Genomic DNA, 57,671 nt, shown 5'->3' with positions numbered 1-57,671 from the left:
CTTGAATCTGTGGAACGCGTATCAAACCCAGGTTGCGGAGTTATCCGGCAGCCAGCTGCGCAAATGGTGTCGCGAGAACTTCATTGCGTTCATGCGCGCTCGCGAGTGGCAGGAATTGCATCGGCAGCTGAGCGAGACGGTCAAGGAGCTGGAGCTGAAGGCCAACAGCGCGCCAGCGGATTACGCAAATCTGCATCAAGCCATCCTCACGGGCTTTTTGGGCAACATCGGTGCGCTCGATGAGAAGCGCGAATACGATGGCGCCCGCGGCACGCGATTCGTCGTCGCACCGGGCACGCCGCTTGCGAGCAAGCCGCCGAAATGGGTGGTCGCCGCGAACTTGATGGAAACGACGCGCCTGTACGCGCGCACGGTCGCTGCCGTTGAGCCGCAGTGGATCGAGTCTGCCGGTGCGCATTTGATCAAGCGCAGCTATAGCGAGCCGCACTGGGTTGAGGATCGCGGCTTCGTCGCGGCCTTCGAGTCCGTCGCGTTGTACGGCCTCACGCTGTCCTCACGTCGACGAATCAATCTGGGCAACGTGTCACCGCGCGAAGCACAAGAGATTTTCGTGCGAGAAGCCTTGGTCGAAGGGCACTCGCGCATCAAAGCGGACTTCCTCAAACACAATCGCCGCTTGCGCCAGCAGATCGAAGTCATGGAAGCGAAGGTCCGCCGTCGCGACATCCTCGCCGATGAGCAGGCGCTTTGTGACTTTTATCTGGCGCGATTGCCTGCGACGGTGAATTCGGTGTCGGCGCTGGAGAAGTGGCTGAGGACGCCAGGTCATGCACAGCAACTGCAGATGACCACGGCGGACATTACCCGTCGCGACGCGTCCGAAATCACGCCGCAGGAATTTCCGCCCGTCATGGCGATCACGGGTAACGAGCTACCGCTGGAATATCGCTTCGAGCCGGGCTCGGCGAGCGACGGCGTGACGGTCGTGTTGCCGAAACCGCTGTTGAGCAACGCGGTCGTTGGCGATTTCTCACGGCCCATTCCCGGTTGGCGCATCGAGACGATCACCCAGCTGCTGCGCAGTCTGCCAAAGCAGATCCGAAAAGCCTTCGTTCCCGTCCCCGAGCATGCAGCACGCGCTGCGGCGGAAATCGACGAGTCAAAGGAATTCAACACCGCCGTGGCGGAGTGGGTCACTCGCGTGGGCGGCACGACGGTGACGACCGAGGAAGTGGCTGCACTTCCCTTGCCAGACCATCTGCGCGTGAACTTCCGCGTCGCCGATCTGGATGGCAAGACCCTCGCCGAGGGCCGCGATCTCGCCGCACTCAAACGCGCAGTTCGAGAAACCGAAGCCAAATCCGGCGAGCAGAAGGCGGCGCCTTCCGGCGGCGTGCGTCGTCGTTGGGACTTCGGTGATCTTGCGGTCGAAGAATCCGTGCAACGACGCGGACTGCGCTTCTCGGTCTATCCAACCCTGCGTGATCGCGGTGACGGTGTCGAAGTCGCCGAGGCGGCCACATTGGTGGACGCCGAAGGCATGTTGCGTTTAGGCGTCCTGCGGCTCGCCATTCTCGCGCTGCCCGAGCAGTTCAAATACGCCCGCAAACGCTGTTCGGAGCGCAGCGAGCTGATGCTGCTCGCGCAGGGATTGAATAACTCGCGCCCCATCGCCGAAGCGCTGGCGGAGAAGTGCTTCGTCGAATGTTTCTTGAGCGAGGAGAGCACCTTGCCACGTTCGGCCGCGCAGTTCGATACGTTATTGGATAAGCATCGTGCCCGGTTTGGTGAAGTAACCGATCGGGTCATCGAACACACGGCATCGGCGCTGCGTGAGTTGAGAAATGCGCGCATGAAGCTTGCAGCGCTCGAAGGCCCCACGTTCCAGACGCTGCGGACCGATGTGCAAGCGCAGTTGCAAATGCTCGTACCGGGCGATTTCCCTGCGAGCGTGCCGACTGCGCTGTGGCCGCATTTGCCGCGCTATTTCAAAGCGCTGACGCGCCGACTCGATAAAGCGCCAGGCAATCAGAAACGCGATGCAGAGTTGATGAAACAGATCTCCCCGGCGACGCAGGCCTATCAACGTCTGCGATCACAAGCGCCGCAGGGAGAAACCCATCCTGAGCTCGATCGTCTGCAATGGATGATCGAAGAGTTCCGCGTCTCACTGTTTGCCCAAGACCTCAAAGCGGTCTTGCCCGTGTCCGACAAGCGCATCGCGGATCAGATTGAGAAGGCGAGGGTCGAGGTTCAGCGCGCCGCGTGAGTGGCCCGCTGCCGCGATAGCGAAAACAGCGTCAGGGCAAAGGGAACCAGTAGCGGCCGTTGCTCCCTGCCGCAACGGCGTGGCCGCAGAGGCAGGATTGCAGTAAGGTCGACGCATCGGACGGGGGACTTATGAAGGCCCATCTGTGGACCACACTGCTGATCCTGGCCGCCGTGGGCAGCGGCCTCAACGGCGGCTTGTTCTTCATCTTCTCCAACACCGTGATGCGTGCCTTCGATCGCCTGCCCGCCGCAGGCGCCATCGCCGCCATGAACAGCATCAACCGCGTGATCCTGAATTCGCTGTTCTTTCTCGCCTTCTTCGGCACGGCACTGCTGTGTGTCGTGCTGCTCGTGGGCCTGCTCAATTCCCCGCTGGTGGTGGCCGGTGCCTTGCTTTATCTGGTCGGCTCGATTGGCGTCACGATGGCGTGCAACGTGCCGCTGAACGAGAAGCTGGAGGCCGTCTCACCGTCCGCCAACGACCTGGAAACGCAATGGCATGCCTATCGCGGCCCGTGGACGCGCTGGAACCATGTGCGAACTATCGCGTGTCTGCTCGCAACGGTGGCGTTCGTGATCGAGATTTCGCGCTAAGACTGGAGTCAGAGCATGTTCGGCGATACGTTCGCTGTTGCCGCTGGTCTTGCCCTCGCGCTCGCATCCACTGCGGCAGGCGCGCAAACGCCGCCACTTTCGGCACAGCAATCCGATCCCAAAGTGATGGGCTGGATGCAAGGATTTCCGCCCCCGGAAAATAGAATCATCACGCAGCCCGATACGGTCTATTTCAGTTTCCCGCGCCTGCGCTGGTCGGTGTGTCACCTGCGTGAGCTCCTGCCGACGAAAGAAATCAGTCGTGGCCTGGGGGCCCCGGTTCCGCTTCAATATCTCCCGGCGCAGCAACTGGCGAGTCGGCGACGCGAGATCGACGCGTTGACCTTCCTGCCGATCGGCAGCGATCGACCGATGACGTGGCGAGAGTCGCTTGATGCGAACTACACGGACGGCATGCTGATCCTGCACCAGGGCAGGGTTGTCTATGAACGTTACTTCGGTTGTCTCGATGCGGCCGGCAAACATGCGGCCATGTCGATGACCAAATCGCTGACCGGTCTGCTGGCGGAAATCCTGGTCGTGGAGGGCAAGCTCGACGACACGGCCCGGGTTGCCGCCATCGTTCCCCAGATTGCCAACAGCGCCTTTGCCTCCGCCACCGTGCGGCAGGTGATGGACATGACCACGGGCCTGCGCTATTCCGAAGATTATTCCGATCCCAAGGCAGACATTTGGAGCTACTCGGCGGCCGCGAGTCCGCTGCCCAAGCCGCCGGAGTACAAAGGACCCAATGGCTATTGGGATTATCTCCAGCAGGTGCAGCCCGAGGGCCGCCACGGCGAAGCCTTTCACTACAAGACCGTCAATTCGGACATGCTGGGCTGGATCATCTCGCGCACCACCGGCCAGTCGGTCACCGATTTCGCCTCCGAACGACTGTGGCGCAGGATGGGTGCTGAGCAGGACGCGTACATGACGGTCGATGCCAAGGGCGTGCCATTCGCCGGCGGCGGCCTCAGTGCAGGTCTGCGGGATCTTGGACGTCTGGGTTTGCTGATGTTGAATGAAGGCGTCATCAACGGACAGCGGTTGTTTCCAGCCGAGGTGGTGCGGAAGATTCGTGCAGGCGGCGACCCTGCGAAATTCGGCACCGCCTATCCGGCGCTGATTGGCGGCAGCTATACCAGCATGTGGTGGGTGTACCCCGGCAATGAGGGCGTGATCGCCGCCCGTGGTGTGCATGGGCAGACGATCTACATCGATCCATCCGCGCAGATGGTTCTGGTGCGCTTCGCATCGTTTCCGAAGGCGCAGAACACGCTGATCGATCCCACCTCGCTGCCAGCGTTCAAAGCCGTGGCAGCGTACTTGAAAGCGCGCTGAACGAACTTACGGAGCTAGCGATCCCGCGTGCGGTCGATCGCGCTGACCAACGAATAAAAACTCGCCAGCAGCGGCAACGAAAGATTCAGCTCCTGCGCTTTACGCAGCGCATAACCCAACGTTTCATGGATCTCGAGCGCTCGCCCGGCTTGCAGGTCCTGTAGCGCCGACATACGGTGCTCCGGTGCCTTCGTCTGATAATCGGCGCCTGCTTTCTGCACGGCCGCGACCGCCTGCGCCTCGGTGCCATCGAGCACCGTGCCCAACGGCAGGATCGCCCGGTCTTCCGTGAGCTGAATCCCCAGCGCTTTTGCCAACGACGCAAGTTCGCGCGTCAATCGCACGATGAGCAGCGCTGCATCCGGATCGGACAAGAAACGCCACGTGATGGCGCGGGTCGTGAGTGACAGGCTGACAAAGCCCACCCAACCCACGAATTTGCTCCATTCGCGCGAGACGATGTCCGGCATCAGCGTCGCGCGCACGCCGGCATCGTCGATGGCTTTCACGATAGCGCGCGCCGTATCGCTCATCGTACCGTCGAGCTCGCCGACGAATAAATTCACATTGCGCGTGAACAGCACTTCGCCCGAGGCGAGCAGCTCACCGCTGGTGTCAGCCAACGAGCCTAACGTGCGCTCGCGCCCGTAGGTCTGTGCCAGCAGGTCATCTTTCATCACGCCGTTCTGAACCGACAGCGCTCGATCGACCTTCACGTGACTCAGCGATGCCAGGGTCTGCTCGGATCCCGGCGTCTTGGTGGCGATGATGAGCGCACCGGTCTCGCGCAGTTGCGCCGGATCCGTGAGGACTTCAACGGGGGTGGAAAATTCGCTCACGCCCTTGATACGAAGTCCTTGCTCTCGCACCTGCTGAGCGCGTTGCCCGCGAGCGAGCAGGGCGACCGAATGTCCGCTACGAACCAGATGGGCGGCCAGAATGGAACCGAGCGCGCCGGCGCCCACGATCGCGAACTCACTACGTGCCACTGAAGTCTCCAATCGATGCATCCAAGTCGACAGGCTATCAAGCCTGCCGACTCAGTGGCAGAGGCAGGTAGCGGCAATGCGAGCAGGTCAGTGCCTGCGTTGATGTCCGGTCTGTCCGCTCACCACGATGTGGCCGGACACCTCTTTGCCGCCCACTGCGCCGTAGTGCTTGCCAAACCGATTCGTCAGCACGTCCTGCAGCCGGAAGTCTTCCTGACGCACGAAGCCGTGATGCTTGCCGCCGCTGTGGATCACCAGATCGACCACGGCGCAAATGCCCGACGCCGTCGTGACTTGAATCGCCGACCACAGCCGGCCCGCGATCACCTGCGGATACACCTTGTTGACGTAGTTCTCCTCGCGCAGCTCACCGTCCTGTTTGCCGGTGACCGCAACGTAAATGACCACCACGTCCTGCAAGGTCTGCGGTACGGCGTTTTCGAGGATGCGCTTGAGCGTGCCGCGATCGTGATTGAGCTTCAGATCGTTCATCAGCAATCGCATCTGCTCGCAATGACCCGGATAGCGCATGGTTTTGTAGTCCATGTTCTGCACACGCGTACCATAGGTTTCGGCAAGCGAGCCCAAGCCTCCCGAGGTGTTGAAGGCCTCGTAGAGCGTGCCGTCGATCTCGATCTCTTCGAGACCTTCGAGCGGTGCGACTTCCAGGCGCCGGCCATCGACCATGGCTTCGCAAGGATTGCCGTATTCGTTGATCAGGCCTTCGGTCGACCAGGTCAGCGAATATTTCAAGACGTTGTTGGGATGCTGGGGCAGGGCGCCGACACGTAGCTTGACCGCGCGCAGCTCGTCGAAGTGGCCGATCAATTCATTCGCGGCGATGGAGATGAAGCCTGGCGCGAGACCGCATTGAGGAACGAAAGCCTGGCCTGCGCCCTCGGAGATCTTGCGAACCGCGCGCGTCACTTCGACGTCTTCGGTGAGATCGAAGTAGTGCGTGCCGGCGGCTCGCGCAGCCTCGGCAACGCCAACGTTGCAGTAGTAGGGCAGGCTGGAAATGACCGCATCTACCGGATGGCTCTGCAATTGGGCGCGCAGCGCTTCGGCATTGGCTGCATCAACATGGTGCGCGTGCAGATTGGTGAGGCGATGCGCACTCACAACGGCGTTGGCGGCCTCGGCGCTCACATCCCCGAGATGCACCTCGTATGAGCCGGACTCCGCCAGCAGCCCGGAAATCAGCGCGCCGATCTTGCCGGCACCGAGTATCAGAACCTTGGCCATGCGTGCTCCTGTGCCGTCCGAGGTGTGCTGGGCGGCGGTCATTAAAGGCCGGAAGTCCCGGAACTGTAAACGTTATGCCGGCCCGGGCAGTCAGGGGGCTCCGCACCGGCGTATTTTTTGCCCCAACTGTATGCAATTTCGACTTCGGTCCGTTTGCTTCGCACTGCTCGGGTGCTAGGCTCCCATCCCGCTATGACGCGCACTCCCGACCTGATTCATTGGCATCCGTCCAGCTGGCAGTCCAGGCAGGCGCAGCAGCAGGCCACCTATCCGGACCAGGCCGCACTCGACCGCGTCGTCGCCGAGCTGTCCCGGCTGCCGCCGCTGGTGGTGTCCTGGGAGGTCGAAGCGCTGAAAGAGCAGATTGCCTCGGCCCAGCGCGGGGAGCGCTTCCTGCTCCAGGGCGGTGACTGCGCCGAAACGCTCGAGGACTGCGAGTCCGACAAGATCGCCAAGAAGCTGAAAATCCTGCTGCAGATGAGCCTGGTGCTGGTCTATGGCTTGAAGAAGCCGGTGATCCGCGTCGGCCGCATGGCCGGTCAGTATGCCAAGCCTCGCTCGGCCGACACCGAGACCCGCGATGGCGTGACATTGCCCAGCTATCGGGGCGCGAACGTCAATCGTCCGGGCTTTACGGCCGAAGAGCGCACACCCGATCCGTCGTTGCTGTTGCGGGGCTACGAGCGCTCGGCCCTGACGCTGAACTTCGTCCGCTCGCTGATCGACGGCGGCTTTGCCGACCTGCATCACCCCGAATACTGGGATTTGGATTTCCTGCGTCATTCGCCCTCGAAGGAGGCGTACGAGAAGGTCGTGCACTCGATTTCCGAATCGCTCGACTTCTTCGAAGCAGCCTCGGGTCAGCCGATCCACGAGAGCACGACGACGCGCTTTTACACCAGTCACGAAGCATTGCATCTGCTGCTCGAACAAGCGCAGACGCGTTACATCCCGCGCTCGCAGCGCTGGTACAACCTGTCCACGCACATGCCTTGGATCGGTATGCGTACCGCGGCGCTCGACGGCGCGCACGTCGAATTCTTCCGCGGTATCGCCAATCCGCTGGGCATCAAAGTGGGCCCATCGATGAGCGCGGAGTGGGTGCAGGGCCTGATCGCGACCCTCAATCCGAATAACGAGCCCGGCCGGATCGTGCTAATCCATCGCATGGGCGCGAAAGACATCGAGAAGCGTCTGCCGCCGCTGATTCAGGCAGTGCGTGCCACCGGCAGTCCCGTGCTGTGGATCTGCGATCCCATGCACGGCAACACCGAGACGGCCACCTCAGGCCTGAAGACACGGCGCTTCGAAAACATCGTCAGCGAGCTGGAGTCGGCTTTCCGAATCCACCGCGAATTGGGTTCTTGGCTCGGGGGTGTGCATTTTGAGCTCACAGGTGAGGATGTCACCGAATGCACGGGTGGCGCTCGGGGTCTGACGGATGCGGACCTCGCGCGCGCCTATAAATCGCAGGTCGATCCACGTCTGAACTACGAGCAGGCGCTGGAACTGGCCATGCGAATCGCCGGTTTGCACGCGAAAAAAGGCGCGCAGAAGAGCGCCACTATCAATATCTAAGAAGCTGAAGCTCCAATAACTTGCCTTGCCTTCGGCGACGACCACTACAATAGCGGTCGTCGCTGGTCTTCCTTTGCGCGTACGTCATGGCCACGAAAAAGCAAGCAGCCAAGCCCGCCGTCAATTTTCGCCGCTATTCCAGTGAAGTCGTCGATGGTCTGAAGCAGGCGCCCAGCCGCGCCATGCTGCGGGCCGTCGGCTATAAGGATGCGGACTTCAAGAAGCCGGCGATCGGCATTGCCTCCACCTGGAGCAATCTCACGCCGTGCAATATGCACATCGACAAGCTGGCCAAGGCCGCCGCGGCCGCGGTCGATTCGTCCGGCGGCAAGAGCACGACATTCGGCACGATTACGGTGTCCGACGGTATCTCCAACGGCGCACCGGGCATGCGTTACTCGCTCGTGTCACGCGAAGTGATCGCAGACTCGATCGAAACGGTCTCCGGCGCGCAGGGCTTCGATGGCGTGGTCGCGATCGGCGGCTGCGACAAGAACATGCCCGGCTGCATGATGGCGCTGGCGCGCCTGGATCGCCCGGCCGTGTTCGTCTATGGCGGCACCATTCGTCCGGGCCCGGGCCATCTCGATGTGATCTCCGTGTTCGAAGCGCGCGGTGCCTTCACCAGCGGCAAGATCACGAAGAAACAAATGGACCAGATCGAGCGCAAGGCGATTCCGGGGCCAGGCAGCTGTGCCGGCATGTACACCGCGAACACCATGGCGTCTGCAATCGAGGCCATGGGCATGAGCCTGCCGAACAGCTCGGCGCAGGACGCGGTGTCGAAGCAAAAGATTCAGGACTGCGTGAACGCCGGCAAGGCGGTCGTAAAACTTGCCAAGCAGGGCATCACGCCGTCGCAGATCATGACGCGCGAAGCGTTCGAGAATGCGATCACCACGGTCATCGCACTCGGCGGCTCGACCAACGCGGTGCTGCATTTGCTCGCCATTGCGCATTCGGCCAATGTGAAGCTCGAACTGGATGACTTCACTCGCATCGGTAAGAAAGTGCCGGTGCTCGCCGATCTGCGCCCGAGCGGCAAATACATGATGTCGGAGCTGGTGCGCATCGGTGGCATTCAGCCGCTGATGAAGATTCTGCTGAAGGAGGGGCTGCTGCACGGGGATTGTTTGACCGTCACCGGCAAGACGCTTGCGCAGAATCTGAAGAGCGTGAAGCCCTATCCGAAGAATCAGGACATCGTTTACGCCTTCAACAAGCCCATCAAGCCGGACAGCCACCTCGTCGTGCTGTATGGCAATCTCGCGCCGGAAGGCTCGGTTGCGAAAATCACGGGCAAGGAAGGCTTGTCGTTCACCGGCCGTGCACGCGTGTTCGATGGCGAAGAAGCTTCGGTGCAGGCCATTCTCGATGGCAAGGTCGAAGCGGGCGATGTAGTTGTAATTCGCTACGAAGGCCCCAAAGGTGGGCCAGGAATGCGTGAAATGTTGAGTCCGACGAGCGCGATCGCTGGCGCGGGCCTCGCGGACAAAGTCGCGTTGATCACCGACGGTCGTTTCTCAGGCGGCAGCCGAGGATTCGTCGTAGGTCACATCGCGCCGGAAGCCGCGGTCGGCGGGCCAATCGGCCTGATCCGCGATGGCGACCAGATCACGATCGATGCGCAATCGCGTGAGATACAGGTCGCGTTGAGCGAGCAAGAGTTGTCGAAGCGGCGCGCCGCTTGGAAATCACCCGAGCCTTATGCCCGGCGCGGAGTGCTCGCAAAATATGCCCGCGAAGTCAGCAGCGCGTCGTTGGGCGCGATCACTGACGGCGACGGTTGCGAAGGTCATTGAGAGAAGTCGAGAGTTAGAAATGGCGCGAGCGATTGAGATTGTGGAAGTGGGACCGCGCGACGGATTGCAGAGCGAGCCTGAAGTATTGTCGACGGCGACCAAGCTGGAATTGATCGGTCGGCTGGTGGCCGCCGGATTGAAGCGAATCGAAGTGGCGAGTTTTGTGAATCCCAAACGCGTGCCGCAGATGGCGGATGCCGAAGCGGTGCTCGCGGGCCTGCCGAAAGTCCCCGGCGTTCAATATGTCGGCCTGGTGCTGAATCGCAAAGGCTTCGACCGTGCGCTCGCGGCCGGTTGCACCGAAGTCGGTCTGGTCACCGCCGCAACGAATAGTTTCAGCGAGCGCAACCAGGGTGCGACGATGGAAGAAAACATTCGCGCCATCGAAGAAATCGCGCCGCTCGCTCGTGAGGCCGGCGTGCGCATGCAGGTGACGTTGTCGACGGCATTCGGCTGTCCCTTTGAAGGTGAAGTACCGGCATCGCGTGTTGTCGATATTTGCCGTCGACTCGCCCAGTCCAATCCGCTCGAGATCGCGCTCGCCGACACCATCGGTGTTGCGGTTCCGAGTCAAGTCACTGCGCTGGTTGAGCAGGTGCGTAGCGCGGTCGGCGATGTCGCCATTCGCTGTCACTTTCACAACACACGGAATACAGCGGTCGCGAATGCATACGCCGCTGTGCTCGCCGGTGTGAACACGCTCGATGCCAGCGTCGGCGGCGTCGGCGGATGTCCGTTCGCTCCGAATGCGACAGGAAACGTCGGCACGGAAGATTTGGTGTACATGTTGTCTCGGGCGGGATACGACACCGGCATCGATCTCACTCTGCTGATCGAAACTGCCCGCTGGCTCGGCGAACAGCGCGGCAAGGCGGTCCCGAGCATGGTCTCCAAAGCCGGCGGCTTCCCGGTCGGAACCTCAAGAGCATCAGCCTGATAGGGGTCTTTCCTGCCTGAACCGTCCAACTGCCGGAGTGGACTCACTTCGGCAGGGTTCGTGCCCCTAACTTAAGTTAGTGAATGGAATGTGTATATTACTGTTTGGCATGAAGGGCCGCGTATACACTGGTCTCATACGAGACCCGTTCATACCCAATCACTATGCAGCGGCGCATTACCGGGTCTCCATCACAGAATGTTTGAAGGAGCACCATGGCCAAGGCAGTGGACAAGGCGTATCACACCGTCCGTGAACGCATCGTGCGCGGCGTGTATCCAGCATCCGCCCGCATCACCGAGCAGGAAGTCGCAGCAGTCGCAGGGGTCAGTCGTACACCAGTGAGGGAGGCGTTGCGAAAACTCCACGCCGAAGGGCTGTTGGAGTTCGTCCCGCATCAAGGCGCGATCGTCACCGAATGGACCCACGAAGATCGCGATGACGTGTATGAATTACGCGCCATGCTCGAGTCCTATGGAGCGGCACGGGCCGCCCGGCGCATCACCGGGGAGGGCATCGCCGAGCTGCGCCAGCTCGCCGAAGATCAATATCACGAAACATTGGCGAAGCCCGAGGGCTACCTCGAACGTGTCGGGCATCTCAACAGCCACTTCCATCGTCGCATTCACGAGTTCGCGGGCAGCCCGCGGCTGGTGGCGGCACTGCACTCGTTGATCGAAGCGCCGCTGATGTTGAAATCCTTCAACACGTATCAGGATGAAGACCTGATCCGCAGTGCCTCGCATCATCTGGAAATCGTTCGGGCGCTGGAAGCACGCGACGGCGACTGGAGCTCGGCATTGATGCGCTCACACATTCTCGGTGCGCGTGGAACTCTAGTTGTCTGACTCGGGTTCGGCACTACAATGCCGGGTTCCGCTTTCACGTCAGCAACGAGGGGATGGTCATGATCAAAGTCGGCGACAAAATGCCTGCGGGCACATTCACGCAGATCACCAAGGATGGACCGCAGAAAGTCAGCGCCGAGGACTTCTTCAAAGGCCGCAAGGTCGTGCTGTTCTCGGTGCCGGGTGCGTTTACGCCTACGTGCGATGCCAAGCATCTGCCGGGCTTCGTCGAGAAGGCCGGTGACATCAAGGGTAAGGGCATCGATGCGATCGCCTGCATGGCCGTCAACGACGCGTTCGTGATGAAGGCCTGGGGCAAGTCCCAAAATGCCGACGGCAAGGTCGAGATGCTGGCCGACGGCAACGCCGAATACACCAAGGCACTGGGCCTCGACATGGACGCCACGGGCTTCGGCATGGGTATCCGGGGTCAGCGCTTCTCGCTGGTCGTGGATGACGGTGTGGTGAAGCAGGTGAACGTGGAGCAGAAGGGCGAGTTCAAGGTGTCGAGCGCGGAGCACGTGCTGACACAGCTCTAAGCGCTCTGCTCCATCAAATAAAAAGGCCGCCGCGTCTCATAACGCGGCGGCCTTTGTTTTGAGTGGAGCGATGGATCAGCCGAGCGCTTTTTCCAGCTCCGGCAGGACCGTGAACAGATCGCCCACGAGACCCACGTCGGCCACTTCGAAGATCGGCGCTTCAGCGTCCTTGTTGATCGCGACGATGGTGCGTGCGTCCTTGATGCCGGTCAGGTGTTGAATCGCACCCGAGATACCGACCGCAACGTACAGCTCCGGCGCGATGATCTTGCCGGTCTGGCCGACCTGCAGATCGTTGGCCGCGTAGCCCGCGTCCACCGCCGCACGCGATGCACCGACAGCGGCGCCGAGCTTGTCGGCGAGGCTGAAGATGATCTTGAAATTATCCGAGCTGCCGAGCGCACGACCGCCCGAGACGACGCGCGGCGCGGTCTGCAGATCCGGACGACCGGTCGCAGCAGCCGAGCGAGACACGAAGCGGGTGTGAGAGGGCAGCGAGGCCGAAACATTCGCAGCCTCGACCGCGGCGCTACCGCCTTGGGCCGCCGCCTGGAACGATGCTGTACGGACGGTCGCGACCAGCTTCTTATCCTGCGGGGCTTCGACGGTGATGATTGCGTTGCCCGCGTACACCGGACGACGGAACTTATAAGCACCTTCGGCCGCCATGATGTCGCTCAACTGACCGACCCCGAGCAGTGCGGCCACTCGCGGCATCAAGTCTTTGCCGAACGTGGTCGACGGACCGAACACGTGCGTGTAGTTCGCAGCAACTGCGGCAACCTGCGGTGCGAGCACGGCCGCGAGGGGCTCAGCGTTCGCAGCGTTGTTGACCGTCAGTACGGTCTTCACGCCTTGGATCGTCGCAGCTTCGGCAGCGACAGCAGCGCCATCGGTCGCAAACACGGCGACGTCGATCTGCGCGCCATCGATCGTGCTGGCGCAGGCCACGCACTTGGCGGTGGAGGGATTGAGCTTGCCGCCGGCATGTTCGGCGACGATGAGAATCTTGGCGGCCATTACACGAGCCCCTTCTGCTTCAGGGCCGCGACGAGCTCGGCCACATCCTTAACCATGATGCCTTTCGAACGCGCCGCGGGCGGCTCGTACTTGGTCGTCTTGAACTGCGGCGCGGTGTCGACGCCCAAGCTCGCGATTGCGACCGTCTCGAGCGGCTTCTTCTTCGCCTTCATGATGTCCGGCAGCTTCACGTAACGCGGCTCGTTCAGGCGCAGGTCGGTGGTGAGCACCGCCGGCAGGTCGACTTCGATGGTCTCCAGGCCCGCGTCGACTTCGCGCGTGACCTTGGCCTTGGCACCTTCCAGCTCGACCTTCGAGGCGAACGTGGCCTGCGGACGATCCCACAGCGCAGCCAGCATCTGGCCGGTCTGGTTGTTGTCGTCGTCGATGCCTTGCTTGCCGAGCAATACGATCTGCGGGCTCTCTTTCTCGATGAGCTTCAGGAAGATCCTGGCGGCGGCGAGCGGCTCAACTGCAGTGTCGGCCTGCACGAGGATGGCGCGGTCGGCGCCCATGGCGAGACCGGTGCGAAGCTGCTGCTGAGTGTCGGCGGGCCCGATACTTACGACCACGACTTCAGTCGCGCCGCCTTGCTCTTTGATGCGCAGGGCTTCTTCCAGCGCGATCTCATCGAAAGGATTGATGCTCATTTTGACGCCGTCGGTCACGACACCCGTGCCGTCGGGTTTGACGCGAACGCGGACGTTGTAGTCCACCACGCGCTTCAGGCCCACCAGAATCTTGCTCAACTTCGGCTCCGATAAATCAGCAATAGAGAGGGGCTGCAGGCCGCCGCAGCGGCCGGGCACGCTACTGGAATGGGGCTTTCGAGTCAATCGACAGGGTGTCGCGTACTGCCATGTTCCGCAGGGGAAAAGTGCCGAACTTGCCGGTGCATTTCGAGAAGTGGAATTCGGTCACCGGTGGCAGCGGTCGACAAACAGCTACACTGCCGGGCCTCAACCTGAAGCACTTTGCTCCCCCCACATGCCAGATGCACTCGCTCCCCGTCTGAAATTCGGTGTGATCGCCCCGGCGACCAACACCATCGTCCAGCCGGAATTCGACGCCATGCGGCCGCGCGGCATCACCAATCAGATGGCCCGCGTCGTCATTCCCGACTCGCCGGTCGGCACCGAGAGCGAGTTTGTCGCCATGATGGGACAGGTCCGCAGCAACGTCGAAGGCGCCCTCGACGCAGTCATGGCTTGTTCGCCTTCGGCCGTCGTCTGCGGCATGAACGCCGAGACCTTCTGGGAAGGCGTGATGGACGCCAATGCCGTCCAGGCTCACCTGGAGGCACGGGCCGGTGTGAAGGTCATCCTCGGCGTGCAGGCCTGCCAGGCCGCGATTCAGCGCTACGGCGGGATTCGAAGAATCAGCCTCATCACGCCCTACATGCCCTCGGGCGACGCCCAGGTGCGCCGTTTGTTCACCGACAGCGGGTTCGAGGTCGTGAATCTGCTGGGCTTGAAGAGCAACAGCCCGCTGCTCATGGCGCACGAGTCCCCCGAACGCCTGCGCCGCGCGGTCCGCGAGGTGGACGACAGCAGCGTCGAACTGATCCTGCAGGTGGGCACGAACCTGGCGTTCGCCTCGATCGCCGGCGAAGCCGAGCGCTGGCTCGGCAAACCGGTGCTGGCCGTGAACACCTGCACCTACTGGCATGCACTGCGCAGCACGGGCATCGAGGACAAGATCGAGGGGTTCGGGTCGCTGCTGACCGAGCATTGAGGGCGCTGTAGCGCCTGCAGAGGCTTGAACCTGTACGCACTTCGCCGGGGCGGATTCTGTTATCTTCCTGGCCGGTCGTTTCATCCAGTCAGCTCGAGTCTTATGCGTACCATCCGCCCCAGTGCCGGCCTCGCCAACGTGAAGTATGAAATTCGCGGCGACCTGGCACGGCGCGCCCATGAAATGGAGCGCCGGGGTTACGACATCATCCCGCTGAACATCGGCAATCCCGGCGTGTTCGGTTTCCGTACGCCCGAGACCATGCGCCTGGCGATGATCGAAAACCTCAAGGCCAGTGAAGCCTACAGCCATCAAAAGGGCATCTTCCCGGCGCGCGAAGCGGTGGTGATGCAGCAGCAGAGCCGCGGCGTGCGGGGTGTGAGCGCCGATGAAGTGTTCATGGGCAACGGCGTCAGCGAGCTGATCGATCTGGTGCTGCGTGCCTTGCTGTCCACCGACGATGAAGTGCTCGTGCCGATGCCGAACTATCCGTTGTGGACGGCGGCGGTGAATTTGAATCGCGGCCGGGCGGTTCATTACCCGTGTCATGCCGAGAACGGTTTCGAGCCCGATCCGAAAGAGATCGAGGCGTTGATTACCAGCCGCACCCGGGCCATCGTCGTGATCAATCCAAACAATCCGACCGGTGCGGTGTATTCGCGCGACACGCTCGAAGCGATCGCTCGCATCGCCGAGCGTCATCATCTGGTCGTGTTCTCGGACGAGATCTATGACCAGATCGTTTATGACGACGCCAAGTTCGTGCCGATGGCGACACTCGTGCAGAACACGCTGTGCGCCACCATGTCGGGCCTGTCGAAGGTCTATCGCGCGTGCGGTTATCGTGTCGGCTGGGTGTCGTTCTCGGGCGATGTCGAATCGGCTCGCGAATATTTGAGCGCACTCGACAAGCTGTCGTCGCTGCGGCTATGCAGCAACGTGCCGGGCCAGTGGGCCGTGCAGACTGCGCTCGGCGGCTATCAGAGCATTCAAGAGCTGACCCGTCCGGGCGGTCGTTTGTATGAATCGCGCCAGGCCATTCTCGATGGCGTGGCGAAGAGCAAGTATCTGCAGGTGCATGCGCCGCGCGGTGCGATCTATGCGTTCATCGGTGTGAAGGACGGCGTGCTGCCGAACTTCGACGACCAGCGCTTCGCCATGGACCTGCTCGAACACAAGCATGTGTTGCTCGCGCCGGGCACCAGCTTCAACACGCCTTACAAGACGCACTTCCGCATCACCAATCTGCCGCGGCCCGAAGTGCTGGCCGACGTGTTCCGCCGCATGGAGGAACTGTTCGACAGCTACGCCGATGGGGCCGAGCCTGTGTCACGCGCGGCGCCGGATCTGAAGGTCGTCCGCCAGTCATGAGTTAAGGGGCATTGCGGCTCCATTCGCTTTTAGACCAGGGCGTCACGGTGCTCACCGCGAGCCGCAGGCTCGCGCATGCGCTGCGGCTGGGCTATGCCCAGCATGCGCAGAATCTCGGGCAATCCGTCTGGCGCACGCCCCGCATTCTGCCGTGGTCGACCTGGCTTGCTCAGCAATGGCTCGAAGCACGAGCCATTGGCACGCACGCTCATCACGCTCGTTTGCTGACGAACGCCCAAGCGCGAATTCTGTGGGATACGTTGGTGAACGACAGTTCGTGGGGCGAGGATCTGCTCAATCCGTCCAACGCCGCCCGACTCGCCGCACGCAGCTGGCGACGAATGCAGGAATATCTGATTCCGCTTGCAGCGCTGAACAATAGCGACAGCACCGAAGGGCGCGCGCTGCACGCCTGGTGCACCGAGTTCCTGCGTCGCTGCGAAAAACTGCAAGCCATCGATGAAACGCGCCTTGCCCATTGGGCGCACGATGCGAACTTCGTGCCCGAAGAAACATTGGCGCTGGCAGGCTTCGACAGCATTCCGCCATCGGTCGCACGCTTGATCGAGCGTTGGCGCGGGCAGGGCAAGATAGCCGACATCGAAGCAGACGAGCGGACATCGCGCTCCGTTATCGTCGTCGCCGCGCGCGATGCAGATGATGAATTGGAGCTGGCCGCTCGATGGGCGCGCGCGCAGCTCGCGACGGGCAAGAGCACGGTGGGTATCGTCGTCGCCGATTTGCAGTCACGTCGCGCCGAAGTACAGCGAGTCTTCGAAGATGTATTCGCACCTGGCCAGCGAAACATCCAGGCTGAGTCGGCGAAGATTCCGGTGGTGATCGCGGCGCCAGCACCGCTTGCGTCGTATCCGGTCGTGGATGCGGCGCTGTTGGTACTGCAGTTCGCCTTGCATGACCGTCCGGCGACGCATGCAGGTCGTTTGTTACGTTCACCCTTCATCGCCGGGGGCGAAGCGGAGCAAGACCGTCGCGCCATGGCCGACTTTCGCCTGCGCGAAGAGCAGCGCGATCGCTGGGATTGGTTCGAGCTGGAGCGCTGGGCGAGCGCCACGGGCTGCGATCGATTGGCACAGGCCGCGCGCGATATCGGTGGAGAGATTCGCGGCAAGACCTCAGCGGTCGGCGCAAGCGCCTGGGCTGAGCGATTCCACAACTGGCTGCGCATGGTCGGCTGGCCCGGGGAACGTTCGCTCAGCAGCGTCGAGCATCAGACCGTTGCGAAGTTTCATACGGCGCTCGCCGAGTTCGGCACATTGGATGCCGTGACTGCACCGCTGTCGGCAGCCGCAGCGTTGTCGCGCTTGCAAGAGCTGCTGAGAGACACACCGTTCGAGCCGGAGACGCAGGCCACCTCGATCACCGTCATCGATCCTGCCACCGTTGCTGGCATGACGTTCGATGCCACCTGGGTCACAGGCCTCGATGCCGCGCGCTTGCCCGAGCCCGTCAATCCCGATCCTTTGTTGCCGGTCGCCCTGCAACGCGCCGCGAAGATTCCCGAAGCGACGGCCGAAGGCGTGATGCAGCTGTCGCAAGCGAGGCTCGCACGTTGGACCCGCAGCGCGCCTGAAGTGATGTTGAGCTGGCCGCGACAGGAAGGCGAGGCGGAGCTGCAGCCAAGTCCAATGCTGTCGCCCTGGCCGACGGTCAAAGGCAGTGATATCGCGATTGCCTCGGTGCGACCGCTACGACGAACGCTGTTCGATCAGCGCCCGCTACTCGAACAAATGAGCGACGAGGTTGCTCCACGCTTGACGGTCAGAACCGCCCGAGGCGGCGCAATGACGCTGGAGTTGCAATCGCGCTGCCCATTCCGAGCCCAGGCGCAGATTCGTCTGGGCGCCGAGGACATGCCGACGGTGAGCATCGGCGTCGAGCCCATCGATCGCGGCATCATTCTGCATCGAGTGCTCGAAGAGATCTGGAGCTCGCTGCGAAGTCACGCCGGACTGCTCGCGGTCGATGAAGAAACATTGGCGCAACGTGTGTGGTCTAGCGCCGAGCGCCACACGATGCAGGCGCTGCAGCCGACGGTTCGCTATCGCCAGCGCCTTGCGGCGTTGGAAGCCAGCAATGTCGCCAAGCAAGTGCTGCAGCTGTTGGCCGTGGAGAAGCAGCGGCCTTCGTTCACGTTGAGCTTGATGGAAAAATCTGAGCCGTACGCCATCGGCGGCCTGTCCATCACCTTGCAGCCGGACCGCGTCGATGAGTTGGACACCCGAGGGCATTTGTTGATCGATTACAAGCTCGGTGACTCGCACTCGCCGCGGCAGTGGCTCGATACGAGACCGGGACGCCCGTTGCGACCGCAGCTGCCGTTGTATGGACTGGCGCACGGTGAATCGCTGCGCGGTCTCGCGTACGTCGTATTGGCTGCAGGCGCGGTGGAGTATCGCGGCTGGAGCGATGGTGCGTACATCGGTGAGGGTGTTTCCGCCTATCCGGGTCACGTGCGTCTTCGACCCGAGCATCCACCCGACTGGCCGTCGTTGGTGGAACACTGGCGCAAGACGCTCACGCAGCTTGCGGAGAATTTCGTCGCAGGGCAGGCCGCGGTCGATCCGCTACCGCAGGAATGCACGCACTGCCATTTGAGCGCGTTCTGCCGAATCAGCGAGCAGACACAGGAAGACGAAGCGGAGCATCACGATGAGTAGCGACGCTGCCGCCCGCAAGCGCGCGCTCGATCCGACGCGCTCGTTCATCGTCCAGGCGCCCGCCGGCTCCGGCAAGACCGAGCTGCTGACGCAGCGTTATCTGCGGCTGCTCGCGACGGTCGAGCATCCGGAGCAAATCCTTGCGATCACGTTCACGCGCAAGGCCGCTGCGGAAATGCGCAATCGTATTTTGCTTTCCATCGAGGCAGCCGCAGGACCCGCGCCCGAGTCGGCTCACAAGCTTGCGACATGGGAACTGGCGCGTGCCGTGCGTGCAGCCGATAGAGAGCGGCATTGGAAACTGGCCGAACATCCTTCGCGCCTGCGTATCCAAACCATCGATGCGCTCAACTCGACGCTCGCACGTCGTCTGCCGATCCTCGCAGGCACGGGCTCTGCGTTGGAGCCAGCCGAAGATCCGTGGCCGTTATATGAAACGGCAGCACGGCGGTTGATCGAACGACTCGGTGAAGGCTCGTCGGTGGCCGAGCACCTCGAATCCTTGATCGTGCATCTGGGCAATCGCACCGATCTGCTCGCGGATCTGCTGTGCGAGCTGCTTGCCAAGCGCGACCAGTGGTTGCACCAGATCGTCAGCGCCGGTGCATACGACAACTTGCGCGACGTGCTCGAAACAAAAAACCNCCTTGCAGAACGTCATCAAGCGTCACCTCACGACGCTGTGCGGGCTGATGAATGAGGTGCGCCGTCGGGATTATTGGGATCTCGCCGTATTCGCCGCGTCCAATCTGCGCGACACGACCGGCGTCAACGAAGAGAAGCGGCTGCTACTGGAGGCGTGCTCGAACGCCCACGCATGCCCGAATGCCCACAGCGACACCATCGATGGATGGCTGGCACTTGCCAGCGTGTTCCTGAAGCGCGATGGCTCGCCATATCAGACCGTCACGAAGAAGAGCGGCTTCCCAACGACGCATCCGCAGGAGAAGGAGCGAATGCTCGGTGCGCTCGCTGAGCTGGCTCAGGATGAGGAGCTGATCGAGCAACTGGGCGCGCTGCGCACGCTGCCGCGTCCGAGGTATTCGCAGGAGCAGTGGGCGATTCTGGAAGCATTGCTCGCCGTGCTGCCCGTCGGCGTCGCTGAATTGCAGATCGCGTTTCAATCGCAAGGGCAGGCGGACTACATCGAAGCAGCGTTGCGAGCGCTGCAATCGTTGGGCTCGAGCGAGGAGCCGACGGACCTGGCGCTCGCCTTCGACTATCGCTTGCAACATCTGCTGGTCGATGAATTCCAGGACACCTCGTTCGGGCAGCTCGATCTGCTCGAACGACTGACCGCCGGCTGGACGGAAGGCGATGGACGCAGCCTGTTTTGCGTCGGCGATCCGATGCAATCCATCTATCGTTTCCGTCAGGCCGAAGTGGGTTTGTTCCTGCAGTTGCAGCGACAAGGCTTGCGCAACGTGCGGCTCGAAGCGTTGCAGCTCACTTCCAATTTCCGCTCGACGCGGCCCATCATCGAGTGGGTCAATCGCGTGTTCCCCGGCGTGCTTTCGCCCACCGACAATGCCGAACAGGGCGCCGTGCGCTACAGCCCGAGCGTGGCCGCATTGTCGAGCACGAGAGGCGGTGTGAAGGTGCATCCGTCGTTCGACAAGGATGAGCTGGCAGAAGCTCGTCACGTCGTGAAATTGATCCGAAAGAGTCTTGCCGAAGATCCAGACACGACGGTCGCGGTGCTCGTCACCGCGCGCTCGCATGTGGGTCTGATCGCGAGCCAGCTGCATGCGGCTGCCATCGATTTCCAGGCCATCGAGATCGAGGCGCTGCTCGACCGACCTGTCGTACAGGACCTGACCGCTCTGACGCGCGCTCTATTGCATCTTGCAGACCGGACATCCTGGCTGGCGGTGCTGCGCGCGCCGTGGTGTGGTCTCACGTTGAACGATCTGCACGCGATCGTTGGCAACAATCGAGCATCGACGGTCAACGAACTGCTGGCTCGTGCGCTGGAATCGAGCGAAACACTCAGCGACGACGGCCGCGAGCGGGTCACTCGCGTGCACTCGATCCTTCAAGCCGCGCTTGCTCAGCGAGGACGGCTGTCTCTGCGGGATTGGGTGGAGCGCACCTGGAACGCCCTGGGCGGCCCGGCGACGCTCCACCGCCCTCAAGACCTCGACGATGCGGACGCCTGTCTGCATCGACTCGATAACATCGAGATTGCCGGCGATCTCGACGATGCTGCGCGCCTGGAGGAACAGCTGGATCGTTTGTTTGCTCGACCGCGACCGGAGAACCGTGCTCGCGTCGAAGTGATGACGATCCACAAATCCAAGGGCTTGGAATATGACGTGGTCATCCTGCCGGCGCTCGATCGGCTGTTACGTGGCGAAAGTCGTGAGCTGATGCGTTGGACGCGTATCCCAGGCCACGACGGCGGCATCGTGTTCGCCCCGATCAAGGCCGCGGGCGCCGATTCCGATCCGATGTATCGTTGGATCGAACTGCTGGAACGTGAGCGCAGCGCTCGCGAGCGCGGCCGACTGTTGTACGTGGCGGCGACACGCGCAAAGCGAGTTCTGCATCTGCTCGGCCGCGTGCGCGTGAAAGAAACGGAGGAGGGCGCGGAGCTGCGCGAACCTCTCAATGGATCGATGCTTCGTCTGCTCTGGCCGGAAGTGAAATCTCATTTCGAGTCGAGCGTGCAGACCAAGCCGCAACAGGATCTCTTCGCCTTCGCAGCGACGCCTTCCGTTCGTGTGCGCCGCTTGCCGCTGCAATGGCAGCCGCCGAGCGCGGATACGGCAGTTACGGCGAAGCCTGTGAATGTCAGCGATCTGGATGCCAAGATCGAGTTCGACTGGGCGTCACAAACCGCACGCCACATCGGCACACTGGTGCATCGTGAGTTGGACCGTCTGGTCCGTGCTGGCGCCGACCGCGCCACGCCAGCGCCGAATCGAGCACGATTGTGTGCCGAACTGGCCGAGTTGGGCGTGCCCCCCGATCGATGTGATGCCGCGGCCGACCGAGTCGTCGCCGCGATGGGGCAAACCCTCGCTGATGACCGCGGCCGCTGGCTGCTCGGCCTGTCGTCACAATTGACCGAAGCCGAATCGGAGCTGGCCCTGACGGGCGTCTTTGCCGGCGAAATCCTCTCCGGCGTCATCGACCGTACGTTCGTCGACGAGCACGGCGTGCGCTGGATCGTCGATTTCAAAACCGGCTCGCACGAAGGCGGCGGCCTGGAGCAATTCCTCGCCGATGAAGTGCGTCGCTACCGCGATCAGTTACAACGTTACGCCCGACTGATGAAACTGTTTCGCCCGGAACAGCCCGTGCGCGCAGCGCTGTACTTTCCGTTGATGAAACAGTGGCGAGAAGTGCGCGTCGAGTGAGGCAGCTGCCGCCAACCGCCCCCTCGACTCACCGCGGCACCTGTCATCTGACCTCAATCGCGCGGACCCGAGGTGAGCTGTTGCCGGTCCAACAGTCATCCGCAAACGCGCGAACCTGTCTTCCGGCCATCAGGGCCGCGAGCGCCGTTGAATATAATTCCTTTGCATTGTCCGTCGACTCGCTCCCGGTCAGAATGATCAGTGGTACGGACTGTGAACAGCCCGCGTCGCCAATGCTCAGTCCGTACAAGAACGCTTTTGATGGGCTATTGCTCGAATGCAGGGTAGATAAGGTGCCCCATGCAGACCATCCCGCGTGAGCGTTCATGGAAAGACACGCAAATACCAGTGCGATCGAGCTCTTCACAATTGCCTGCTTCATCTTGGAATTCCTTTTTTGGTCCGTAGCAAAGTGCACTAAGGGTGCAGCCCACCATTGCATAATTAGAAGAGCCTTGGCCAGCAGCTCGTTTGCTCTGAAGACAGACTGATGCGTCCCAGCGACGCCTGGAGCGGCAGCGAAGTGTGGCTTCACGAAGTGACCTGCCTCACACTCAGCCCTTGGAAACATCGCCGTCGCACCGCGACCATGGATAAACTATCGACATAACTAATCCAGGTCTGCACCCGGCAGGAGCTTCCGTGCACATCATCATCGCTGCAATCACCGCGCTGGCCGGCTTGCTATGGGCGATCAACTCCCTGCAGCGTTCCGGATTCAGTCTGAGCTCCATCAATCCGTTCCTGGCCTATCGGCGCTGGAAATGGAGCCGGACCTACGGTGCCAAGCCGATCTATCGGCTGGAACGGCCCATGGATGTGGCGGCGGTGCTGCTGCTGGGCATCGCCAAGGCCGATGGTGAGATCACCTCGGATCAGAAGCGGGAACTGCAGAACACCTTCCAGCACGAATTCGAAATTTCACGCGATGAAGCCGCCGATCTGCTGCTCGCCAGCTCACATCTGATCCGCGATGAGATTTATATCGTCGATCATCTCGACAAGATTCTGGAACCGAGCGCGGCGAAGTTCGAGCCCGCGGCGGTAAGCTCGCTGCTGACGATGATGCGGCGGATCGCGGCGCTGGATGGCTCGATCAATGGCGAGCAGCAGAAGTTGATCGACGCAACCGAACGATTCTTTGCGACCCGACAGAAGGCCGCAGGCGGCAAGTGGAGCTAGGGCCTGTGTTCACCAGGTCCTAACTCCCGCGGACGATCAGAACGTGCCTTCGGTGGTGTACGGACGGCGGCCTTGCGCATCCGGCGGGCCGAGGAATTCCAGCGTTTGCAGCAGATCGCGAGGGGCATCGGGGCGCGCGGCGACCAGGGTCTCGACGAGGTAGCTGCCATCGGGCTTCAGCTGGATGGTGCCGGTCACTTCCAGCGGGCCATCGCCGGCGTCCGAGAGCGCGCCCTTCAAGACTTCCGAGGTGGAGGCGGCGGGATCGAACGCGATTGCGATTAGCTGCCGACTTTTTTCGCAGGAACGGCGCGCCGGGCCAGTTTCAGGTTCCATTGACCTCCAACGTGCCATCCACGTGCGTCGGCCAGCCTTTCTCCAGCGTGACCTGCTGGAAGCGGCCGTTGATGGTGGCGGCCCACCCGCCGGGAATCACCGTGGCCGGCAATGCGCTGAGCGGGAAGGAGGCAGTGAGCGATTTCAGATTCATCGTGCCAGTGGGGCCCACGCTCAGCTGGGTCTGCGCGAAGCCATCGATACGCTTCACCTTCACATCCGCGTTGGCGTGCGCAGTGAGCAGCCCGAGCGCATGCAGCTTCCATTCGACGCCGCCGACATTCACGCCCTGGACTTGCAGCACCTGCGCACGGCCATTCCAGATCGTGCCGGAGACCCCGCCGGCATAAACGCCGGAGGAGTCCAGCCAGGAGGTCACGATGCTGGCGGGCAGGGTGACCACGGCGAAGATGATGAATGCGCCCACGCCGAGCGCAACCAACGGCCAGAGTCGCTTCATAGAGTTGTTATGCGCCGACGCGGGTCAGGACCAGATTGGCATTCACGAGGCCGGGCTTGCCGGCGCGATCGATGGTGGCGGACTCGACGTCCACCGAGTGCACCTGTTGCAGCTGGCCCAAGCACACCATCAACTTGTCGAACTCCGCGCCTTCGAGTCGGACGCGGATGCCGCGATCGCCATTGGGGGTCTGGCCGGTAAGCGAGGAACCCAAGCCGCAATCGCGCGCGGCACGATCGATCAGCACGACCATCGATTCGTTGCTCGGCCCCGGATGAGCGGGCGCGTTGGCGCTGAGCACGGCAACCTCGCCGGACACGCTGCGCATCCACGCCAGGTCACCTTCTTTCTGCGCGACCCGCTTGGCTTGTGCATTCACGGCGCCATACAGCGGCGAGAGCACCAGCACGTACACCGCGACGACCAGCACCAGAATGGCGCCGGCGATCATGATGATGCGCTCGCGGGGCTGCAGCGAATTGAACTTGTCTTTGAGCTGTTGCATCACGCGCCTGCCTTTTTGAATTGCAGCCGGCCCTCGACCTTCTGATCGCGCGGATTGGTGGACTGGATTTCGGCAGTCACGCCGCGCTCACCGGCCACCTGCCGGATGCGATCGAGCGCATCGACCGACGGCGTCAGCACGCGCAGATCCATGACATTGTTTTGATAGCGCAGCGCTTCGATATCGGTATTCGGAGCCTGCGCCATTGCTTCGCTCAACATGGCAAGCGTGGTGAGCATGCCGCTCTCGGGGCCGGTGCCGCGCAGTTGCCCGAGCACCTGCTCGACCTGTCGGCGCGCATCCATCGGATTGGGCACCGGCGCGCCCGGCAAGGCCTGTTGGTAGACCTCGGCGATCTGCGCGTCGAGCTGGCCTTCGACCTTCTTGTAATGGAAGTACTGCCAGCTCTTCACGCCGACGTGCGCGGCGAAGAACACAGCGGCGAGGATCGCGGCATAGCGCCACGGTGCAAAAGAAATATTGAGCTTGGTCTTGGCCGCATATGGTCCCTGCAGCAGGTTCACCGCGCCGGACTGGGGGATGTTCGAGGCCAGCAGCGGCAGGGGACCATCGGGCAGCAGCTTCAACTGCAGGCTCGCAGTGAACTCGCGCAAGCCTTCGAGCAGCTCGCGCTCGCGCTCGTAGTCCTCTTCCGAAACGAAAATGGTCACGTGCTCGCGGGACTCTTCGCCGCTGGCGAGTGCCATCTGTAGCGCTTCGATCAGCGGCTCGACTTCGATCACCGTGCCGGGCTGATTCTCGCGACGCACGTACAACCGCTTGCCGTCGATGAGCACGGCGACCGCACCCGCCACCGTCGGCAGCACGCTCGTTTCGGCGTAGATAGTGTCGGTGGACAAGCCTGCGAGCCGCAGCGTGCCGACCCATTCATCCATGCGATCGCGCGCAACCGCGGCGACGGGGGTGCCCGGGCGCGAATCGCGTTTGCCGACCGCGAAGTGCATGTCCTCGACGTCGGCTGCCAATTGTTCTTCGAGCGCGAAGGGCACGACTTGCGCCAGCTTCGCGCCGCCTTTCAACGGCAATATCGGCTCGGCAAGCAACACATCGGTGCCGGGCACCAGCACGACCGTCTTGCGGGTGTGCGAATGCTCGGCGGCATCGCTGAGCGAGCCCCACGAGACATTGCCTCGGCGGGCACCGCTGCTATCGATGACTAACCATTCGGCTTGTGGTGGCGCCGCCTGCGTCGCCCCGGGGGAGGCGGCCGCAATCGGATGCAAGCGGACAACTAGGAGTTCCGGCATCAGAGCGTTCCGTAGCTTCTTAGGATGGGACGGACCTGATTGGCGCCGCCGCTTCGATACAACAAACTGTACAGGGTGAACCTGTGAGTGCCAAGGGTGACCCAGATGGTCGCCAGAAAGTAATCGCTGGTTTCACCGATCACGTTGCTCAGCTCCTCTTTGCGCTCGTTCGAGAGGCTGGCCTGGAATTCGGTCACGGTCGGAAAACAGCGCTGCGCACGCGTCTGCTTGCCGGCATCGCGGGCCAGCGTGAATTCCCGACCCTCGCCGATCAGCGCATCGAGCAGCTCGGGCGATGCCGTACACAGATTGATGGGCTGACCTGGGGGCAGCGCTGTAACGAACGGCGCGAGCTTGCGATAGCGCTCTGCACCGAAGTCCGGCAAGGCCAACAGCTCGCTGGCACGCGTGATCGGCATGTTCGCGGTGCGGTAGGGCGGCGACAGATTCGTGTACACCGGATCCTCGGCGCCGTCGGGAAAGCCCGCATTGTTGTCCGAGTCGATCCAGTCGGCGATGTAGCCGGCCCACTTCGGCTCCAGTTCGAGCAGAGTGAGCAGGCGCGCGAAGCGCTCCACCGCGGGCTGGTTCGCCGTGCCGACGCCGGCCTGGTCAAAGGTCACCAGATCGTTGAGATTGAAGCGCCCCTGCATATCCTCCAGCTGACCTTCGAACTCACCGCCGACATCTTCCAGCGGAATCGGCGGAATGGGCGTGGCCCATTCTTCGGTGAAGTCATCGGTCTTGTTGGCTTGCATCTTGTCTCGGCGCAGCGCGTCGGACGCCCAGGCTTCCCCGCCCAACGCGATCTCGAACGACTGATCGAGCGAGAACGTGTTCACCGTGCGGCGCTGATCGAGATAGCCGCGGAAGCCGACTTCGGCCGCAAGAATGGTCGCCAGTGCCACGATCAGCACCGCCATGACCAGCGCGACGCCGCGTTGCTGCCGTTTGTCGGGCGGACGCAGGGCTGCACGCAAGCGGCTCATCCGGCCACCTCCACCAGTCGCTTCAGCTCGCCCCAGTCTTCGAGATCGAGCGTGATCTCCACCGCGATCGGTCGCACCCACGGCGCCTCGCCAGGCGAAAAGCCCAGCGGTGGCCACTGATCGTGCCAGCTGCGATTGGGATCCATGAAGCGGAATTTCAGGCTCTTCACGTTATCGAGCAGCACCGCGCTTTCCGGCTCGCTGCTCATGGTGCGATCGAGCGCGAGCCAGTAATCGCGAATGAGTTTTTTGTCCTCGATGCGATAGGCCGCGCGCTGCAAAGTGGAGCGGGGCACGCCGGCGGGATTGCTCCAGCCCGAATGCGTGAACTCCACCAGTTCGGGACTGCCGCTTTTCTCATCGGAGCGCAGCGCGGGCAACAGGCCGTCGCCCAAGGGCTGCCGCACCGGTCGCGGCTCGAGCGAGGTGAAGTCCAGATTCATCCGTTGCAGCGTCGATTGAATGGCTCGCGTGCGCGCGGCGCCGGCATCGACGATGTCACTTTGTTTGACCAGCTGGTTGTAACCGCCCATGGCGATCGCGCTGACGATCGCGAAAATAAAAATCGCGACGAGCAGCTCGACTAGCGTGAAACCGCGCGCCTTCATGAGCCAGGCTCCTCGGACGGCTGTTGCGGCTCCGAGGGAACCGGCTCGCCCGGCTGGAGCTGCGGCGGCGGCTCGGTTTCAGAATCGCGACGACGCTCGCGCTGTCGTCCGCCGCCGCCTTGCTGCGAGCCTTTCCACGAAATCTGTGTCGTGCCGGGCGGCGCCACGGCGGTGCCGTAAAAACCGGAGATATAGGCGAGTGAGCTCTTCTCCGGCGCCTCCGAGGGACGCACGCTGATCTCGATGCGGCGGATCGACTCGACCGGCGTTTGCTTTACTTCCATGGTCCAGCGCCAGTCGCGCCCGGCCATCTTTACTTCATCGGAGGATTTATCGAGCGCCGGTGCATTGGGCTCCAGGCGCACCTTGGTGAGCTGATTCATCGCGATCCAGTGCGCGATGGTTTTCTCACGAATGTACGAGGTGTTGTTGGCCGTCTGGCTCACGGTTTGGATGACGGCGAGCATGCCGAGGCCGACCACGATCAGCGCCACCAGCACTTCGATCAGCGTAAAGCCGGAGGAGGAGGCACGCCTGCGATCGATGAGTTTAGCGCGCACTGGACACCCGCATCGGCGCTTGCTTGCCGTTCTTGTTGTCCTGAGGTGGCTTGGTCTGCAGTAGCGGGCCCCATTGATTGCGCTCATCGCGAGTCTCGACGCGCAGATCGTTGTCGGCGAGCGCAGTCACGCGCCACACCGCCGGTTGGCCTTCACGCTCGATCTCCAGTTCGAACGGGCTCACATCGCCGCTGGACAGCACCATGATGTGCGGTGGGTTCCTTTTGTTTTCGTCCTTGTCGCCGCGCTGAGGCAGGTTCGGCTTGAGGATCACCTCACGCGATTCCAGTCGCAGCCGAAAACGCAGCCCCTCGGGCAGCTGCCGCTGCGCGAACAGCTCGTCACCCTCGATGGGCTCCCACTCGTTCTTGCGGGAATCGAAGCGCAGATATTCGTAGGCGCCGCTGGACACGAAAATGCCGAGATCTTCGACCTGCATTTCGCCTTCTTCACGCGCCTGTCGCAGCACCGTCCAGAAGCGGCGGGATTCATCTTCGGACTGACGGTCGCGTCCGAGCACGCCGAACGACAGGATCGCCACCGACACCATCACGCCGATGACCACCAGCACCACGAGCAACTCCAGCAGCGTGAAGCCGCTGTGCAGCTGCCTCCAGCGGGCCGGGGTGCAGGTGTGGATAATAGGAGCTCTACCGTGATGCGTAAGGCGCCGGATCATAACAAAGCAGATCGTACCAATGAGTGATGGCTTGTCCGGGCCCGCCCGGTCGTTTTCGCAGCGGCTCGGGCAATGGATGCCTGACGGGCGGGGTTGGCGGGGGGTTGGACTGCTGTGGCTCGGGCTGGTTCTGTTGTCGCTGCTTGGCGAAGACGGTCGGCTGCTGTTGCGCTATGAGCGCGAGGCAGTGCTGCAGGGAGAATACTGGCGCCTGATTACAGGACATCTAGTTCATGGCAACACGCGTCATCTGCTGCTGAACGCCGCCGCCGTTGCGCTGATCGCCGCGCTGTTTCAGCAGGAGTACTCCCGGCGAGGCTGGCTGCTGATCGCGCTGCTGAGCGCGCTGGCGATCGATGTCGCGTTTGTATTTTGGGAGCCACAGATTACCTGGTACGTGGGGCTGTCCGGGGTTCTGCATGGCGCGTTGGCGGCCGGTGCGGTGGCCTGGTGGCAGTACCAGCCGAAGCCGCTTGCACTAGGGTTGACCGCGATTCTGGTCGGTAAATTGAGCTGGGAATACTGGCAAGGCGCGCTGCCGATGGTGGGCGATCTGGCGGTCGTTGTGGAAGCGCATCGCTACGGTGCGCTGGGTGGGGCGCTGGCCGGATTCATCCTGTGGTTGCAGGCCCACAGGCAAGTGGCCGTAAAGTCAAGGATCTAGCCACCCTGAGGCGGATCGTTATAATCGCGCGCCGCATGAGGTTGGTCATGCCCGGTCGGGCCGCGAAAGTGGCCGAAAGACCCACAGGAGCTCAATGAGTTTTGCCTTTGTATTCCCCGGCCAGGGGTCGCAGTCGGTCGGCATGTTGGCCGCGCTGGCGAGCGCCGAGCCGCTGGTGCAGGAAACCTTCGCCGAAGCATCGTCGGTGCTCGGCTACGACCTGTGGCAGCTGTGCCAGCAGGGTCCGGATGAACAGCTCGGCGCTACCGAGCGCACCCAGCCTGCGATGCTGACCGCGGGCGTCGCGACCTGGCGCGTCTGGCGCAAGCACGGCGGTCCGCTGCCTGCGGCGATGGCCGGCCACAGTCTCGGCGAATACTCGGCGCTGGTGTGCTCCGGCGCGTTGGATTTCAAAACCGCGGTCGCATTGGTCCAGTTTCGCGGCCAGGCCATGCAACAGGCGGTGCCCGCCGGGCAGGGCGCGATGGCCGCCATCCTCGGTGTCGATGACGCCGATGTGGAAGCTGCCTGTGCCGAAGCCACCCAAAGTGGCGCCGCAGGCGAGATCGTTCAGGCCGCCAACTTCAATTCCCCCGGTCAGGTCGTGATCGCAGGCAGTGCCGTGGCGGTCGATCGCGCCATCGAAGTGCTCAAATCCAAGGGCGCCAAGCGCGCGATGAAGCTGCCGGTCAGCGTGCCGTCGCACACTGCATTGATGCAGCCCGCCGCCGACCGCCTGACCGAGAAATTGCAGAGCGTGTCGTTCGCGCAGCCTGAAGTGCGCGACATCTATACGGTCGATGTGAAGACTCACCAGGGACCGGACAGCATTCGCCAGGCGTTGGTGCAACAGTTGGTCAAGCCGGTGCGCTGGACCGAAACCGTGCGCGCCATGCTCGCCGGCGGCGCCAAAGTGGTGGTCGAGTGTGGCCCCAAGGGCGTGTTGACCGGCCTCAACCGCCGTATCGAGAAGAACAAGGACATCGCGATGCTCTCGATCGAGGATCCTGAGAGCTTGCAACAGGCGCTCGCGGCCTGCCGGAGTCAGTCATGAGCGAGCAAGTATTGGCCCAGGATATCGCGCTGGTGACCGGCGCTTCGCGTGGCATCGGCCGCGCGATTGCCGAGCAATTGGCGCGCAATGGTGCAACGGTGATCGGCACGGCGACCAGCGATGCCGGTGCTCAAGGCATCACTGAATGGCTCGCCGCCGGCAACTACAAGGGCCGCGGCATCGTGCTGAACGTCGCCGATGTGGCCTCGAGCGAAGCCGCCCTCAAAGACATCGAAGGCCAGGAAGGCGCGCTCACCATCCTGGTGAACAATGCAGGAATTACCCGCGATAACCTGCTCCTGCGCATGAAGCAGGAGGAGTGGGACGACATCATGAACACCAACCTCGCCTCGGTGTTCCGGCTGTCGAAAGCGGTCCTGCGCGGCATGATGAAGGCCCGCCGGGGGCGCATCATCAACATCGCCTCGGTGGTGGGTGTGATGGGCAACGCCGGGCAAACCAATTACGCCGCGGCCAAGGCCGGCATCATCGGCTTTTCCAAATCTCTGGCACGCGAGGTCGGCTCGCGCGGTATCACGGTGAACGTGGTGGCGCCGGGCTTCATCGCGACCGATATGACCGCCAAGCTGCCGGCCGAGCAACAACAGCAGCTGAGTGCACAAGTTGCGTTGGGACGACTGGGTTCTGTCGAGGATATTGCCCATGCTGTGGCGTTTCTTGCGTCGCCACAGGCCGGCTATATCACCGGTGAAACGCTGCACGTCAACGGCGGCATGTACATGGTCTGACGCCAGCAACGTCAGCCCAAAATCGAACAACTTTCGTAAATGTTGGCCCCACCGGGCTTCTAACTTAGAATACGCCCCCCGTGCGACCCCACCCATGAACAAAAAGGGTCGGTCTCGAGCGAAGGGTTTAAGCACCTCATAGAGGACTCGTACACAATGAGCAGTATTGAACAGCAGGTCAAAGCCATCGTCGCCGAACAACTGGGGGTGAAAGAGGAAGAGGTCACCAACGACGCTTCCTTCGTCGACGACCTGGGCGCTGACTCGCTCGACACGGTCGAGCTGGTGATGGCACTGGAGGAGGAGTTCGAAACCGAGATCCCGGACGAGGACGCGGAGAAGATCACCACCGTGCAGCAGGCGATCGATTACATCACCGAGCGTCGCAACCAGGCCTGAGGCCTCGCACGCGAGCTGTAGGCGCGCCCCGTAGACATCTCGGACGCGCCACGCTGAAGCATCAAGGAAGGCCGCAATCATCCACGGTCTTCCGCCAATCGCCCTCCATGTCCCCAGTAATTAGTTGTGGCAAGTCAATCGAAGTCACGCTTCTCGTGAGGTAACCGTTTGTCCAAGCGACGCGTAGTCATCACTGGTCTGGGCATCGTTTCCCCCGTCGGCAGCAGCATCGATTCGGCGTGGCGCAACGTGCTCGAAGGTAAGAGCGGCATCGTGCCGATCACCCGTTTCGATGTGAGCGCATTTCCCGTGCGCTTCCATGGCGGCGTGGCGGATTTCGATGCGGAAAAATATCTGCCGGCCAAGCGCCTGCGGAACATGGACCCGTTCATGCACTATGGCTACGCCGCCGCGGCCGATGCCATGAAGGACTCGGGCCTGGTCGTGACGCCCGAGAATGCCGCACGGATGGGTGTGGCGATGGGCGCCGGCATCGGCGGCCTCGACACCATCGAGGAAAATCACACCAAGTGGCTGGAGACCAAGAGCCCGAAGCGCATCTCCCCATTTTTCGTGCCCGGCAGCATCATCAACATGATCTCCGGCCACGTCTCCATCGATTTCAAGCTCACCGGGCCGAACATCGCCACGGTGACGGCCTGCACCACCTCGACGCACTCGATCGGTCTGGCCATGCGTTTGATTCAGTACGGCGACGCCGATGTCATGATCGCGGGCGCCGGCGAAATGGCGACCACGCCGCTGGGTCTGGGCAGCTTCTGCCAAGCTCGTGCGTTGTCGACTCGCAATGACGATCCGCAGGCGGCGAGCCGTCCGTGGGATAAAGATCGCGACGGCTTCGTGCTGTCCGATGGCGCTGGCTCGATCGTGCTCGAGGAATACGAGCATGCGAAGGCGCGCGGTGCGCGCATTTATGCAGAGCTCGTCGGCTTCGGCATGAGCGGCGATGCGCATCACATCACCGCGCCGCCGGAAAACGGCGAGGGCGCGCGTCTTGCCATGGCAAATGCGTTGAGGGATGCGCAGCTCGACCCGAGCGAAGTGCAGTACATCAACGCGCACGCGACGTCGACGGACCTCGGCGACCGCGCCGAGACCATCGCGATGAAGCGCGCCTTCGGCGATCACGCATCGAAGCTCGCGGTCAGCTCGACGAAGTCGATGACCGGTCACTTGCTCGGTGCCGCCGGCGCCGTGGAAGCGATCTTCTCGATTCTCGCCATTCGCGATCAGGTCGCACCGCCGACCATCAATCTCGACAACCCTGGCGAGGGTTGCGATCTGGACTACGTGCCGAAAGTCGCCCGTCAGATGCCGATCAAGGTGGCCTTGTCGAACTCGTTCGGCTTCGGCGGCACCAACGGCAGCCTGATCTTCAAGAAGCTCGACTGAGTGCCATAGACACTTCATGGGGGATGTCATGAGCGGCGCGGAGTCGCCCAGGTCCCCCGCGGTGGAGCAAGCGCCTGTAATCCAACCCGTCAGCGCCGATTCGTCGGCGCTGCTGGCGTTGCATGCCGCGTTTCCCGACCGCTATCCCGCTCTCTTCGAAAGCGCCGCCGCCGGCAACGCGCGCACGCGCTTCGACATCCTCTTTGCCTATCCGCAGGGGCAGCTGGCGCTGCTTCGTGATGGCACGCTGAGCGGTCGAACCCATGCGGCCGGTGGCCAGTTCCTGCCCGCGCTCGATCATTGGTGGCAAGCCGAGCGCGTTCGAGCCAGCGCCCATAACGAGCTGCCGTTCAGCGGCGGCTGGCTGCTTTACTTGGGCTACGAGCTGGCGGGCGAGATCGAGCCCCGACTGAGGCTGCCATTGCCGGGCGCTGGTCCGATTGCGGCCGCGATTCGGGTGCCGGCCGCCATCATTCACGAACGCCACAGCGGCCAGTCGTGGCTCGTTGTCGAAGCGGCGTTCGAGCCGCTGCTGACACGCATGGCAAACGATCTTGCGCACGTTCCAGCATTGCGCGCACCCGGCGTGCCGCTGGTGTCGGGCGGCGTGAGCGAAGATGCGCCGGATCGGTTCTTGCGAAGTGTGGAACGCGCGCTCGAATACATCGCCGACGGCGACGTCTATCAAGCGAATCTTTCGCGCAGCTGGCAAGCGAAGCTGACCGCCGGCGTCACCCCTCAACATCTGTATCAACGCCTGCGCGAGACCAACCCAGCGCCGTTCAGCGGCATCGTGCGGCTCGAAGGCATCACGATCGTAAGCTCATCGCCAGAGCGCCTGGTGTCGGTGCGTGACGGCCAGGTCTCGACGCGGCCCATTGCAGGCACGCGTCCGCGAGGCCAGACTGCTGCCGCTGACGTCGATCTTGCGCGCGAGCTGCACGCTCATCCCAAAGAGCGGGCGGAGCACGTGATGCTGATCGACCTGGAACGCAATGACCTGGGGCGAATCTGCGAAGCGGGTACCGTGAAGGTCGACGAGCTCATGACCATCGAGTCGTACGCGCACGTTCATCACATCGTTTCGAATGTGAGCGGCACGCTGCGCTCCGATGCGACGCCGGGCGACGTGCTGCGCGCGGTGTTTCCTGGGGGCACGATCACCGGCTGTCCCAAAGTTCGCTGCATGGAAATCATCGCCGAGCTCGAGGGCGTCGCACGCGGTGCCTACACTGGCTCGTTCGGTTATCTCAACCGCGACGGCAGCATGGACACGAACATTCTGATTCGCTCGCTGGAAGTGGCGGGCGATCGACTCACGCTACGCGCCGGTGCGGGCATCGTTGCCGACTCGGTGCCGGAGCGAGAGCTGGCAGAAACGCGAGCGAAAGCGCGAGGCGTGTTGCGAGCGTTGGGATCGGATACCGAAGGTGCGGGCCCATGACGCCCGCCATGCTGGTCAATGGTCTGCCGTCGCAGCAGATTGCGGCGGACGATCGCGGCTTTCAATACGGCGATGGGTTGTTCGAGACCGCGCTGCTGGTCGACGGTCGCGTGCGTTTCATCGACGATCATTGCCAACGGTTGTTCTCGGGTTGCGCGCGATTGGGCATTGCGCCGCCCGATCGAGCGACCCTGCTGCGTGAGATCGCCCAAGTCACGGCCGATGCGGACCGAGGCGTACTCAAAATCATCGTAACCCGTGGCGCCGGCGGTCGGGGCTATCGACCGAGCAGCCCGATGTCGAGCAATCGCGTCGTGGCGCTGCATCCGTTCAATCCGGCACCGCATGCGGCGCTTCGCCTGCGATGGTGTGACATCCGACTGGGACGCAACGCGCGGCTGGCCGGTATCAAACATCTGAATCGGCTCGAGCAGGTGTTGGCACAAAGCGAGTGGCGCGAAGGCGAGGCCGACGAGGGCTTGATGCTCGACACCGAAGGCGAAGTGGTGTGCGCCACGTCGGCCAACGTGTTCGTCGTTCGCGAGGGCGCGCTGGTGACGCCCGATCTGCGTTTCTGCGGCGTCCAGGGCGTGATGCGCGCACAGGTCATCAAAGCGGCCGCGAAACTGAAATTGGCGCTGAGCGAAGAGCCGCTGTGGCCCCACGATCTGGAAGTAGCGAGCGAAGTGTTCATCACCAACGCGGTGCGTGGCATCCGCTCGGTGGCATCGCTCGATTCGTTGCGATGGAGTGAGACCGACGTGGCGACCCGGCTGGCAACTGCGTTGGCGCTGAGCGACTGAAGGAGCGGAATGCGAACCTTGTTGCGTCTGTTCGGTGTATTGCTGCTGCTCGGCATCGTCGCGGCAGGAGCGCTTACCTGGTGGAGCCATCGCTGGCTACAGACCCCGATTGCCACGCTCACCGAAACCACCATCTTCGAAGTGCCCAAGGGCGCTTCGTTGCGCACGGTGGCAAGCTCTCTGAATGACCGTAACCTGCTGGATCAGCCGCTCATCTTCACCGCCTGGGCGCGCCTCACCAAGCGCGATCATTCGTTGAAGGCCGGCGAATATCAGCTGACGCCCGGACTCACGCCGAATGGTCTGCTGGAGTTGCTGAACTCCGGCGAGGTGCTGCTTCATAGCATCACTTTCATCGAGGGCTCGACCTTCGCCGACATTCGCAAAGCGCTCGCGCAATCGCCCTCGGTTCGAGACGACTACGCCGCGCGCACGCCAGAAGAAATCATGCGAGCGCTCGGTCAGCCCGATGTGCATCCCGAAGGTCAGTTCTTCCCGGACACCTATCGATTCCCGCGCAACACCACAGACATCGAGCTGCTGGGCATGGCGTTTCGACGCATGCAGCAGGAAGTGAAGGCGGCGTGGGAATCGCGCGCCAAGGATTTGCCGCTCGCCGGGCCGTACGAAGCATTGATTCTTGCGTCCATCATCGAAAAGGAAACCGCGCTCGATACCGAACGGCCGCAGATCGCCGGGGTATTCATCGAGCGACTGCGCCGAGGCATGCGCTTGCAGACCGATCCCACCGTGATCTATGGCATGATGAGTGCGTACGACGGCAACATTCGACGCGCCGATCTGTTGCGCGATACGCCGTACAACACTTACACGCGCGCAGGCTTGCCGCCGACGCCCATTGCAATGCCTGGACTCGACTCCATACGGGCAGCAGTGCATCCCGAGAGCAACGGCGCCTTGTTCTTCGTGGCGACGGGTAACGGCGATGGTAGCCATGCTTTCTCACGTACGCTGGCGGAGCACAATGCCGCCGTGAAACGGTATCTGCAGAAGCTGCGCAGTAGCTCGCGGCCGGCAGCTCAGGGCAAATGATTCATGCACGGTAAGTTCATCACCATCGAAGGCGGCGAGGGCGTGGGCAAGTCCACGCAGATCGGACGTCTGAAGGATTTCGTCGCCGGGCAGGGCGTCGAGGTGGTGATTACGCGCGAGCCCGGCGGCACGCATCGCGCCGAGCGCATCCGTGAGCTGCTGCTGGAAACGAGCGATGAGCCGATGCCGAGCACGTGCGAGTTGTTGCTCATGTTCGCGGCGCGCTCGACGCACATCGAGAATGTGATTCGTCCGGCACTGGCCCGCGGTGCGTGTGTCATTTGCGATCGCTTCACGGATGCGACCTACGCCTATCAAGGCGGCGGCCGCAGCCTGCCGATTGAGAACATCGCGACGCTGGAGCAGATGGTGCAGGGGACGTTGCGCCCCGATTTGACGTTGCTGCTCGACGCGCCACTCGACATCAGCGCCGCGCGAGCGAGCGCTCGAAACACCGCCGCGGGAACGAGTGATCGCTTCGAACAGGAGCGGCGGGAATTCTTCGAGCGCGTACGCACGGCTTATCTCGATCGGGCGCGACAGGAGCCGAAGCGCTTCGCCGTGATCGATGCCACGCAGAGCCTGGAAGCCGTGACAGTCGCCATTCAGCAGGCCATCGACGAGCGCCTGTTGCAGTTGTCGCCGGCACCGCGTTCATAACTTTCGTTTATAGCGTCAGCCATGGCCAAGAAAGACGAACAATCCGAGCCGCGATCGTTGCCAAGCCCGCGCTTGTTGCCGTGGCATTCGGCTGCGATCGCGCAGCTGCGTCACGCATGGACGGCGAACCGGTTGCCGCACGCGATTCTCGTGCAGGGTGCCGAAGGTCTCGGCAGTGAACCGTTTGCAGCGTGGCTTGCAGCCGCTGTGCTTTGTGAGAAGTCGGTCGACGGCGCGCTCGAGGTTTGCGGCTCGTGCGCCAGCTGTGCGCTCATCAAAGCCGGCTCGCATCCGGATCTGCACTGGGTCGCCCCCGAAGAGGAGAAAACCCAGCTCTCGGTCGATCAGGTGCGCGCGGCCTGCGAGAAGCTGTCGAAGACCAGTTTCCGACAGGGCTACAAGGTCGCCATCCTCGAGCCCGCTCACCAGATGACGCCAGGGGCGGCGAACAGCGTGCTCAAGACATTGGAAGAGCCCTCGCGGGGCAGCTTGCTCATGCTGCTGACCTCGCGACCGTCGGGCCTGCTGCCGACCGTGCGCAGCCGCTGCCAGAAGCTCTCCCTGACGCGTCCATCGACCGCCGAAGCGATGGCCTGGCTGCAGCAAGAGTCTGGCAAGAGCGTGTCACCGGCCTTGCTGGCATTCAGCGGCGGGGCGCCGCTCAAAGCGCTGGCCTACGCCGACGGCCGCTTCGACTCACTCAACCAGCACATGCAGAAGTCGTTACGCGATCTGCTGGCCGGCGACGCCGATGTGACCCAGGTCGCGGCGGAGTGGGAGAAAGATGCGCTCATCGATCGGCTGGTGTGGCTCGATCTGTGGCTGTCGTCGCTGGCGCGCGCAGGGATTGCTGGAACTGACGATCGGGTCACGTTCCCAGGGGGACCTGCGCACTTGCCAAGCCCGACGCGGCCGTTGAACATAAGCGCGCTGTACAGCATGGTGGATCGCACCCGGGCTTTGAAAGCGCAACTGGCCCGCACCGCGCTCCAACGCGAGCTGGCCGTGGAGTCCTGGCTGATCGGTCTGCTGGAAGCGCTGGCACCCTCGAAGGGACCAGTGGCACGCGCAAGCTGAGCAACCTAATTAAACGCGCCTTGTTAAACCTTATTGCGCCCGTCGGAAAGATCGCATGGTGATGCGTCCACCCAGCAGCAAGCCCGGCTTGCTGACTCTGACAATCAAGGACAAGAGTGCGCTGTACCTGGCGTACATGCCTTTTGTGAAGAACGGCGGCCTGTTCATTCCGACCAACAGCAATTACCGGCTCGGCGATGAAGTGTTCATGCTGCTGAACCTCATGGGCGAGGATGAGAAGCTGCCGGTCGCCGGCCGCGTGATCTGGATGACGCCCAAGGGCGCGCAGGGCAAGCGCACGGCGGGCATCGGCGTGCAGTTCAGCGAGCAGGATCGCGGCAACACTCAGCGCAAGATCGAGAGCTATCTGGCCGGCGCCTTGGGCGGCGACAAGCCCACCCACACGATGTAACTGAGTTCCGCGGCGCTTATTTCTTCAAGTTCGCCGCGTTCATTCCGCCTTTCAGCACCGACGCATTCAAATCCCGCTCGGCGAGGATGTAAGCCGCAGCGGAGCTGCGTCGGCCGGTGTCGCAGACCACGACGTAGTGCAGCCTCGGGTCGAGCGTTTTCAGCTTCAGGCGAATGAAATACAGCGGCAGGTTGAGCGCATCTTCCAGGTGGAAGTTTTCGAACTCGCTCGGCAGCCGCACATCGAGCCACTTGCCGCCGTTGGCGACGATCTGCCGGGCCTGATCGAGCTCCACCCACTGCAGCATGGGCTCGTTGAGCAGTTTGCGGAAATCGTCTTTCGCCAGCCGCATCAGTGCGCCGTCGGTGAGCATGGTGATATTCGCGTTGCGTTTCGCGTCGGCGATCAACGCCTCTTCGCCGAACGTGTCGCCCATGCTGAGCTCGGCGAGCTTGATACCGGCTTTGTTCAACGGCGTCTCGCGCGTGACCAGGCATTTGCCTTTGACGATCACGTAAAAATAATCGCCGTCATCGCCTTGCTTGATGATGACGTCGCCGGCCTTGGCGTCCATGCGCTGCATGCGCATGAAGATCGCCTGGATGTTCGCCGGCGGAATGCGATGGAACGCCTTGGTCTGCAGCAGCGTCGTCATCCAGTCATCGCTCGCCGCTGCCTGCTCATTGGCGCTGCTCAACTCGCCGACTTCGTACGAGCCGGTCTGGTCCCAGGTGAGCATCATGTCGAGCATGTCGCTGTCGATGGCGATGAACTCGACCCGCTCGGAGACGGCACGCGCGGTATAGCGCCGCGGCGTGAAAGGGGCGATGGGATTGCGTGCTTCTGGAGAGCCGGCACGCAACATCGTGACGGAGCGCTCGTCCTTCAGCAGCTCGAGGACGCCGCTCACCAGGTAATACGTGCGCTTGTCGCTATCGCCTTCCTTGAACAGAAAGCGTCCCGCGGACAGCTCGCGGAGCACGGTCTTGCGCGCCAGCGTCTGCAGGTTCTCGGGTTTCAATCCGTCCAGCGGGGAAAATGACCGAAGCAGGCCAAGATCGAGCGGCTTGCTCTCCATGTGTCTCCAGTGTCGAAGGGATCAGTTGCCCGAACAACGCGACGGCAGGCGAAGCGCATCCGGGGCAGACCTGTGAGGACAGATCCGGCGGGGATGGTAGCACAGCCTATTTACCGGTAAGACCGCGCTACCCGCCGCGATCAGCGCACTAAATCCCACCCTTCGTCCGGGGCAAATCTGTCACCGTGGGCAGTTTGTAATTCTTGTAAGCGGGCAACGATGGCGTCGACACCGCGCGTACGGGCGTATTGCAAAGGACCGCCTCGAAACGGCGCAAAGCCCGCGCCGAAGATCACGCCGGCGTCGATGAGATCGGGGTCTTCGACGATGCGTTGCCGCAGCACCGCGACCGCTTCGTTGATCAGCGGCAGCAGCAAGCGATCCTGCAAATCCTCGGGCGCACTCTGGCCGGTGTGCGGCGGCTTTACTGGCTTGTCGTTCTGCCACACGTAGAAGCCTTCGCCGGTTTTCTTGCCAAATTTCTTGGCCGAGAAGCGGGTCGCGAGCACCGGCGGCACTTCCGCGCCCGTTTCGAAAAAGACCTTGCCGACACTCATCACCACATCCAGACCGACCACATCGGCCAGCTCGATCGGGCCCATGGGCATGCCGAATTCTTCGGCGGCGCGATCGATCAGCGCCAGCGGCACGCCTTCCNGCGCGGCGCGAACCGCTTCGCTCAAATAGGGCATCAGCACGCGATTGACGAGAAATCCAGGCGCGCTGTGACAGGCGATCGCGAGCTTGTCGATCTGTCGTGCGAACGCCAGCCCGGCCTGAATCTCCTGCGGATCCGNGTCCGCTGCATGAATCACTTCGACCAGCGGCATTGCGCGAGAACGGGATTTTGAAAAAAATTTGCAGGGCCGATGAGTCGCTTGCGGCTGCGCGAGCTTTTCTTCGGCCAGCTGTTTCGAGCACGATGCTCGATGTGTTGGTCGCGAGCACGCGTGGGCTTTGACTGCGGCTCGATGCGCGCGTACAGCTCTTTGCTTCGCTTCGAGATTCTCGTAGATGGCCTCGATGACCAGATCCGCTTGCGGCACGCCTGCACCCGGCACATCGGCCTGCAGCCGCGCGATCACTTCATCGCGCTTGGCTTGATCCGGATAGCGCTTCTCGAAAAATTTTCTTGCCCGCTCCATGGCAGGCGCGACGTATTTTTCCTCGCGATCCTGCAACGTCACACTGAGGCCGCGAGCAGCGCACCAGGCAGCAATGTCGCCGCCCATGACGCCCGCACCAACAACGTGCACATGCTTGATCGGCTCGCCGGCGCTCTTGCCCGCGGATTTGAGTCGCTCTTGCAAAAAGAACACACGCACCAGGTTGCGTGAGGTCGGCGTGCACAACAGATTGCCCATCGAGCGGGCTTCGGCCTCGTAGGCGCGATCACCCGCGCCGCCATACTCCTGCCACAGCTCGATCAGCTTGTAGGGAGCAGGGTAGTGCTCGGGGCGAGCCCGCTTTGCCACCTGCGCGCGCATCTGCCCGGCGAGGATGGGCCGCACCAACCCGAGGTTCAGCAACCGATTCTTCAGCGACATCGTCTTCGCGGGCGGCGGATTGAGCGCGATCTGGCGGGCGACGTCGCGCAGTTGCGCTGGCAGCGCGAGCTTGTCGACCAACCCCATCTGCAGCGCCTGCTTGGGGCGGATATGCCGCCCGGTGAGCATCAGCTCCATGGCCGCGACTGGGCCAGCCAGCTGCACCGCGCGAACCGTACCACCCAAGCCCGGATGCACCCCGAGCTGCACTTCCGGAAAGCCCAGCGTCACCGAAGGATCGTCGGCGGCCACGCGGTAGCGGCACGCTAGCGCCACTTCCAGACCGCCACCGAGCGCGAACCCATTGATCGCGGCCACCGTGACACACCGCAGCCCCGCCAGCTTGTCGACCACCTGCTGGCCCTGGCGGATCATCTGATACGCGGCCTCCGGCGAGTCGATGCCGACGAAGCCTTTGATGTCGGCGCCGGCGATGAATCCATTCTTGCCCGAGGTGACGATCAATGCCTTGGGCGGGGTGCGAGCGAGCGCCGTGAGAATGGCGTCCAGCTCTTCCATCACTTCGCGCGACAGACTGTTCACCGCCGCGTGGGCCTTGTCGATGATCAGCCAGGTGAGGCCGTTCGCTTCGCTCTCCAATCGCCAATGAGCGGCGCCGCTGGCAGCGGCCGTGGCTTCGGTCATGATCGACTCCGCGGGTTTTTATTCAGGTTCTGGGCCGGATGTTGAAATCGCAGATCAGGGGCCGGTGGTCGGAGAAACGCACGTCCGGCACATCGAATTGAGTCACTTCGATGCCGTTGGAATACAGCACGAAATCCAGTTCCTTGCGCGGCTTGTGGCTGGGGTAGGAGGGCAGGCCGAGCCGATTCGCGCTCTTCAGCCCGGAAGCTTCCATGAACAGGTAGATCTCGTGATCGCCCCAGAACGTGTTGAAGTCGCCCGCCACGATCACCGGCTTGCTGGCGCGCTTGACCAGCTCGTGCAGGTGACGCAGTTGGTCATGGCGATGGCGAAACTTCAGCGACAGGTGCACCAGGAAGATCGCGCATTCCTCCAGCTCCAGCTCGATGATCAGCCGCTTGATGCCGGTCTCGAAGTAATGGAAGCGCTCGCCTTCGACGCGCGGTGCAGCCAGAAAGGCATTGCTCTGCTTGCGCACGATGGGCATCAGCTGATTGATCGAGGCCGTGCCGTATTTACACTGGTAGGTCGAATAGTGACCGAGCGAATCGGCGATCTGCTTGGCCTGGTTGACCAGCCCGGAGCGGATCGAGCCGGTGTCGATCTCGATCAAGCCGACCAGGTCCGGATCGAGCGACTTGAGCCAGTCGGTAATGCCGTTGAGCACGCGAGAATTGCTGCGGAGGTAGCCTGCGCCGGGCACCGGCAAGTGGAAGGCCGGGCCGAAACCGGTGGCATACCGGATGTTGTACAGAACGAAGCGCATCGTGTTCGCGTGAGCTCAAAGCATCGGCTTGGACCGAGCGGACGGTGCGCATTCTACAGCAGCATTATGGATTAGAATGGGCTCATCATCGCGGCGGGAGCCAGCCAAGTGGGCAGCATTTCTCAACACAATCCGGTGCGGCTGTTCGTCAGTCATGCGTTCGAGCCCTCGGACGATTATCACCGCGTGTTCGAGTATCTGGAGAGTTCGCACAACTTCTACTACCGCAACTGTAGCAATCCGGAGTTCGCTACCAGTTCGCGCGAGGCCATGAAGGAAGAATTACGCAAACAGATCGGACTCGCCGAATGCGTGATCGTGCCGGCCGGGCTGTACCAGCGGCATCGGGAGTTGATCGACTTCCAATTGAACTGCGCCAAGGGCCTGGAGAAACCGGTGATCGTGCTGGAGAAATTCGGCATCAAGGAAAAAGTGCCGGTGCAGCTGGAGGCGCTGGGCGATGAGATCATCGAGTGGAACGAGCGCTCCATCGCAGACGCAATCCGCCGGCAGGCCCGTCACGAAGACACGGCCCGCTGGGACACGATCGAGTTCAAGCTGGAGGACTAGTCGAGGACCGACCGCACCGCGCCCGGCGGGGCTAATCCTCGCCGACGGCACGCAGTTTCGGTGCACGTTGCGCTGCCTGAAGGCGCGCCAGCACGCCGAGCATGCCGACGATGCGCACTGCGAAGCCACCGGCTTCGGAGTCGGACATCTTGCGAACGGTGGCCTGAATCGCGTTCTCGCCCTTCATGGGGCGGACGCAGCATAAGGCGGTCGACAATGAGGTGAATTCGTCGCGGATCTCCCGCGGCAGCTCGTCTTCTTCAAGACCGGCAAGGTGCTCGCGAAAGGCTTCGACCAGCCGGTGCTTGATCGGCCCGGCCGAGGCAAGCACGACCGTCGCGGCGCAAAAAAAAAAATTCTCCCAAGGCGCTGCTCATTCAACTGACTCCCGGATGGGTTAGCCGCTGATGGCGCCAAGGATCGGAAGATCATTCCAGCAACAACAACGGCGAGCGATAGCTGAGAAGGGTTACTTGAGTCGCTGGGCGGCATTTCTTAGTCCGCTCAAGCGTCTATGGCCGGAATATACTCCAGCGACTTCGAAAGGCAACGGCCCAGCGAGAGTTTTTTGGCAATGCGATCAAGATTGCTACCAGATGTGGTCGCTTTGCTTAGGTAATGCGCTCTGACGGGTCAGCAAGAAGCGTAGGCGCCTCAATATGATGCCGCTGCGAGACGGTTGCCGGCACCTTGCGCGGCTTACACTCGCCCACATAAACAGCATTCCAGAATGCATTCCGATGAGGTGACCATGGCCACGGGTTGGGCCGGTGACGGCGCAGTTCAGGATCAGATCGACGCGACGGTGAAGGACGCGGTGGAGCGTGCCAAGAGCGCGCTGCCGAGCGGCCCGAGCCTGACCCACTGTGCCGACTGTGGGGTGGAGATTCCGGAAGCCCGCCGCAAGGCCATCCCCGGAGTGCGCCTGTGCATCGCTTGCCAGGAAGCCGAAGACAAAGAGCAAGCCGCCTTCAGCGGCTACAACCGCCGCGGCAGCAAGGACAGTCAGCTGCGCTGAGCCGGGCTTTAAACATTGGGGCGTCACGTCAATCCCGCCGCCTGTAAAACCGCCATATCGAAAATGATTCCGTCGCCGCGCTCGAACGACCGCACGCGGCTGGTGAGCGCTGTTGCGCGTTCTCCTGTCGGGTAAAACCGAAGCCAATGGATCCTGGTGCCCGTGACCCTTTTCACGGTTGCCGAAAGTTCGTAACTGCTAAGGTCCGCGCGTCGAAGACGATGTCGAGTCGAATCATGAAGTTGCGATCAGAAGTGGCGTGCCGTTCGCAGTACGAACCACGGAAAGTCCCATCCCGCTTGCGCCACGCAACGACTCCGCCCCCGGCGCGCTAGCCGAATGAAGAAGCAAGTTTTGATCGGTGCAATGGCGTGCGTCATGGCGGCAAATGCGGGCGCGGATGAAGTGGGGCGCTGGTACTTCACCCCACAGATCGGTGCGCTGATCCTGGATGACGATCGCAACGTGCGCGGCGATGGTGACCGGTTGTTCGGACTCGCCGTCGGCAAGCATTTGCATGACCGTTGGAGCCTGGAGCTGAATGCAAACGGCGCCAAGGTCGAGGGCTTTGCGCCGTACGCAGCGTCTTTGGATGCGCTGCGCGTGTTCAGACGCAATCAGAACGTTTCGCCCTATGTGACATTCGGCGCCGGTGCGATCCGCAACGACGTCGACGTTGGATCCGTCAACACCGATGCGATGGTGCAGGCAGGTGTCGGCCTGATGTGGAAGCTCGGTGAGAACCGTCGTGCTACCGGCGCTTTCAGCGTGCGACCGGAGATCAAAGCGCGTTGGAACGATGCAGGCCACGAGCGCTTTTTGGACTACACAGCGGCGGTGGGTTTTCAATTCTCCTTCGGTCCGGCGCCGGCTGCAGCGGTGGTGGCGATGCCCGCGGCAACCGAGCCTGTCGCTCCCACGCCGGCGCCCGCACCAGCGTTGGTTGCGCCTGCCGATTCAGATGGTGATGGTGTTCTCGACACAAAGGATCTGTGCCCGGAGACTTCGCGCGGCGTGGCGGTGGATGAGAAGGGCTGTCCGCAGCGAGGTTCGATCACACTCGCCGGCGTCAACTTCGAGAACGATTCGGTCGTGTTGCTGTCGGGCTCGACTGTCGTGCTCGATCGCCTGGTCGCCGACCTCAAGAAATATCCGCAGCTGGAGATTGAGCTGCAAGGCCACACCGACAGCGTCGGTAGCGACCAATACAACCAGCGATTGTCACAACAGCGTGCCAACGCCGTGCGTACGTATTTGTTGAACCGCGGCATACGTGCCTCCCAGGTGGTCGCGCGCGGCTATGGTGAATCTCAGCCGATCAGCGATAACAGCACTGCCGCAGGCCGCGCGCAGAATCGGCGCGTCGTGATGCACGTGTTGCAGAACCCCGGAGAAGTCGAGGTCGCCAGTCCTTAAGGTTCACTCGTCTCGCAATGCTACGACCGGCCGCCATCGTGCAACGAAATAGACGTGGGCGGCGACGGTCAACGTGCCGATCAGCAGCGCCACCGCACCGGCTGCAAGCAACAGCCATGCGTCGAGCGACGCGCGTTGCGCGAAGCCGTCCAACCATCGTTGCATCAGCCATGCGCCGAGCGGCAGCGCGAGTAGGGTGGCGATCAGCACGGGTCGGGTGAACTGCCAGAGCAACAACGCCATGATCTCTCTGGTACCCGCACCCATGGCTTTGCGAATGCCGACTTCCTTGGTGCGCTGCTGGGCCGCGAACACGGACAAACCAAACAACCCGAGCGAGGCGATGATCAGCGCGATGACCGTGAAGCTGTTGAACAGTCGCGCTTGCTGCCTTACGCCGGTGTATAGAGACTCATAGTAGTCATCCAGAAATTGGCTCTCGATGGGCCGCGGCTCGCCGATGCGTTGCCACAGCTGATTGATCCGCGCGAGCGTTTCCGGGATGGCGTGACCGCCCAGTCGTGCGCTGATCAGGATGAGCCGGCTCTGATCCACGAAGTACACCGTGGGCTGAACGGCAACGCGCATGGAGTCGACCGGAAAATCGGGGATGACGCCGACGATCTGATACTGCAGATTCGGTGACCATTCCTTGATTTTCAGCGTCTGTCCAACCGCCGCTTCAGGCGTCGCAACCCCGAGCGCGCGCACTGCGGCCTCATTGACGATCAACGCCAATTGCGCAGCCTCTTGCACATTGGCCGGCACGGCGTCGGTGCCGCGCTCGCGTGAGAATAGTCGACCGGCCAGCGGACGCAGGCCATAGAACTCATGAAAGTTGAAGTCGACCGCCGTGGACTGCAGCGCCGCTTGCGCGCCGCCTGACAGCTCGGCGTTGAGCTGAATCGTTCCAAGATTGGTCGGCGCCGTATGCGAGCTGGTCACTGCCTCGATGCCTGCGACTTCTCGCAAGGCCTCCTGAAATCCCTGCCGCGTTTTCGGATCTCTGAAGGAGACCAGCACTACTTGATCGCGATCGATGCGCAGGCCTTCATGCAAAGCAAATTGCGTCTGGCGATGAATGACTGCAGTCGCCAGGATGAGTAGCACCAGCACGCCGAACTGCAGCACGACCAGCAGCTGACGCACCTTGAAAGATCCGCCGCCCCTGATCGTGTTCGCCTTGACGGTATTGATGGGGCGAAAGGCCGACATCACCATCGCCGGATAAAAGCCCGCCGCAAGACCGATCGAGAGCAGGGCAGCGAGCAGGGTGAGCGCGAGCATCGGATCTCGCCAATACTCGAAGCGGATTGCCGCTGCACTGGCGTCACTCGGGCTGTGGTCCAAGAGGGCGTTGAAGTGGGGCATCAGCAACTCGACCGCGGCGATTGCGACCAGCATCGCAAGCGTCACGTAGATCAGCGACTCACCGATGAACTGCAGCATCAGATCGCGCCTGCTCGTGCCCGCGACTTTGCGTACACCCACCTCGACCGCACGCTGCGAGGCGCGGGACGTCATCAGATTCACAAAATTGATGCCGGCAATCACGATGATGAGAACGCCGATGGCTGCAATCGCATAAACCGTCTTGAGATCGCCAGGCGGCTTGAGTGGAAACTGCGCTTGGGATTTCAGGTGTATGTCCGCGATGGGCAGCACATCCACCTGCAGCTGGATGCCGGGCGGAAATTTCTGATGACGATCGACCAGGCTCGCCATGCGCTCGTGCAAAGACTGGATCGGAGTCGCAGGATTCAGGCGGAAGTAGGTATGCGCCTCGAACTTGCGGACATTGAATTCCGGCAGCGGCGACAGCTCTTGCAGCAGCCGCGTATTGGATGCGATGGCGGTGAAATTCAGATGCGTGTTGGAGGGCAGATCCTCTATCACCGCAGTGACGCGCATGACTTCTTTGCGGTCCAATTCCAGCGTCTTGCCGATCGGCGCGTCTTCGCCAAAATATTTGCGAGCAGCCTGACGGGTCAGCACGATGCTATCGGGTGTGCTCAACGCGGTGGAGAGTTCACCGGCGATCGTCGGCAGTGCGAACACACGAAAGAAATCGGGATCGGCAAAAGCGACTGGCTGCTGGGCTTCGATTTCCCCATTGCGCACGGCTTTGCGGACCGTCCAGAACCGACCGATCGCCTGGATTTCGGGAAAATCGCTCTCGAGCCATTCCGCGACCCGATGATAGGCCGTGCTGAAAGGCGCAGCGGCCGTGCCGGGCGTCTGCCGCGTCATCGAGACGCGATAGATATTCTCGTGGCCGGGGATGGATCGCTCGTAGCTCAACTCCTCGCGCACGTAGAGGCCAGCGAAGATTCCAGCCGCCAGCCCGATCGCCAGGCCGACGATGTTCAGAGCCGCGTAAAGCCGATTGCGCGACAGATTGCGTAACGCCGCGCTCAGATAGTTTCGCCACACGGACAGGCCCTGTTTTATCCCCTCAACAGGCGCAACAGTCTATAGCGCAGTCACGGATGATGAAATCAAACGAAGATCAAGCGCTTAGCGCCCAACCGGAGCACTGGCGCGAGCATGGGTGTTCGAAATCGAACACCCGGATCGAAAAATCTGCGCTTACTTCGCCAGCTGCTGACGCAACACTTCTTCCAGACGCCGCACGCCATCCATCGTTGTGAGACTGCCCGGAGACAGTCGCAACGTGGTGCCTCGGCAATCCGCATAGACCTGGGCCGCGCGGAGCTCGCCGATCAGAGTGCTCGGGTTGAGCGCGTCCGTCACCTTGAGCATGACACTACCGCCGCGCTGGGCAGGATCACGAGGGCATAGCAGGTCCAGTCCCAGCCGGTCCGCCACCGCGATGAGCTCGCTGGACAGCTGCCGGTTATGTGTCAGCAGCGCGGCATGATCCTGCTGCGCGTGCCATTCCAATGCGGGCAAGCTGCCGGCGAAGGCGATGATCGATGGCGTGCCATGATCGAAACGCCTGGCATCCGAGGCATAGGAAAATGCGTTGAGATCCCAGGAGAATGGATTCTCCTGACTGAACCAGCCGCGCAGTTCGGGGCGGCATTCACTGAGCAGCTCCGGACGGACATGCAGGATGCCGGCGCCCGACGTGCCGCCGAGCCATTTCAAAGTGGTGGACACGGTGAAGTCGACCTTCGGCGCCTGAGCGTCATAGGGCAACAGTCCGATGCCTTGTGTGACATCGACGCCGACCAGGCTGCCCACGTTGTGGCCGTGTGCCACCAGCGCATCCAGCCCACATCGATAAGAGGCAGTAGACGTAGCCTGCGTCAGCAACGCGACGCCGACGTCATGACCCCAGCGCTCGATGAAGTCTTCATCGCGGACCCAGTTCTCGCCGGGACGTAGCGGCACGGTATCGAGCGTGAACCCGAGGCGATCCGCCAATCCCGCCAACAGGAAATGCAGGCTTGGAAAGCAGTCGGCAGCGACCAGCACCCGGCGACCCTCGATGAATTGCCGGGGCAGCGCGCCCATCAAGCTGTACAACGCGGCGGTGACGTTGTCCGCAGTCGTGAGCGAGCCGGGCGGCGCATTGATAAGCGCACACCACCGTTCGATGAACTGCTGGCGAATCTCCAGCGCGCGCGGCCATTGCGTGTCATCGGGCGTGCTCCAGAAGCGAGCATAGTTTTTCAGACCCGCCTCGATCAGCTGCTGCTTGTTCGCAAACATGCCAATGGAGTGGTACAGGAAATAGGCGGAGCCGTCGGCAGACGGCGTGCGCGAGTCAGCAACAAAAGTCATATCGAGCAGAATCCTTGATCGAGCCTCAACGCCACAGGCTGAGGAACAGCACCACGATGGCAAGCGGCGAGATGATGCGCACCGCGAAACGCCAGACGGCGATGACGGGCGCTCGGGCAACCACGTGCTCTTCGGTGGTCGTGCGACGCACGGCCCAGCCGATTAGCAGCGCGATCAGCAAAGCATTCAGCGGCAACAGCAGATTGGCGATGACGAAGTCCAGCACGTCGAAAAAGTTTCTGCTGACGAAGCCCGGCACCGCTGACAGCGGATGGAAGTCCTGCAAGACGCTGAATGAGAGCAGGGAGGGCAGGCCGATGGCCCAGACTGCAATGCCGGTGAGCACTGCGGCCTTGGTGCGCGACCAATTGGTCCGTTGCATCACCCACGCGGTCACCGGTTCGAGCATGCCGACCGCGGTGGTGAACGCTGCGAGCGATATGAAGGCGAAGAACACGATGCCGATCAATCCTCCGCCCGGCATCTGGCCGAACGCGACCGGCAGCGTGACGAAAATCAGATTGGGTCCTTCCGCAGGAGTCAGACCATAGGCGAACACCGCCGGGAAGATCGCAAGCCCGGCGAACATGGCGGTCACGACCACCGAACCACAGATGAATAGCGCCATTCTTGGCAGCGAGGCGCTGCGAGGCATATAGGCACTGTAAGTAATCATCACGCCGACGCCGATGGCGGTGGAGAACAGCGCCTGGCCCAGCGCAGTCAGCACGCTTTCGGCCTTGAAGGTGGCGAAATCAGGAACGAACAGGAACCTCAAGCTGCTGCCGAGCCCGAGCGCCGAGGCGTTGTAGATGACCAGGCCGATCAGGATCACCGCCAGCGCGATGATCTTGATGCGCGAAACGCGCTCGATGCCCTTCTGCACACCGCTCGCGACGACTCCGACCGTGCAGGCAAGAAACAACCATTGGACCAGTCCTGCGCGCCACGGCGAAGACATCAGTTCGCTGAACGTCGCCAGCGAGCGCTCGGCGTCGAGGTCGGCAAAGCCTTCCACCAGTGCGAGCCGCGCGTAGTCCAGCGCCCAGCCTTGCGACCACGCTTGTTAATTAACTTCAAGCCGAGGAAAGGGGATGAGCACACTTGAGCCAGCCGACCATTTTTTTCCAGCCGCCCCAAGGCGCGCTCGTGCTTCCACTAGCGAGTTCGACCGCTTTTGACGGCGCTTGGCATGGCCCGCGCCGACCGATCGACATCTCCGCGATCATCAGCGGCACGCATAACAGGAACACGAAGAAGATATACAAAAGAACGAACAGTCCGCCGCCGTTGGCGCCAGCGACATAGGGAAATCGCCACAGCGTGCCCAGACCGATCGCCGCCGCGGCTGCGGCATAGAGAAATCCGAAAGTCGAGCTCCAGACGTCACGTGCCAAGGGAACACTCCTGCCGCGAATACACAGTAATAGAGAAGTTCATATACAAGCGAATTTAATTCGCCATCCTGGCGCGTCCGCTCTGGTCGCTGCGTGTGGCGCTACCGTAGAATGGCGCGGCCAATCAACGAATGCCGCAGGGGCCAGAGCATGCAGACGACTTTCAGGAAGAAGCCGGCGACGGGCACAGCCCGGACGCAGTCCTCGCCGAAACGTGCCGCCAAGCAGTCGCGCGGAACCAAAGGGGGCGCGCCTATCGCAGCGGATCATTGGCTCGACACCTTCCTGCCGTACCACATGTATCGAGTCACCAATAAGCTCAACGCCCGCTTGCTCAAGCGCCTGAAGACGATGCGCATCAACACGTCGCAGTGGCGAGTATTGAGTGTGCTGCGAGCCTACGGGGCGATGAGCATCACGCAGATCGTGGAGGCGACGCTGCTGGAGCAACCCACCGCCAGTCGCGTAGTGGCGCAACTGGAGCGCATCGGGCATGTGCAGCGTCGGCTGTCTGAGCTGGATTCGCGAGTGACCGAGATCTCCATTACGGCCGCCGGTCTGGAAGCGTTCGACGAGATCGTGCCGTCCGCGCTGCGACATCAATCGCTGGCATTCCAGGACGTGAGTCCCAAGGAAATGGCGTTGCTCGCCGAGATCCTCAGGAAAGTTGAACACAATATCTCGCATGACGATTGACGCTCAGGCGCTAGCGGTCGGCGCCGCCTGCGGGCGGCGCTTGAGCGCACTGAGCACATTCCCCAGACGATGGATTTCTTCCACCGTGTTGTAGTGGACGAGCGAGACGCGCACCGCGCCGCTCGCTACATCCAGTCCAAGCGCCTGCATCAGACGCGGAGTGTAGAGGTGTCCGTCGCGGATCCCGATATCTGCAAGGGCGGCATGTTCGCTAACGGCAGCCGGCGCAATACCCGGAAGCGTGAAGCTGACAGTAGGCACGCGCCGTTCGAGTTGGGTGCGATCCGTGATGCCATAAATGATCGCTCCACAATCCTTCAGCGTGAGCAGAAGCTCATCTGATAAGCGCTGCTCATAGGTGCGAATGCCCTGCATCGCAAAGCGCACCCGGCTGAACAAATCCCGGCGCTGGCCGTCATTGCCCGCCAGGAGATCGCCAACGCTCGCGAGATAGTCGATAGCGGCAGACATGCCGACGACGTTCTCGTACACGAAGGTACCCGCTTCGATTTTGAAGGGCGGTCGATCCGGAATGAAATCCTCGCGAAACGTCGGCAGGGCCTGCAGCGCTTCATAGCGCCCCCACAGAAAGCCCATGTGCGGGGCGAAGATCTTGTAGCCGGAACAAACGAGATAATCGCAGTCGAACGCCTGCACATCGATGGGTCCGTGCGGGCCGAAGTGGACTGCGTCCACAAAAATCTCCGCGCCGGCGGCATGCGCGGCATCGGCGACGGCGCGCACGTCGACAATCGTTCCGATCGCATTGGAGGCGAGGGTGACCGCGACCAGTCGCGTGCGAGCGGAGAGTAGTGGCAGCAGATCTTCCAGGTGCAGATCGCCGTCCTCGCGCACCCGCCACCAAACAAACTTCGCCCCGAATGGCGCCAGCGCCAGCCACGTGCCGATGTTTGCTTCGTGATCCAGATCGGTCACGACAATCTCATCGCGCTCGCTCAGGGATTGTCCGATGGCCAGACTGACGGTTCGGATGAACGAGGTCGCGTTCATGCCCAGCGCGATCTCTTCCGGGCGGCGCGCATTGACGAACGTGGCAATGGTTGCACGCCCCGCATCGACGGCCTCATCGACGGCAATGCTCTGGCGAAAGCGACCGCCGCGCTGAGCGTTGCGGTCGAGCAGATGACCCTGTACGGCATCGAGCGCCTGACGCGGCAACTGTGCGCCGGCGGCGTTGTCGAAGAATACGAAATTGCCAGCTCGAGCCAGCGACGGAAAGTGCGCGCGCAACTCCTGCGCCGGGAATTTATCGGCCGTGAGCATTGTCATCGCCAAGTTGCTGTCTCAACGCTTGCGCTGCAGGGTTTCGATTTGCGCATCGATCAGCAGGATCTCGGCCTCGTGACTGGCGCGCAGCTGATGCCAACGCTCGGCCGTCATCGACGCCGTGCGCCACGCGGTGAGCGAGACATAGCACTGATCCTCCCGGAGCCCCACCACGGTACCCGGCACGACGCGTGCAAAGATTCGCGGCACCAGATTGTCCGGCGTCCCGACGCGGTAGTCGATCAACAGCAGCTCAGGTTTCGCATCGATTGCGAGCCACGCCTGCGAGCCGTTGAACATGGAAAAGCCGGTGTAGACGCCAGCTTGTTGCGTGGGTTTGACATTTAGCGCACCGAGCGACCAGCGCCCCAGCGCCTGCGGATCGGCGAGGAAATCGAAAGCGGCGCGCGCGGGAGCGTTCACCAACGCCGCACAAGTGTGCACCAGTTCCGAAGAAATGCCCGGGTATGGAGCATCGGCACCTGCGGCGGCACCGTTCTGGGCCGCGCCCGCGCTCCACGCGGTACCGAGCAGAGCGGCTCCGCCGGTGAGGCATAACAAGGCTCTACGGTCGATTTGAGTCACGGAAATCTCCTTTGGCCGGATCGTTGCAGATTTCACTTGCGCGAGCAGTGTATTTCGTATTCATATACAAAGGAATATATTACAGCATGAAAAATCGTTGAGTCGGGGGAGCACCCATGAGAAGTTCGGGAGAGCTGAAGATGCGAGCGTTTTCTAGAAGCGGGGCAGGTGTGGCCTGCCTGGCGATGGCGGCAGTAGCCAATGTGGCACACGGCGCGGAGGAGGCGGTGCTGCAAGAGGTGATGGTGACGGCCTCCAAGCGCGGCGAGTCCTCCGTGCTCGAGACGCCCATCGCGCTCCAGGCGATCACGTCCGCGCAGTTGCAAGCACAGGGCATCACGCAGTTTGGCGACTATGCTCGCAACATTTCCGGCCTGTCCTTCGAGGATCAGGGCCCGGGCGACAAGAAGATCGTGTTGCGCGGCATGCAGTCCACCGGCGCCGCGACTACCGGCCTGTACTTCGACGATCTGATCATCACCGGCAACAATCGGCAGGACGGCGGCGGTCGCCAGCCGGATATTCGCCTGATCGACATGGAGCGCATCGAAGTGCTGAAGGGCCCGCAGGGCTCGCTGTACGGCGCCAGCTCCATGAGCGGCACCATCCGCATGATCACCAACAAGCCCGAGCTGACGCAGACCTCCGGCGCGGTGCACGCCAACGCGAGCTACACCGCTCACGCCAATGACCCGAACTACGATTACGACGCCATGCTGAACGTGCCGCTGATCGAGGGCAAAGTCGGCGTGCGCGTGGTCGGTTACCAAAGCTCGCTGGCTGGCTTCATCGACGACCGCATGCTGGGACTCGAAGGTGTCAACAATCAGCGAGTGAACGGCGGACGCGCGGCTCTGCGTTGGCAGATCACCGACGATGTGACGCTCGATGCCATGTGGCTCAACCAGAACACCTCAGCCAGAGGCGCGGCCTACTATCAGCCGATCTTCGGCGAATACCAGCAGCGCAACAACACCGAGTCGAGCTGGGAAGAGCAGTTGAACGCGTACAACGTCGCGCTCAACTGGGAGATGGCCAGCGGCAGTGTGACCTGGAGCGTCTCCAAGATGGAGCGCGATATTTACTATCGCTTCCCCGGCGCGCGCATCCTGTGCACGATCAATGGCGGCACCACCGACACCTGCTTCGATCCGGAAAGCAACCCGACCTTGATTCAGTACCGCGCCTCAGCGGACCAGCCGCAGAACCGTAGTATCGAGGTCAGCGAGCTGCGCTACGCCTCCGACTGGAACAGCCCGTTCCAGATCGTCGCCGGTCTGTTCTGGCAGAAGGAAGAAAACGATTTCCGCTCGCGCATCACCGACGTGAACGAGTACGGCGAGCGCCTGATCGGCCGCGAGCACTACAACTCCAACCGCGTCGTGAACAACACGATCGAACAGCGCGCGGTGTTCGGTGAATTGAGCTACTCGTTCACCGATGCGCTGGTCGCTACCGTGGGCGTGCGCAGTTTCGAGTTCGAGGTCGACGAACGCGGCCAGAACCTCGAGGCGCGCACTCGTCCGGTGCCTCAGGATCCGGTGTACACCAGCTCCAAGGAGTCGGACACCACCTTCAAATACAATCTCAAATACAGCTTCGATGGCGGCGCCATGGTGTACTTCAACTATGCCGAAGGCTTCCGCAACGGTGGCAACAACGAGCCCGACTACGCCACCGGCACGGTACTGCCGGCGTACACCTCGGATAGCGTCAAGAGCTATGAGATTGGCGCGAAGAGCGCGTTCTTGAACGGCGCTCTGCAAATGGATGTGGCCGCGTACTACATGGATTGGGAGGACATGCAGGTGCGCGTGTCGGCGAACATTCCCGGCTCCCAGGCACTCATGATCGGTAACGCAGGCCAAGCGGCCATCCGCGGCGTGGAGCTGGGCTTGCAGACCATTCCGTTCGATATCGACCTGACCCTTGGCACCAACCTGACCGTACTGAAGGCGGAACTGTCGGAAGACGGTCCGTACGGTCCGCCGAATGCGCAGGGCGTTCGGGCGCAGCTCATCGGCTTCGACGGCGACCGCGTGCCCAACGTGCCTGAGCTGACGGCAAGTGTGTTTGCGGACTACCGCTTCGACCTGGGCACCTGGGAAGGCAATGCGCGCATGGACTATCAGTACGTCGGCGATTCCTACTCCGACTTCAACGCCACGCGTCCGGTCTACACCGAGCAAGGCGACTACTCGCTGGTCAACTTGCGCATGTCGCTCGGTCGCGAGCAGTACAAGTTCGAGGTGTTCGCCAACAACATCTTCGACGAGCAGGCCATCGTCACTTCGTCCATCGACGTACGTCGTCCGCTGGAAGTGATTCCGCTGCGGCCGCGCACGATCGGCGTCGGCTTCGGCTATCAGTTCTGACGCACGCTTGGGGGATGACGCATGCAGATCGCAGCTCTCGGGATTGGTGGAGCGGCGTCGCTGCTGATGATGCTCGGTGCGGCGGCACACGCCGCCGCACCAGCGGAAATCGGCGCCGACATCATTCTTCGCAACGGCAAGATCGTGACGGTGGATGAGAAGTTCACCGTCCGCGAGGCCATCGCCATCCGTGGCGATCGCATCCTGGCCGTGGGCAGCGATCGGCAGATGCTGGCGTTGGCAGGCCCGAACGCACGCATCGTCGATTTGAAAGGGCACACGGTCGTGCCCGGCATGATCGACGGGCATCATCATTTCCTCGCCAAATCGGTCGACGCCTATCTGGGCGTCGACATTGCGTTGGCGCAGTCCATCGAAGAGGTCAAACAAAAGATCGCCGACAAAGTGGCGCGCACGCCGCCGGGCGAGCTCGTGTACACCACCTCTGGCTGGTTGCCGGCGCAGTTCAAGGAGAATCGGCCGCCCGTCGCGGCCGATCTCGATCCGGTGTCACCCAATCATCCCGTGGTGGTGCAGGGCGGACACTCGGTGTATCTCAACTCGTATGCGATGAAGCAGGCGGGCATCACCCGCGACACGCCGTCGCCGGAAGGCGGTGTGATCGAAAAAGATCCACGCACGGGCGAACCAACCGGACGCTTGATGGAGAACGCAGCCCATCTCGCCGATCGTTGGCCGCGAGGACGCGCCACGCCAGAGGAAAAACTGGCGGCGCTCAAGGAAGGCCAACGCAAGATGAATGCCGCCGGTCTCACCGGCGTGCGCGAGCCGGGCATCAGCCCCGCTGACATGCGCGTATTCCAGCAGCTGCACGACAGCGGCGAGATGACTCTGCGCGTCAGCATGAACTACAGCCTGGATCCTTCACTCTCGATCGAACAGCTCACGACCCAGTTGCAAACCTGGGGCGTCAGCACCGGCTTCGGCGATCACATGCTGCGCCTGGATGGCATCGGCGAGTTCGGCATCGATGGCGGTTTCGAAGGCGCGCTGATGAGCGAGCACTACGCCATCGCGCCCGGTCACGAAAAGGCCGAAGAATATTTTGGCTTGCAGCGGATCCCGACGGAGAAGTTCGATCAGGCCATCGCCCTGATGAATCGACTGAACTGGCGCGCCACCATCCACACGGCCGGTGACAAGGCGTTGGATCTGGTGCTCGATGCTTATGAGAAAGCCAACCGCGAGCAGCCGCTGGCGCGCAAGCGCTGGACCGTGGAGCACTTGCTGTACACGCGGCCCGATCAGTATCGGCGCATCAAAGATCTGGGCCTGGTGGTGTCCACACAGTTCCATGGCTACATGGCGGGCCAGGACATGATCAACTTCTGGGGCGAGCAACGCGCCGCCGGCTCCACGGCCGTGCGCGACTGGCTGGATGCAGGCTTGCTCGTCGGCGGCGGCAGCGACTGGTCGTTGTTGCCGGCCGATCCGTTCTGGATGATGTATTTCTTCGTCACGCGCGATACTCGTCTGTGGGGCGTAATGGGACCGAAGCAGCGTGTCACTCGCCCGGAGGCGCTGCGCATGATGACGATCAACAACGCCTACATCACGATGGAAGAGGACGCGAAAGGCTCGCTGGAGCCCGGCAAGCTCGCCGACCTGGTGGTGCTGTCGAAGGACTATCTGTCGGTTCCCGAAGCGCAGATCAAGGACATCGAAGTGCTGGCGACCATGGTCGGCGGCAAGGTGGTGTTCCAGCGTCCGGCGGCGGCAGTGACTTTGCAGTGATGTGAACTGCCCGCGCGGCGCCCACGCCAGCGTGTGTTGCACGCAGACATATGCAAATGCATATAATGCTCTTCGTCCCTGATTCTTCCTCTGAAGTGAGTGTGGCATGTCGGTCGATTTCGCAGCGTTGCGTAACGAGTTTCCTGTCCTCCAGCACAAGACCTATCTGAACCTGTCTCTTATACACATCTCCGAGCC

53 protein-coding genes (1 of these 53 running past the window's edge) are annotated in these 57,671 nt (G+C 62.3%); 31 read left to right on the top strand and 22 right to left on the bottom strand.

The window, feature by feature from the left end; all coding sequences use genetic code 11:
- From hrpA to D0550_RS31590, 3 genes are all read left to right on the top strand, one after another.
- Nucleotides 1-2,230, top strand: the 3' portion of a protein-coding gene (hrpA, locus tag D0550_RS31600) for an ATP-dependent RNA helicase HrpA (protein WP_116813173.1). 1,673 nt of this gene lie to the left of the window's left edge; only the last 2,230 of its 3,903 coding nucleotides appear in the window; the start codon falls outside the window, past its left edge; the stop codon is at nucleotides 2,228-2,230.
- Between the two features lie 131 nt (nucleotides 2,231-2,361).
- The gene (locus D0550_RS31595; protein WP_116813172.1) at nucleotides 2,362-2,826 is read left to right on the top strand and encodes an anthrone oxygenase family protein; all 465 of its coding nucleotides are present in this window, start codon (nucleotides 2,362-2,364) and stop codon (nucleotides 2,824-2,826) included.
- Between the two features lie 15 nt (nucleotides 2,827-2,841).
- The gene (locus D0550_RS31590; RefSeq protein ID WP_116813171.1) at nucleotides 2,842-4,170 is read left to right on the top strand and encodes a serine hydrolase domain-containing protein; all 1,329 of its coding nucleotides are present in this window, start codon (nucleotides 2,842-2,844) and stop codon (nucleotides 4,168-4,170) included.
- Nucleotides 4,171-4,184: 14 nt separating this feature from the next.
- On the opposite strand, the gene D0550_RS31585 is transcribed toward D0550_RS31590, so the two are convergent.
- Together D0550_RS31585 and D0550_RS31580 are read right to left on the bottom strand one after the other, a co-directional pair.
- Nucleotides 4,185-5,159, bottom strand: coding sequence for a ketopantoate reductase family protein (locus D0550_RS31585; RefSeq protein WP_161966181.1), 975 nt, complete (start codon nucleotides 5,157-5,159; stop codon nucleotides 4,185-4,187).
- Nucleotides 5,160-5,246: 87 nt separating this feature from the next.
- Nucleotides 5,247-6,404 carry a saccharopine dehydrogenase family protein gene (locus D0550_RS31580; RefSeq protein ID WP_116813210.1) on the bottom strand — a complete coding sequence of 386 codons (1,158 nt, stop codon included), beginning with the start codon at nucleotides 6,402-6,404 and terminating at the stop codon, nucleotides 5,247-5,249.
- A gap of 192 nt (nucleotides 6,405-6,596) precedes the next feature.
- On the opposite strand from D0550_RS31580, the gene D0550_RS31575 reads away from it, so the two are divergent.
- The 5 genes from D0550_RS31575 to D0550_RS31555 all read left to right on the top strand — a co-directional run bounded on the left by D0550_RS31575 (nucleotide 6,597) and on the right by D0550_RS31555 (nucleotide 12,108).
- A complete protein-coding gene (locus tag D0550_RS31575) occupies nucleotides 6,597-7,982 on the top strand; it encodes a class II 3-deoxy-7-phosphoheptulonate synthase (protein ID WP_116813169.1) in 1,386 nt (461 codons plus the stop codon).
- A gap of 86 nt (nucleotides 7,983-8,068) precedes the next feature.
- Nucleotides 8,069-9,784 (top strand): dihydroxy-acid dehydratase, encoded by a 1,716-nt coding sequence (ilvD, locus tag D0550_RS31570; RefSeq protein ID WP_116813168.1) that lies wholly within the window; start codon nucleotides 8,069-8,071, stop codon nucleotides 9,782-9,784.
- Between the two features lie 19 nt (nucleotides 9,785-9,803).
- A complete protein-coding gene (locus tag D0550_RS31565) occupies nucleotides 9,804-10,721 on the top strand; it encodes a hydroxymethylglutaryl-CoA lyase (RefSeq protein WP_116813167.1) in 918 nt (305 codons plus the stop codon).
- A 215-nt stretch (nucleotides 10,722-10,936) separates the two neighbouring features.
- Nucleotides 10,937-11,569 carry a GntR family transcriptional regulator gene (locus D0550_RS31560; RefSeq protein ID WP_116813166.1) on the top strand — a complete coding sequence of 211 codons (633 nt, stop codon included), beginning with the start codon at nucleotides 10,937-10,939 and terminating at the stop codon, nucleotides 11,567-11,569.
- A gap of 59 nt (nucleotides 11,570-11,628) precedes the next feature.
- Nucleotides 11,629-12,108, top strand: coding sequence for a peroxiredoxin (locus D0550_RS31555; RefSeq protein WP_116813209.1), 480 nt, complete (start codon nucleotides 11,629-11,631; stop codon nucleotides 12,106-12,108).
- 75 nt (nucleotides 12,109-12,183) lie between these two features.
- Here D0550_RS31555 and D0550_RS31550 read toward each other — a convergent pair whose 3' ends face one another.
- Entirely contained in the window at nucleotides 12,184-13,128 is a 945-nt protein-coding gene (locus D0550_RS31550) for an electron transfer flavoprotein subunit alpha/FixB family protein (protein ID WP_116813165.1), read from the bottom strand.
- Nucleotides 13,128-13,877 (bottom strand): electron transfer flavoprotein subunit beta/FixA family protein, encoded by a 750-nt coding sequence (locus tag D0550_RS31545; protein ID WP_161966180.1) that lies wholly within the window; start codon nucleotides 13,875-13,877, stop codon nucleotides 13,128-13,130. The genes D0550_RS31550 and D0550_RS31545 overlap by 1 nt, the downstream gene beginning before the upstream one ends.
- 238 nt (nucleotides 13,878-14,115) lie before the next feature.
- On the opposite strand from D0550_RS31545, the gene D0550_RS31540 reads away from it, so the two are divergent.
- The 6 genes from D0550_RS31540 (at nucleotide 14,116) to D0550_RS31510 (ending at nucleotide 23,455) form a co-directional block, all read left to right on the top strand.
- On the top strand, nucleotides 14,116-14,862 hold the full coding sequence (locus D0550_RS31540; protein ID WP_116813164.1) for a maleate cis-trans isomerase family protein: 747 nt from the start codon (nucleotides 14,116-14,118) through the stop codon (nucleotides 14,860-14,862).
- A gap of 102 nt (nucleotides 14,863-14,964) precedes the next feature.
- A complete protein-coding gene (locus tag D0550_RS31535; protein ID WP_116813163.1) occupies nucleotides 14,965-16,233 on the top strand; it encodes an aminotransferase class I/II-fold pyridoxal phosphate-dependent enzyme in 1,269 nt (422 codons plus the stop codon).
- 47 nt (nucleotides 16,234-16,280) lie between these two features.
- Nucleotides 16,281-18,911 (top strand): PD-(D/E)XK nuclease family protein, encoded by a 2,631-nt coding sequence (locus D0550_RS31530; protein WP_161966179.1) that lies wholly within the window; start codon nucleotides 16,281-16,283, stop codon nucleotides 18,909-18,911.
- On the top strand, nucleotides 18,904-19,611 hold the full coding sequence (locus tag D0550_RS31525) for a UvrD-helicase domain-containing protein (protein WP_116813161.1): 708 nt from the start codon (nucleotides 18,904-18,906) through the stop codon (nucleotides 19,609-19,611). Before D0550_RS31530 ends, D0550_RS31525 begins: the two co-directional genes overlap by 8 nt.
- Nucleotides 19,559-22,273, top strand: coding sequence for a UvrD-helicase domain-containing protein (locus tag D0550_RS31520; RefSeq protein WP_116813160.1), 2,715 nt, complete (start codon nucleotides 19,559-19,561; stop codon nucleotides 22,271-22,273). Before D0550_RS31525 ends, D0550_RS31520 begins: the two co-directional genes overlap by 53 nt.
- Before the next feature lie 642 nt (nucleotides 22,274-22,915).
- The gene (locus tag D0550_RS31510; RefSeq protein WP_116813158.1) at nucleotides 22,916-23,455 is read left to right on the top strand and encodes a TerB family tellurite resistance protein; all 540 of its coding nucleotides are present in this window, start codon (nucleotides 22,916-22,918) and stop codon (nucleotides 23,453-23,455) included.
- Between the two features lie 36 nt (nucleotides 23,456-23,491).
- On the opposite strand, the gene gspN (D0550_RS36605) is transcribed toward D0550_RS31510, so the two are convergent.
- The 8 genes from gspN (D0550_RS36605) to gspH are packed head-to-tail and all read right to left on the bottom strand — an operon-like array spanning nucleotide 23,492 to nucleotide 28,860.
- Nucleotides 23,492-23,791, bottom strand: coding sequence for a type II secretion system protein N (gene gspN, locus D0550_RS36605; protein ID WP_161966178.1), 300 nt, complete (start codon nucleotides 23,789-23,791; stop codon nucleotides 23,492-23,494).
- On the bottom strand, nucleotides 23,781-24,251 hold the full coding sequence (gspN, locus tag D0550_RS36600; RefSeq protein ID WP_116813156.1) for a type II secretion system protein N: 471 nt from the start codon (nucleotides 24,249-24,251) through the stop codon (nucleotides 23,781-23,783). Before gspN (D0550_RS36600) ends, gspN (D0550_RS36605) begins: the two co-directional genes overlap by 11 nt.
- Before the next feature lie 7 nt (nucleotides 24,252-24,258).
- Nucleotides 24,259-24,756 (bottom strand): type II secretion system protein GspM, encoded by a 498-nt coding sequence (gspM, locus tag D0550_RS31495; RefSeq protein WP_116813155.1) that lies wholly within the window; start codon nucleotides 24,754-24,756, stop codon nucleotides 24,259-24,261.
- The gene (gene gspL / locus D0550_RS31490; RefSeq protein WP_116813154.1) at nucleotides 24,756-26,024 is read right to left on the bottom strand and encodes a type II secretion system protein GspL; all 1,269 of its coding nucleotides are present in this window, start codon (nucleotides 26,022-26,024) and stop codon (nucleotides 24,756-24,758) included. The genes gspM and gspL overlap by 1 nt, the downstream gene beginning before the upstream one ends.
- Entirely contained in the window at nucleotides 26,024-27,013 is a 990-nt protein-coding gene (gspK, locus tag D0550_RS31485) for a type II secretion system minor pseudopilin GspK (protein WP_116813153.1), read from the bottom strand. Before gspK ends, gspL begins: the two co-directional genes overlap by 1 nt.
- Complete coding sequence (gspJ, locus tag D0550_RS31480; protein WP_116813152.1) at nucleotides 27,010-27,621, bottom strand: type II secretion system minor pseudopilin GspJ; 612 nt, start codon at nucleotides 27,619-27,621, stop codon at nucleotides 27,010-27,012. The genes gspK and gspJ overlap by 4 nt, the downstream gene beginning before the upstream one ends.
- Nucleotides 27,618-28,181, bottom strand: coding sequence for a type II secretion system minor pseudopilin GspI (gene gspI, locus D0550_RS31475; protein WP_161966177.1), 564 nt, complete (start codon nucleotides 28,179-28,181; stop codon nucleotides 27,618-27,620). The genes gspJ and gspI overlap by 4 nt, the downstream gene beginning before the upstream one ends.
- Nucleotides 28,171-28,860, bottom strand: coding sequence for a type II secretion system minor pseudopilin GspH (gene gspH / locus D0550_RS31470; protein ID WP_116813150.1), 690 nt, complete (start codon nucleotides 28,858-28,860; stop codon nucleotides 28,171-28,173). Before gspH ends, gspI begins: the two co-directional genes overlap by 11 nt.
- A 19-nt stretch (nucleotides 28,861-28,879) precedes the next feature.
- On the opposite strand from gspH, the gene rrtA reads away from it, so the two are divergent.
- From rrtA to D0550_RS31415, 11 genes are all read left to right on the top strand, one after another.
- Nucleotides 28,880-29,524, top strand: a complete 645-nt coding sequence (rrtA, locus tag D0550_RS31465; RefSeq protein ID WP_116813149.1) for a rhombosortase — start codon at nucleotides 28,880-28,882, stop codon at nucleotides 29,522-29,524.
- 94 nt (nucleotides 29,525-29,618) lie between these two features.
- Entirely contained in the window at nucleotides 29,619-30,578 is a 960-nt protein-coding gene (gene fabD / locus D0550_RS31460) for an ACP S-malonyltransferase (protein WP_116813148.1), read from the top strand.
- The gene (gene fabG / locus D0550_RS31455; RefSeq protein WP_116813147.1) at nucleotides 30,575-31,327 is read left to right on the top strand and encodes a 3-oxoacyl-ACP reductase FabG; all 753 of its coding nucleotides are present in this window, start codon (nucleotides 30,575-30,577) and stop codon (nucleotides 31,325-31,327) included. The genes fabD and fabG overlap by 4 nt, the downstream gene beginning before the upstream one ends.
- A 156-nt stretch (nucleotides 31,328-31,483) precedes the next feature.
- On the top strand, nucleotides 31,484-31,726 hold the full coding sequence (gene acpP, locus D0550_RS31450) for an acyl carrier protein (protein WP_066920125.1): 243 nt from the start codon (nucleotides 31,484-31,486) through the stop codon (nucleotides 31,724-31,726).
- A 168-nt stretch (nucleotides 31,727-31,894) separates the two neighbouring features.
- Nucleotides 31,895-33,139 (top strand): beta-ketoacyl-ACP synthase II, encoded by a 1,245-nt coding sequence (gene fabF, locus D0550_RS31445; RefSeq protein ID WP_116813146.1) that lies wholly within the window; start codon nucleotides 31,895-31,897, stop codon nucleotides 33,137-33,139.
- A gap of 28 nt (nucleotides 33,140-33,167) precedes the next feature.
- Complete coding sequence (locus D0550_RS31440; protein WP_116813145.1) at nucleotides 33,168-34,583, top strand: aminodeoxychorismate synthase component I; 1,416 nt, start codon at nucleotides 33,168-33,170, stop codon at nucleotides 34,581-34,583.
- Complete coding sequence (gene pabC / locus D0550_RS31435; RefSeq protein ID WP_116813144.1) at nucleotides 34,580-35,386, top strand: aminodeoxychorismate lyase; 807 nt, start codon at nucleotides 34,580-34,582, stop codon at nucleotides 35,384-35,386. The genes D0550_RS31440 and pabC overlap by 4 nt, the downstream gene beginning before the upstream one ends.
- 9 nt (nucleotides 35,387-35,395) lie before the next feature.
- Nucleotides 35,396-36,439 carry an endolytic transglycosylase MltG gene (gene mltG, locus D0550_RS31430; protein ID WP_116813143.1) on the top strand — a complete coding sequence of 348 codons (1,044 nt, stop codon included), beginning with the start codon at nucleotides 35,396-35,398 and terminating at the stop codon, nucleotides 36,437-36,439.
- 3 nt (nucleotides 36,440-36,442) lie between these two features.
- The gene (tmk, locus tag D0550_RS31425) at nucleotides 36,443-37,099 is read left to right on the top strand and encodes a dTMP kinase (RefSeq protein ID WP_116813142.1); all 657 of its coding nucleotides are present in this window, start codon (nucleotides 36,443-36,445) and stop codon (nucleotides 37,097-37,099) included.
- Between the two features lie 21 nt (nucleotides 37,100-37,120).
- Entirely contained in the window at nucleotides 37,121-38,176 is a 1,056-nt protein-coding gene (gene holB, locus D0550_RS31420) for a DNA polymerase III subunit delta' (RefSeq protein ID WP_116813141.1), read from the top strand.
- A 55-nt stretch (nucleotides 38,177-38,231) separates the two neighbouring features.
- Nucleotides 38,232-38,588, top strand: a complete 357-nt coding sequence (locus D0550_RS31415) for a PilZ domain-containing protein (RefSeq protein ID WP_241520982.1) — start codon at nucleotides 38,232-38,234, stop codon at nucleotides 38,586-38,588.
- 16 nt (nucleotides 38,589-38,604) lie between these two features.
- Here the strand turns inward: D0550_RS31415 and D0550_RS31410 are convergent, their stop codons facing one another.
- The 3 genes from D0550_RS31410 to D0550_RS31400 form a co-directional block, all read right to left on the bottom strand.
- Nucleotides 38,605-39,666, bottom strand: a complete 1,062-nt coding sequence (locus D0550_RS31410) for a cyclic nucleotide-binding domain-containing protein (protein WP_116813140.1) — start codon at nucleotides 39,664-39,666, stop codon at nucleotides 38,605-38,607.
- Nucleotides 39,667-39,806: 140 nt separating this feature from the next.
- Nucleotides 39,807-41,858: an enoyl-CoA hydratase-related protein gene (locus tag D0550_RS31405; RefSeq protein WP_170134695.1), complete on the bottom strand. Its 2,052-nt coding sequence runs from the start codon at nucleotides 41,856-41,858 to the stop codon at nucleotides 39,807-39,809.
- A gap of 22 nt (nucleotides 41,859-41,880) precedes the next feature.
- A complete protein-coding gene (locus tag D0550_RS31400) occupies nucleotides 41,881-42,624 on the bottom strand; it encodes an endonuclease/exonuclease/phosphatase family protein (RefSeq protein ID WP_116813139.1) in 744 nt (247 codons plus the stop codon).
- A 108-nt stretch (nucleotides 42,625-42,732) separates the two neighbouring features.
- Here D0550_RS31400 and D0550_RS31395 point away from each other — a divergent pair, with 108 nt between their 5' ends.
- Nucleotides 42,733-43,194, top strand: a complete 462-nt coding sequence (locus tag D0550_RS31395; protein ID WP_116813138.1) for a TIR domain-containing protein — start codon at nucleotides 42,733-42,735, stop codon at nucleotides 43,192-43,194.
- 31 nt (nucleotides 43,195-43,225) lie between these two features.
- Here the strand turns inward: D0550_RS31395 and D0550_RS31390 are convergent, their stop codons facing one another.
- Nucleotides 43,226-43,525 (bottom strand): hypothetical protein, encoded by a 300-nt coding sequence (locus D0550_RS31390; protein WP_116813137.1) that lies wholly within the window; start codon nucleotides 43,523-43,525, stop codon nucleotides 43,226-43,228.
- A 420-nt stretch (nucleotides 43,526-43,945) separates the two neighbouring features.
- Here D0550_RS31390 and D0550_RS31385 point away from each other — a divergent pair, with 420 nt between their 5' ends.
- Entirely contained in the window at nucleotides 43,946-44,212 is a 267-nt protein-coding gene (locus D0550_RS31385; RefSeq protein ID WP_116813206.1) for a DksA/TraR family C4-type zinc finger protein, read from the top strand.
- A gap of 339 nt (nucleotides 44,213-44,551) precedes the next feature.
- Nucleotides 44,552-45,628 (top strand): OmpA family protein, encoded by a 1,077-nt coding sequence (locus tag D0550_RS31380; RefSeq protein ID WP_116813136.1) that lies wholly within the window; start codon nucleotides 44,552-44,554, stop codon nucleotides 45,626-45,628.
- 3 nt (nucleotides 45,629-45,631) lie between these two features.
- Here D0550_RS31380 and D0550_RS31375 read toward each other — a convergent pair whose 3' ends face one another.
- The 4 genes from D0550_RS31375 to D0550_RS31360 form a co-directional block, all read right to left on the bottom strand.
- Nucleotides 45,632-48,061, bottom strand: a complete 2,430-nt coding sequence (locus tag D0550_RS31375; RefSeq protein WP_116813135.1) for an FtsX-like permease family protein — start codon at nucleotides 48,059-48,061, stop codon at nucleotides 45,632-45,634.
- 156 nt (nucleotides 48,062-48,217) lie between these two features.
- Nucleotides 48,218-49,378 (bottom strand): aminotransferase class V-fold PLP-dependent enzyme, encoded by a 1,161-nt coding sequence (locus D0550_RS31370; protein ID WP_116813134.1) that lies wholly within the window; start codon nucleotides 49,376-49,378, stop codon nucleotides 48,218-48,220.
- A gap of 25 nt (nucleotides 49,379-49,403) precedes the next feature.
- Nucleotides 49,404-50,396, bottom strand: a complete 993-nt coding sequence (locus tag D0550_RS31365; protein WP_116813133.1) for a sodium-dependent transporter — start codon at nucleotides 50,394-50,396, stop codon at nucleotides 49,404-49,406.
- Nucleotides 50,397-50,454: 58 nt separating this feature from the next.
- Nucleotides 50,455-50,775: a hypothetical protein gene (locus tag D0550_RS31360; RefSeq protein ID WP_161966176.1), complete on the bottom strand. Its 321-nt coding sequence runs from the start codon at nucleotides 50,773-50,775 to the stop codon at nucleotides 50,455-50,457.
- 150 nt (nucleotides 50,776-50,925) lie between these two features.
- Here D0550_RS31360 and D0550_RS31355 point away from each other — a divergent pair, with 150 nt between their 5' ends.
- On the top strand, nucleotides 50,926-51,471 hold the full coding sequence (locus D0550_RS31355) for a MarR family winged helix-turn-helix transcriptional regulator (RefSeq protein ID WP_161966175.1): 546 nt from the start codon (nucleotides 50,926-50,928) through the stop codon (nucleotides 51,469-51,471).
- A 3-nt stretch (nucleotides 51,472-51,474) separates the two neighbouring features.
- Here the strand turns inward: D0550_RS31355 and D0550_RS31350 are convergent, their stop codons facing one another.
- The gene (locus D0550_RS31350; protein ID WP_116813130.1) at nucleotides 51,475-52,761 is read right to left on the bottom strand and encodes a cysteine desulfurase-like protein; all 1,287 of its coding nucleotides are present in this window, start codon (nucleotides 52,759-52,761) and stop codon (nucleotides 51,475-51,477) included.
- A gap of 15 nt (nucleotides 52,762-52,776) precedes the next feature.
- The gene (locus tag D0550_RS31345; RefSeq protein WP_153067440.1) at nucleotides 52,777-53,343 is read right to left on the bottom strand and encodes a hypothetical protein; all 567 of its coding nucleotides are present in this window, start codon (nucleotides 53,341-53,343) and stop codon (nucleotides 52,777-52,779) included.
- Nucleotides 53,344-53,459: 116 nt separating this feature from the next.
- Here D0550_RS31345 and D0550_RS31340 point away from each other — a divergent pair, with 116 nt between their 5' ends.
- Nucleotides 53,460-55,718, top strand: coding sequence for a TonB-dependent receptor (locus D0550_RS31340; protein ID WP_116813128.1), 2,259 nt, complete (start codon nucleotides 53,460-53,462; stop codon nucleotides 55,716-55,718).
- A 21-nt stretch (nucleotides 55,719-55,739) separates the two neighbouring features.
- Nucleotides 55,740-57,473: an amidohydrolase gene (locus D0550_RS31335; RefSeq protein ID WP_116813127.1), complete on the top strand. Its 1,734-nt coding sequence runs from the start codon at nucleotides 55,740-55,742 to the stop codon at nucleotides 57,471-57,473.
- Nucleotides 57,474-57,671 lie beyond the last annotated feature (198 nt).

The organism is Steroidobacter cummioxidans (assembly GCF_003104955.1).
This window is presented reverse-complemented; position numbering and strand designations above follow the sequence as displayed.

Bases quoted from the DNA above. Each gene is read 5' to 3' on its own strand.
- fabD (WP_116813148.1), top strand. From the start codon at position 29,619: ATGAGTTTTGCCTTTGTATTCCCCGGCCAGGGGTCGCAGTCGGTCGGC.
- ilvD (WP_116813168.1), top strand. From the start codon at position 8,069: ATGGCCACGAAAAAGCAAGCAGCCAAGCCCGCCGTCAATTTTCGCCGC.
- D0550_RS31535 (WP_116813163.1), top strand. From the start codon at position 14,965: ATGCGTACCATCCGCCCCAGTGCCGGCCTCGCCAACGTGAAGTATGAA.
- D0550_RS31560 (WP_116813166.1), top strand. From the start codon at position 10,937: ATGGCCAAGGCAGTGGACAAGGCGTATCACACCGTCCGTGAACGCATC.
- D0550_RS31580 (WP_116813210.1), bottom strand. From the start codon at position 6,404: ATGGCCAAGGTTCTGATACTCGGTGCCGGCAAGATCGGCGCGCTGATT.
- gspH (WP_116813150.1), bottom strand. From the start codon at position 28,860: ATGATCCGGCGCCTTACGCATCACGGTAGAGCTCCTATTATCCACACC.
- D0550_RS31565 (WP_116813167.1), top strand. From the start codon at position 9,804: ATGGCGCGAGCGATTGAGATTGTGGAAGTGGGACCGCGCGACGGATTG.
- D0550_RS31590 (WP_116813171.1), top strand. From the start codon at position 2,842: ATGTTCGGCGATACGTTCGCTGTTGCCGCTGGTCTTGCCCTCGCGCTC.
- rrtA (WP_116813149.1), top strand. From the start codon at position 28,880: ATGAGTGATGGCTTGTCCGGGCCCGCCCGGTCGTTTTCGCAGCGGCTC.
- D0550_RS31555 (WP_116813209.1), top strand. From the start codon at position 11,629: ATGATCAAAGTCGGCGACAAAATGCCTGCGGGCACATTCACGCAGATC.
- D0550_RS31340 (WP_116813128.1), top strand. From the start codon at position 53,460: ATGAGAAGTTCGGGAGAGCTGAAGATGCGAGCGTTTTCTAGAAGCGGG.
- D0550_RS31415 (WP_241520982.1), top strand. From the start codon at position 38,232: ATGGTGATGCGTCCACCCAGCAGCAAGCCCGGCTTGCTGACTCTGACA.
- fabG (WP_116813147.1), top strand. From the start codon at position 30,575: ATGAGCGAGCAAGTATTGGCCCAGGATATCGCGCTGGTGACCGGCGCT.
- D0550_RS31575 (WP_116813169.1), top strand. From the start codon at position 6,597: ATGACGCGCACTCCCGACCTGATTCATTGGCATCCGTCCAGCTGGCAG.
- gspN (WP_116813156.1), bottom strand. From the start codon at position 24,251: ATGAAGCGACTCTGGCCGTTGGTTGCGCTCGGCGTGGGCGCATTCATC.
- acpP (WP_066920125.1), top strand. From the start codon at position 31,484: ATGAGCAGTATTGAACAGCAGGTCAAAGCCATCGTCGCCGAACAACTG.
- D0550_RS31410 (WP_116813140.1), bottom strand. From the start codon at position 39,666: ATGGAGAGCAAGCCGCTCGATCTTGGCCTGCTTCGGTCATTTTCCCCG.
- D0550_RS31355 (WP_161966175.1), top strand. From the start codon at position 50,926: ATGCAGACGACTTTCAGGAAGAAGCCGGCGACGGGCACAGCCCGGACG.
- mltG (WP_116813143.1), top strand. From the start codon at position 35,396: ATGCGAACCTTGTTGCGTCTGTTCGGTGTATTGCTGCTGCTCGGCATC.
- gspK (WP_116813153.1), bottom strand. From the start codon at position 27,013: ATGAGCCGCTTGCGTGCAGCCCTGCGTCCGCCCGACAAACGGCAGCAA.
- D0550_RS31335 (WP_116813127.1), top strand. From the start codon at position 55,740: ATGCAGATCGCAGCTCTCGGGATTGGTGGAGCGGCGTCGCTGCTGATG.
- gspL (WP_116813154.1), bottom strand. From the start codon at position 26,024: ATGCCGGAACTCCTAGTTGTCCGCTTGCATCCGATTGCGGCCGCCTCC.
- D0550_RS31595 (WP_116813172.1), top strand. From the start codon at position 2,362: ATGAAGGCCCATCTGTGGACCACACTGCTGATCCTGGCCGCCGTGGGC.
- tmk (WP_116813142.1), top strand. From the start codon at position 36,443: ATGCACGGTAAGTTCATCACCATCGAAGGCGGCGAGGGCGTGGGCAAG.
- D0550_RS31400 (WP_116813139.1), bottom strand. From the start codon at position 42,624: ATGCGCTTCGTTCTGTACAACATCCGGTATGCCACCGGTTTCGGCCCG.
- D0550_RS31370 (WP_116813134.1), bottom strand. From the start codon at position 49,378: ATGACTTTTGTTGCTGACTCGCGCACGCCGTCTGCCGACGGCTCCGCC.
- D0550_RS31540 (WP_116813164.1), top strand. From the start codon at position 14,116: ATGCCAGATGCACTCGCTCCCCGTCTGAAATTCGGTGTGATCGCCCCG.
- pabC (WP_116813144.1), top strand. From the start codon at position 34,580: ATGACGCCCGCCATGCTGGTCAATGGTCTGCCGTCGCAGCAGATTGCG.
- D0550_RS31380 (WP_116813136.1), top strand. From the start codon at position 44,552: ATGAAGAAGCAAGTTTTGATCGGTGCAATGGCGTGCGTCATGGCGGCA.
- D0550_RS31550 (WP_116813165.1), bottom strand. From the start codon at position 13,128: ATGGCCGCCAAGATTCTCATCGTCGCCGAACATGCCGGCGGCAAGCTC.
- gspJ (WP_116813152.1), bottom strand. From the start codon at position 27,621: ATGAAGGCGCGCGGTTTCACGCTAGTCGAGCTGCTCGTCGCGATTTTT.
- holB (WP_116813141.1), top strand. From the start codon at position 37,121: ATGGCCAAGAAAGACGAACAATCCGAGCCGCGATCGTTGCCAAGCCCG.
- gspM (WP_116813155.1), bottom strand. From the start codon at position 24,756: ATGCAACAGCTCAAAGACAAGTTCAATTCGCTGCAGCCCCGCGAGCGC.
- D0550_RS31440 (WP_116813145.1), top strand. From the start codon at position 33,168: ATGAGCGGCGCGGAGTCGCCCAGGTCCCCCGCGGTGGAGCAAGCGCCT.
- D0550_RS31385 (WP_116813206.1), top strand. From the start codon at position 43,946: ATGGCCACGGGTTGGGCCGGTGACGGCGCAGTTCAGGATCAGATCGAC.
- gspN (WP_161966178.1), bottom strand. From the start codon at position 23,791: ATGGAACCTGAAACTGGCCCGGCGCGCCGTTCCTGCGAAAAAAGTCGG.
- D0550_RS31350 (WP_116813130.1), bottom strand. From the start codon at position 52,761: ATGACAATGCTCACGGCCGATAAATTCCCGGCGCAGGAGTTGCGCGCG.